The sequence below is a fragment of the Pseudoclavibacter helvolus genome (assembly GCF_049707175.1).
Classification (GTDB): domain Bacteria; phylum Actinomycetota; class Actinomycetes; order Actinomycetales; family Microbacteriaceae; genus Pseudoclavibacter; species Pseudoclavibacter helvolus_A.
Genome location: NZ_JBNAFM010000008.1, coordinates 113,931 through 170,089, shown reverse-complemented (window position 1 = coordinate 170,089; position 56,159 = coordinate 113,931). Strand labels below are relative to the sequence as shown.

Annotated in this window: 48 protein-coding genes (2 of these 48 cut by a window edge); 28 read left to right on the top strand and 20 right to left on the bottom strand. The window is 69.9% G+C overall.

All coding sequences use genetic code 11. The features are described from left to right. Positions 1-64, top strand: the 3' end of a protein-coding gene (locus ACPYN9_RS08715) for a hypothetical protein (protein ID WP_424465733.1). Its footprint begins 686 nt before the window's first position; the window shows 64 of its 750 coding nt (coding positions 687-750); its start codon lies off the left edge, out of view; it ends in the stop codon at positions 62-64. 71 nt (positions 65-135) lie between these two features. On the opposite strand, the gene ACPYN9_RS08710 is transcribed toward ACPYN9_RS08715, so the two are convergent. Together ACPYN9_RS08710 and ACPYN9_RS08705 are read right to left on the bottom strand one after the other, a co-directional pair. Then, positions 136-576 carry a VOC family protein gene (locus tag ACPYN9_RS08710; protein WP_424465732.1) on the bottom strand — a complete coding sequence of 147 codons (441 nt, stop codon included), beginning with the start codon at positions 574-576 and terminating at the stop codon, positions 136-138. Continuing rightward, positions 573-1,052 (bottom strand): SRPBCC domain-containing protein, encoded by a 480-nt coding sequence (locus tag ACPYN9_RS08705; protein WP_424465730.1) that lies wholly within the window; start codon positions 1,050-1,052, stop codon positions 573-575. The genes ACPYN9_RS08710 and ACPYN9_RS08705 overlap by 4 nt, the downstream gene beginning before the upstream one ends. Before the next feature lie 172 nt (positions 1,053-1,224). Between ACPYN9_RS08705 and ACPYN9_RS08700 the strand changes: the two genes are divergently transcribed. Both ACPYN9_RS08700 and ACPYN9_RS08695 read left to right on the top strand, forming a co-directional pair. Next, positions 1,225-1,653 carry a YciI family protein gene (locus tag ACPYN9_RS08700; protein WP_424465728.1) on the top strand — a complete coding sequence of 143 codons (429 nt, stop codon included), beginning with the start codon at positions 1,225-1,227 and terminating at the stop codon, positions 1,651-1,653. A gap of 45 nt (positions 1,654-1,698) precedes the next feature. Beyond that, complete coding sequence (locus tag ACPYN9_RS08695; protein WP_424465726.1) at positions 1,699-3,024, top strand: RNA polymerase sigma factor; 1,326 nt, start codon at positions 1,699-1,701, stop codon at positions 3,022-3,024. A gap of 124 nt (positions 3,025-3,148) precedes the next feature. Here the strand turns inward: ACPYN9_RS08695 and ACPYN9_RS08690 are convergent, their stop codons facing one another. After that, a complete protein-coding gene (locus ACPYN9_RS08690; RefSeq protein ID WP_424465724.1) occupies positions 3,149-3,850 on the bottom strand; it encodes a YceI family protein in 702 nt (233 codons plus the stop codon). 67 nt (positions 3,851-3,917) lie between these two features. On the opposite strand from ACPYN9_RS08690, the gene ACPYN9_RS08685 reads away from it, so the two are divergent. After that, positions 3,918-5,750 carry a long-chain-fatty-acid--CoA ligase gene (locus ACPYN9_RS08685; protein ID WP_424465722.1) on the top strand — a complete coding sequence of 611 codons (1,833 nt, stop codon included), beginning with the start codon at positions 3,918-3,920 and terminating at the stop codon, positions 5,748-5,750. A gap of 30 nt (positions 5,751-5,780) precedes the next feature. Here ACPYN9_RS08685 and ACPYN9_RS08680 read toward each other — a convergent pair whose 3' ends face one another. Then, on the bottom strand, positions 5,781-7,037 hold the full coding sequence (locus ACPYN9_RS08680) for an alpha/beta hydrolase family protein (protein WP_424465720.1): 1,257 nt from the start codon (positions 7,035-7,037) through the stop codon (positions 5,781-5,783). 121 nt (positions 7,038-7,158) lie between these two features. Here ACPYN9_RS08680 and ACPYN9_RS08675 point away from each other — a divergent pair, with 121 nt between their 5' ends. After that, positions 7,159-7,461, top strand: a complete 303-nt coding sequence (locus tag ACPYN9_RS08675; RefSeq protein WP_424465718.1) for a DUF4287 domain-containing protein — start codon at positions 7,159-7,161, stop codon at positions 7,459-7,461. After that, positions 7,458-7,850, top strand: coding sequence for a YchJ family protein (locus ACPYN9_RS08670; protein WP_424465716.1), 393 nt, complete (start codon positions 7,458-7,460; stop codon positions 7,848-7,850). Before ACPYN9_RS08675 ends, ACPYN9_RS08670 begins: the two co-directional genes overlap by 4 nt. Positions 7,851-7,983: 133 nt before the next feature. Here ACPYN9_RS08670 and ACPYN9_RS08665 read toward each other — a convergent pair whose 3' ends face one another. The 3 genes from ACPYN9_RS08665 to ACPYN9_RS08655 all read right to left on the bottom strand — a co-directional run bounded on the left by ACPYN9_RS08665 (position 7,984) and on the right by ACPYN9_RS08655 (position 12,393). Then, a complete protein-coding gene (locus ACPYN9_RS08665) occupies positions 7,984-10,686 on the bottom strand; it encodes a phosphoenolpyruvate carboxylase (RefSeq protein WP_424465715.1) in 2,703 nt (900 codons plus the stop codon). 87 nt (positions 10,687-10,773) lie between these two features. After that, on the bottom strand, positions 10,774-11,274 hold the full coding sequence (locus tag ACPYN9_RS08660; protein ID WP_424465714.1) for an SRPBCC domain-containing protein: 501 nt from the start codon (positions 11,272-11,274) through the stop codon (positions 10,774-10,776). A 9-nt stretch (positions 11,275-11,283) separates the two neighbouring features. After that, positions 11,284-12,393, bottom strand: coding sequence for a DNA alkylation repair protein (locus ACPYN9_RS08655; protein WP_424465712.1), 1,110 nt, complete (start codon positions 12,391-12,393; stop codon positions 11,284-11,286). 216 nt (positions 12,394-12,609) lie between these two features. Here ACPYN9_RS08655 and ACPYN9_RS08650 point away from each other — a divergent pair, with 216 nt between their 5' ends. Genes ACPYN9_RS08650 through ACPYN9_RS08640 form a run of 3 tightly spaced genes read left to right on the top strand, consistent with a single transcriptional unit; the run spans position 12,610 to position 15,976 of the window. After that, positions 12,610-13,788 carry an aminotransferase class I/II-fold pyridoxal phosphate-dependent enzyme gene (locus ACPYN9_RS08650; protein WP_424465710.1) on the top strand — a complete coding sequence of 393 codons (1,179 nt, stop codon included), beginning with the start codon at positions 12,610-12,612 and terminating at the stop codon, positions 13,786-13,788. Positions 13,789-13,845: 57 nt separating this feature from the next. After that, the gene (locus ACPYN9_RS08645; RefSeq protein WP_424465708.1) at positions 13,846-14,526 is read left to right on the top strand and encodes an ABC transporter ATP-binding protein; all 681 of its coding nucleotides are present in this window, start codon (positions 13,846-13,848) and stop codon (positions 14,524-14,526) included. After that, positions 14,513-15,976 (top strand): hypothetical protein, encoded by a 1,464-nt coding sequence (locus ACPYN9_RS08640; protein WP_424465706.1) that lies wholly within the window; start codon positions 14,513-14,515, stop codon positions 15,974-15,976. The genes ACPYN9_RS08645 and ACPYN9_RS08640 overlap by 14 nt, the downstream gene beginning before the upstream one ends. Here ACPYN9_RS08640 and ACPYN9_RS08635 read toward each other — a convergent pair. After that, positions 15,949-16,512, bottom strand: coding sequence for a dihydrofolate reductase family protein (locus ACPYN9_RS08635; protein ID WP_424465705.1), 564 nt, complete (start codon positions 16,510-16,512; stop codon positions 15,949-15,951). The genes ACPYN9_RS08640 and ACPYN9_RS08635 overlap by 28 nt on opposite strands. 95 nt (positions 16,513-16,607) lie before the next feature. Here ACPYN9_RS08635 and ACPYN9_RS08630 point away from each other — a divergent pair, with 95 nt between their 5' ends. After that, positions 16,608-17,651, top strand: a complete 1,044-nt coding sequence (locus ACPYN9_RS08630; RefSeq protein ID WP_424465703.1) for an LLM class flavin-dependent oxidoreductase — start codon at positions 16,608-16,610, stop codon at positions 17,649-17,651. Between the two features lie 12 nt (positions 17,652-17,663). On the opposite strand, the gene ACPYN9_RS08625 is transcribed toward ACPYN9_RS08630, so the two are convergent. After that, positions 17,664-18,227 carry a dihydrofolate reductase family protein gene (locus tag ACPYN9_RS08625; RefSeq protein ID WP_424465701.1) on the bottom strand — a complete coding sequence of 188 codons (564 nt, stop codon included), beginning with the start codon at positions 18,225-18,227 and terminating at the stop codon, positions 17,664-17,666. Positions 18,228-18,304: 77 nt separating this feature from the next. Then, on the bottom strand, positions 18,305-19,114 hold the full coding sequence (locus ACPYN9_RS08620) for a substrate-binding domain-containing protein (protein ID WP_424465699.1): 810 nt from the start codon (positions 19,112-19,114) through the stop codon (positions 18,305-18,307). A gap of 114 nt (positions 19,115-19,228) precedes the next feature. Here ACPYN9_RS08620 and ACPYN9_RS08615 point away from each other — a divergent pair, with 114 nt between their 5' ends. Both ACPYN9_RS08615 and ACPYN9_RS08610 read left to right on the top strand, forming a co-directional pair. Next, complete coding sequence (locus ACPYN9_RS08615) at positions 19,229-19,585, top strand: DUF5997 family protein (protein ID WP_424465750.1); 357 nt, start codon at positions 19,229-19,231, stop codon at positions 19,583-19,585. 7 nt (positions 19,586-19,592) lie between these two features. Next, the gene (locus ACPYN9_RS08610; RefSeq protein WP_424465697.1) at positions 19,593-20,195 is read left to right on the top strand and encodes an MOSC domain-containing protein; all 603 of its coding nucleotides are present in this window, start codon (positions 19,593-19,595) and stop codon (positions 20,193-20,195) included. Positions 20,196-20,221: 26 nt separating this feature from the next. On the opposite strand, the gene ACPYN9_RS08605 is transcribed toward ACPYN9_RS08610, so the two are convergent. From ACPYN9_RS08605 to ACPYN9_RS08595, 3 genes are read right to left on the bottom strand one after another with little or no spacing between them, the layout of a single operon-like run. Continuing rightward, positions 20,222-21,655 (bottom strand): dihydrolipoyl dehydrogenase family protein, encoded by a 1,434-nt coding sequence (locus ACPYN9_RS08605; RefSeq protein WP_424465748.1) that lies wholly within the window; start codon positions 21,653-21,655, stop codon positions 20,222-20,224. Between the two features lie 4 nt (positions 21,656-21,659). Beyond that, positions 21,660-22,301 (bottom strand): MBL fold metallo-hydrolase, encoded by a 642-nt coding sequence (locus tag ACPYN9_RS08600; protein ID WP_424465696.1) that lies wholly within the window; start codon positions 22,299-22,301, stop codon positions 21,660-21,662. Next, positions 22,298-23,383, bottom strand: a complete 1,086-nt coding sequence (locus tag ACPYN9_RS08595; RefSeq protein ID WP_424465694.1) for an S-(hydroxymethyl)mycothiol dehydrogenase — start codon at positions 23,381-23,383, stop codon at positions 22,298-22,300. Before ACPYN9_RS08595 ends, ACPYN9_RS08600 begins: the two co-directional genes overlap by 4 nt. 28 nt (positions 23,384-23,411) lie before the next feature. Between ACPYN9_RS08595 and ACPYN9_RS08590 the strand changes: the two genes are divergently transcribed. Next, the gene (locus tag ACPYN9_RS08590; RefSeq protein WP_424465692.1) at positions 23,412-24,404 is read left to right on the top strand and encodes a DUF4031 domain-containing protein; all 993 of its coding nucleotides are present in this window, start codon (positions 23,412-23,414) and stop codon (positions 24,402-24,404) included. Positions 24,405-24,413: 9 nt separating this feature from the next. Here ACPYN9_RS08590 and ACPYN9_RS08585 read toward each other — a convergent pair whose 3' ends face one another. Next, complete coding sequence (locus ACPYN9_RS08585; RefSeq protein ID WP_424465691.1) at positions 24,414-26,663, bottom strand: ATP-binding cassette domain-containing protein; 2,250 nt, start codon at positions 26,661-26,663, stop codon at positions 24,414-24,416. A 68-nt stretch (positions 26,664-26,731) separates the two neighbouring features. Between ACPYN9_RS08585 and mgtE the strand changes: the two genes are divergently transcribed. Further along, positions 26,732-28,084, top strand: coding sequence for a magnesium transporter (gene mgtE / locus ACPYN9_RS08580; RefSeq protein WP_424465689.1), 1,353 nt, complete (start codon positions 26,732-26,734; stop codon positions 28,082-28,084). Positions 28,085-28,419: 335 nt separating this feature from the next. After that, complete coding sequence (locus ACPYN9_RS08575) at positions 28,420-30,882, top strand: response regulator transcription factor (protein WP_424465687.1); 2,463 nt, start codon at positions 28,420-28,422, stop codon at positions 30,880-30,882. A 37-nt stretch (positions 30,883-30,919) separates the two neighbouring features. Here ACPYN9_RS08575 and ACPYN9_RS08570 read toward each other — a convergent pair whose 3' ends face one another. The 3 genes from ACPYN9_RS08570 to ACPYN9_RS08560 are packed head-to-tail and all read right to left on the bottom strand — an operon-like array spanning position 30,920 to position 35,585. Next, entirely contained in the window at positions 30,920-31,906 is a 987-nt protein-coding gene (locus ACPYN9_RS08570; RefSeq protein WP_424465686.1) for an NAD-dependent epimerase/dehydratase family protein, read from the bottom strand. Further along, positions 31,903-34,566 carry an alpha/beta fold hydrolase gene (locus ACPYN9_RS08565; protein ID WP_424465684.1) on the bottom strand — a complete coding sequence of 888 codons (2,664 nt, stop codon included), beginning with the start codon at positions 34,564-34,566 and terminating at the stop codon, positions 31,903-31,905. Before ACPYN9_RS08565 ends, ACPYN9_RS08570 begins: the two co-directional genes overlap by 4 nt. Then, positions 34,563-35,585 (bottom strand): 3-oxoacyl-ACP synthase III, encoded by a 1,023-nt coding sequence (locus ACPYN9_RS08560; RefSeq protein ID WP_424465682.1) that lies wholly within the window; start codon positions 35,583-35,585, stop codon positions 34,563-34,565. Before ACPYN9_RS08560 ends, ACPYN9_RS08565 begins: the two co-directional genes overlap by 4 nt. A gap of 110 nt (positions 35,586-35,695) precedes the next feature. Between ACPYN9_RS08560 and ACPYN9_RS08555 the strand changes: the two genes are divergently transcribed. Beyond that, entirely contained in the window at positions 35,696-36,826 is a 1,131-nt protein-coding gene (locus ACPYN9_RS08555; RefSeq protein ID WP_424465680.1) for a hypothetical protein, read from the top strand. 89 nt (positions 36,827-36,915) lie between these two features. Here ACPYN9_RS08555 and ACPYN9_RS08550 read toward each other — a convergent pair whose 3' ends face one another. After that, a complete protein-coding gene (locus ACPYN9_RS08550) occupies positions 36,916-38,622 on the bottom strand; it encodes a cation:proton antiporter (RefSeq protein WP_424465679.1) in 1,707 nt (568 codons plus the stop codon). 193 nt (positions 38,623-38,815) lie between these two features. Between ACPYN9_RS08550 and ACPYN9_RS08545 the strand changes: the two genes are divergently transcribed. Both ACPYN9_RS08545 and ACPYN9_RS08540 read left to right on the top strand, forming a co-directional pair. Continuing rightward, positions 38,816-40,027 (top strand): LLM class flavin-dependent oxidoreductase, encoded by a 1,212-nt coding sequence (locus ACPYN9_RS08545; RefSeq protein ID WP_424465677.1) that lies wholly within the window; start codon positions 38,816-38,818, stop codon positions 40,025-40,027. Next, a complete protein-coding gene (locus ACPYN9_RS08540; RefSeq protein ID WP_424465675.1) occupies positions 40,024-41,421 on the top strand; it encodes an NtaA/DmoA family FMN-dependent monooxygenase in 1,398 nt (465 codons plus the stop codon). Before ACPYN9_RS08545 ends, ACPYN9_RS08540 begins: the two co-directional genes overlap by 4 nt. On the opposite strand, the gene ACPYN9_RS08535 is transcribed toward ACPYN9_RS08540, so the two are convergent. Then, complete coding sequence (locus tag ACPYN9_RS08535) at positions 41,385-42,836, bottom strand: helix-turn-helix domain-containing protein (protein ID WP_424465673.1); 1,452 nt, start codon at positions 42,834-42,836, stop codon at positions 41,385-41,387. The genes ACPYN9_RS08540 and ACPYN9_RS08535 overlap by 37 nt on opposite strands. 134 nt (positions 42,837-42,970) lie before the next feature. Between ACPYN9_RS08535 and aceA the strand changes: the two genes are divergently transcribed. Together aceA and aceB are read left to right on the top strand one after the other, a co-directional pair. Continuing rightward, a complete protein-coding gene (aceA, locus tag ACPYN9_RS08530) occupies positions 42,971-44,278 on the top strand; it encodes an isocitrate lyase (protein ID WP_424465672.1) in 1,308 nt (435 codons plus the stop codon). Positions 44,279-44,307: 29 nt separating this feature from the next. Then, on the top strand, positions 44,308-45,969 hold the full coding sequence (gene aceB / locus ACPYN9_RS08525) for a malate synthase A (RefSeq protein WP_424465670.1): 1,662 nt from the start codon (positions 44,308-44,310) through the stop codon (positions 45,967-45,969). Positions 45,970-46,005: 36 nt separating this feature from the next. Here the strand turns inward: aceB and ACPYN9_RS08520 are convergent, their stop codons facing one another. Continuing rightward, a complete protein-coding gene (locus ACPYN9_RS08520; protein ID WP_424465668.1) occupies positions 46,006-46,704 on the bottom strand; it encodes a MarR family transcriptional regulator in 699 nt (232 codons plus the stop codon). 60 nt (positions 46,705-46,764) lie between these two features. Here ACPYN9_RS08520 and ACPYN9_RS08515 point away from each other — a divergent pair, with 60 nt between their 5' ends. The 8 genes from ACPYN9_RS08515 to ACPYN9_RS08480 all read left to right on the top strand — a co-directional run. After that, a complete protein-coding gene (locus ACPYN9_RS08515) occupies positions 46,765-47,649 on the top strand; it encodes a VOC family protein (protein WP_424465667.1) in 885 nt (294 codons plus the stop codon). After that, a complete protein-coding gene (locus ACPYN9_RS08510; RefSeq protein ID WP_424465665.1) occupies positions 47,646-48,314 on the top strand; it encodes an alpha/beta hydrolase in 669 nt (222 codons plus the stop codon). Before ACPYN9_RS08515 ends, ACPYN9_RS08510 begins: the two co-directional genes overlap by 4 nt. A gap of 133 nt (positions 48,315-48,447) precedes the next feature. Beyond that, positions 48,448-50,049 carry an ABC transporter substrate-binding protein gene (locus ACPYN9_RS08505; protein ID WP_424465663.1) on the top strand — a complete coding sequence of 534 codons (1,602 nt, stop codon included), beginning with the start codon at positions 48,448-48,450 and terminating at the stop codon, positions 50,047-50,049. A 4-nt stretch (positions 50,050-50,053) separates the two neighbouring features. Further along, positions 50,054-51,088: an ABC transporter permease gene (locus tag ACPYN9_RS08500; RefSeq protein ID WP_424465662.1), complete on the top strand. Its 1,035-nt coding sequence runs from the start codon at positions 50,054-50,056 to the stop codon at positions 51,086-51,088. Further along, complete coding sequence (locus tag ACPYN9_RS08495; RefSeq protein WP_424465660.1) at positions 51,085-52,056, top strand: ABC transporter permease; 972 nt, start codon at positions 51,085-51,087, stop codon at positions 52,054-52,056. Before ACPYN9_RS08500 ends, ACPYN9_RS08495 begins: the two co-directional genes overlap by 4 nt. Further along, complete coding sequence (locus tag ACPYN9_RS08490) at positions 52,053-53,711, top strand: dipeptide ABC transporter ATP-binding protein (RefSeq protein ID WP_424465658.1); 1,659 nt, start codon at positions 52,053-52,055, stop codon at positions 53,709-53,711. Before ACPYN9_RS08495 ends, ACPYN9_RS08490 begins: the two co-directional genes overlap by 4 nt. Further along, positions 53,708-55,750 carry an FAD/NAD(P)-binding protein gene (locus ACPYN9_RS08485; protein ID WP_424465656.1) on the top strand — a complete coding sequence of 681 codons (2,043 nt, stop codon included), beginning with the start codon at positions 53,708-53,710 and terminating at the stop codon, positions 55,748-55,750. Before ACPYN9_RS08490 ends, ACPYN9_RS08485 begins: the two co-directional genes overlap by 4 nt. Next, positions 55,677-56,159: the 5' portion of a DUF1684 domain-containing protein gene (locus ACPYN9_RS08480; protein WP_424465655.1), read on the top strand. Its footprint extends 306 nt past the window's final position; only the first 483 of its 789 coding nucleotides appear in the window; it begins with the start codon at positions 55,677-55,679; its stop codon lies beyond the right edge, outside the window. Before ACPYN9_RS08485 ends, ACPYN9_RS08480 begins: the two co-directional genes overlap by 74 nt.

The following is a 56,159-nucleotide window of genomic DNA, read 5'->3' as shown; positions in this document are numbered from 1 at the left end:
CAACGCAGACACCCTCATCACCGTCGGCGACTGCATCGAACACCCGCAACAGCCACGCTGCTGACCACACCCGGCACGCGCGAAACCTCGAACCGGGCCACCCGTCGAGACGACTGGCGCCCGCCAGACCGCGAGTCAGTCGGGCTGCCCGAACGTGACCGTGCCGTCCGGAAGCACACCCCAGCCCGGGTTGTGCGCCACCTCCCAGACGACGCCGTTCGGATCCTCGACCAGCCCGTGGAACACCCCACCGAAGTCACCGTCCTGGGGCACCTTCAGCATCACCCCGCCTCCTGCCGCCATCGCCGACGTGACCGCAACGACCTCCTCCCGGCTCCCCACGTTGTGGGCCAGCGTCACCCCGGAAATCTCCGAGCGGTCCTCACCCGTACCGAGGTCGCGATTGAACTTGACCGCGTCAAAGAAGCCGAGCACCTGCCCCGCGCCCAACTGGAAGAAGACGATCTCACCCTCCACGTCGAGCAGCGGCTCCCAGCCAAGCGCGTCCACGTAGAACCGCCGCGCCGCCCCCAAGTCCCGAGTCGCGAACGTCACGAAATGCACCTGCTGCTTCATGAGCGACCCACAAACGCAGACAAGTTCTCGAGCGACGACGAGATCCCCTCGACATGGTCCGCCTGGCTGATCCCCGAAGGAACGTCATACGCCGACACCGTCACCAACGTGCCCCCAGGGAACTCCGCAAGCTCCCACACCATCGTCATGGTGCCGGCGAACCTCGGATCCTCCGAGTCGAACACCACCTGCTGAGCGACCCGCTGCCCCTCCACGAGCTCGACCAGCAGCGACTCCGACACATCGGCCGCCTGGCTCGACTTCCCACCCCCGGCAGGAGGCGTCGAATACGTGAGCTCAAGCACGCTGCGCCCGCCAACCCACGGCTCGAAACGCGAATACGCGCCCCGCATCCCCTCCGGCGGAAGCCACTCCTCAAGCGCCTCCCGATCGAGCAGCGCCCCGTAGACGGTGGACGCGCTCGCCGGAAGCACCCGCGAAACACGGTCGACGCGTGGTTCGAAATCGCTCGTCATGCCCGGAAGCTAGCAAGCCCACTTGAGGAAGCCCCGACCGGAACGAGAAGAACGTTCAAGAAAAAACTGCGTCCGTGTCGATTTCGCCCGCCGTTGTTCGACGCCATAGTAGAAGGGTGCCGACCGGCATCCTGTCCACGGCCCGATCGGGCCGCGACTAAGGAGAATCATCATGAAGTTCATGCTCATCATGCGCGCCACCGAAGAAGCCAAGACCGCCTACGAGAACGCCGACTTCGAGGCGATCATCAACGCCATGGGCAAGTACAACGAGTCGATGATGGAAGCAGGCGTCCTGCTTGCAGGCGAAGGCCTCGCCGACGACCTCAGCACCGCCTTCGTTGTCGACTTCTCCGGCGAGCAGCCCGTCGTGACCGACGGCCCCTACGGAGAGACCCACGAGCTCTTCAACGGCTTCTGGATCATCGAAACCGCGACCCGCGACGAAGCCATCCAATGGGCCTCGCGCGCCCCACTCCAAGGTCCCGGCTCGAAGCTCGAAGTGCGCCGCGTCACCGACATGAGCGACTTCGAGGGCCACGAAGACAACGAGTTCCTCCGCAAGGAAGAAGGCTGGCGCGAGCAGCAGGCCGGCGCCTGACCTCGCCTCACGTGGAGATCGGGCGACGAGCATGACCGCGGGGATATGAGCGCCGAGGACACGGCGCCCGCGGCGGGCACGGCGTCCGGGGCGGGCACGGCGTCCGCGGCGGACAGCGCCGCCGCGGCGCCCACCGCCGCGGCCGTCGACGCCGTGTGGCGCATCGAGAGCGCCCGCATCGTGGCAAACCTCACGAGAATGGTCGGCGACGTCGGCCTGGCCGAGGACCTCGCACAGGAGGCGGTCGCCGACGCGCTCGCGCAGTGGCCGGGAACGGGCATCCCGTCCAACCCCGGCGCCTGGCTCACCGCCGTCGCCAAGCGAAAAGCGATCGACGGGTGGCGGCGGCGCGAGCGCCTCGACGAACGCTACAGCGCCATCGCACGCGACCTCAGCGAAGCGGATGCGGCGGCGAGCGACGCGTGGGAGCCGATCGGCGACGACGTGCTGCGCCTGATCTTCGTCGCCTGCCACCCCGCCTTGTCGCGCGAAGCGCAGGTGGCCCTGACGCTGCGCATCGTGGGCGGCCTCACCACCGAGGAGATCGCCCGACTCTTCCTGTTGCCGGTGGCAACCGTGCAGCAGCGCATCGTGCGTGCCAAAAAGGGCCTCGCCGCGGCCCGCGTGCCGTTCGAGACGCCCGATCCCAGCGAGTGGGCGTCGAGGCTCGGCGGCGTGCTCTCCGTCATCTACCTCATCTTCACCGAGGGGTACGCCGCCAGCTCCGGCGACCGGTGGCTGAGGTCCGAGCTCGCCGCCGAGGCGCTGCGGCTCGGCCGAGCCCTCAGCAGCATGCTGCCGCGCGAGCCGGAGGTGCTCGGGCTGCTCGCCCTCATGGAGCTTCAGAGTTCCCGATTCGCGGCGCGCGAGGCGGCCGACGGAACTCCGATCCTGCTCGCCGACCAGGACCGCCGTCGCTGGGACCGGTCAGCGATCCTCCGAGGCAGAGCACTGCTGGCGAGGGCTGATGCACTCGGCAAGGGACGAGGCACCTACTGTCTGCAGGCCGCGATCGCCGAACGTCACGCCGTGGCCCCGTCCGTGCGAGACACCGACTGGTCGCAGATCGTGCTGCTCTACGAGGTGCTTGGACGTCTCGCCCCAAGCCCCATCGTCGAGCTCAACCGTGCCGTCGCCGTGTCGATGGCGACGGGACCCGCAAACGCCCTCGCGATCGTCGACAAACTGGGCGCATCCGGGTCCCTCGGCAGAGGGCCGCTGCTCGCGAGCATCCGCGGAGAGCTGCTGACCCAACTGGGCCGAACCGAGGAAGCGCGCTCCGAGCTGAACGTCGCCGTCGAGCTCACCGCCAACGAGCAGCAGCGTCGCGTGCTGCAGGGAAAGCTCGACGCCCTCGAACGCGAGACCTGAAGACCACCACGCGTGACAAAACCGACCGCCTCGGACCCTGTGGGGCCGGGGCGATCGGTTTCGTCACGCAATGAGGTCAGCGGGCGGTCAGTGGGAAATCAGCGGGACGTCAGCGCAAGTTGCCTCAGCTGCGCTCGAGGACGAGCAGGAACTCGATGTCGCCCGTCGGCTCGACCGAGACGAACCCGAGGTTCGGGGCCGTGACCCCGTAGTCGGCGAAGGTCACCGGGATACTTCCCGCGACCTGGACGTTGTCGCCGTCAAGGCCAGCCGTGATGTCGACGGTCACCTGCTGGCTCACACCGTTGAGCGTCAGGGTGCCGGTGGCGGGAATCGTCTCCTGTGCGCCATCGGCGAGCCCCTCGAGCGCCGCGACCGGCTCGTCGAGCGTGAACGTGGCCTCCGGGTTCGTCGCCGTGTCGATCGCCTCGCTGCGGAAGTACTCGTCCCGGCGTTCCTCGTCGGTGGCGATCGACGCCACGTCGACCGTGATGTCGGCCGCGGTGAGCTCGGTCTCCGTCGTGGTCAGGCTGCCAGACACGGTCTCGGTGCGGCCCGTGACCGTGACATCGGTGCCGTTGAGGACTTCGTCGACGCGGTAGCCCGCGTAGGAGCCCGCGCCGACCGTCCACTCGCCAGCGAGCGTGCCCGCATCCGCCGTGCTCGGGGTCGTCGACTCGATCTCGAGTGCCGGCGCCTCTGCGGCAGGCTCGGCGATCACGTCGCGGTAGATCATGGGGCCGAACACCGCTGCCGCGATGCCGATCACCACGACGACGGCCGCGATGACGATGCCGATAGTGGCTTTCTTCGATGGCTTCTTCATGGTTGTAGCTTGAAGCACTTTTCTATGGGACAACTATGGGTTTCACTCAGATCTCGTTTGCCCGCGGATGCGCACCCGCCTCGCGCCCCACGCACGGCTCGAGCACAAGTCGCGCGGCCTAAGCTTCGAGCGCACCGCTGTGCGCGCAGCCGTGATCGTCGAAGGGACCCCGGTGAACGACGCCAACGACACCAGCAACGCATCCGCTCTCGCAGCCCGCCCATGGCAGGCCGCCTACGCCGAGCACGTGCCCCACGACATCCCCGAAGTGCGAGAGTCGCTCGTCGACCTACTCGACAACGCCGTGAAGCGCTTCGGCTCGCGCCCCGCCCTCGAGTTCTTCGGCGCCGAGACCAGCTACGGCGAGCTCGGCGAGCAGGTGGCCCGGGCCGCCGAAGGCCTCCGCAAGCTCGGCGTCGGCCTCGGCGACCGCGTCGCGCTCGTGCTTCCCAACTGCCCCCAGCACGTCATCGCCTTCTACGCGGCCCTGCGCCTCGGAGCGATCGTGATCGAGCACAACCCGCTCTACACTGCCCGCGAGCTGCGGCACCAGTTCGAGGACCACGGGGCCAAGATCGCGATCGTGTGGAACAAGGTCGCCGACCTCATCTCCGAGCTGCCGAGCGACGTCGTGCCCGAGACGATCGTCGCCGTCGACATGACCACGGCGCTCCCGTTCACGAAGCGCATCGCGCTCACGCTCCCCGTCGCCAAAGCGCGGGAATCGCGCGACGCCATGACGGCGAAGCCGTCAGACCGCCGCGTCCTCAATTGGAACCGCGTCGCCAGCGCCAAGCGCATCTCGAAGCGCGTGCCGCGCCCCGCGATCGACGACGTCGCCCTGCTCCAGTACACGAGCGGCACCACGGGCAACCCGAAGGGCGCGATCCTGACCCACCGCAACCTGCGGGCCAACGCAGCCCAGGGGCGCGCCTGGGTGCCCGGCCTCACCGAGGGCCGCGAGGTCTTCTACGGTGTCCTCCCGCTCTTCCACGCTTACGGCATGACGCTCTGCCTGACTTTCGCGATGAGTATCGGCGCGAGGCTCGTGCTCTTCCCGAAGTTCGACGTCGACCTTGTGGTCGCCGCTGCGAAAACCTCGCCGCCCACCTTCCTCCCCGCCGTCCCACCCATCTACGACGCCCTCTCGAGGGCCGCCTCCCGCAAGGGCGTCAGCTTCACGAGCATCCGCTTCGCCATCTCCGGCGCCATGAGCCTGCCCGTCAAGACCGTCGAACGCTGGGAGGAGGTCACCGGCGGGCTCCTCGTCGAGGGCTACGGCATGACCGAGACCTCGCCGGTGGCGCTCGGGAACCCCGTCGGTCCGACCCGACGCCCTGGCACCGTCGGAGTGCCGTTCCCGAGCACGCAGATTCGCGTCGTCGACCCGGACGACCCGGGCGTCGACAGGTCGTTCGGTGAATCCGGCGAGCTCCTCATCCGAGGACCCCAGGTCTTCCAGGGCTACTGGAAGCGCCCCGACGAGACCCGTGAGGTGCTGCTTCCCGGCGGGTGGCTGCGGACCGGCGACATCGTCACCGTGTCTGAGGACGGGTTCGTGACCGTCGTCGATCGCATGAAAGAGCTCATCATCACGGGCGGCTTCAACGTGTCACCGTCCGAGGTCGAAGAGGCCCTGACCGCCCACCCCGACGTCGAGGGTGCCGCCGTCGTTGGGCTCCCTCGCTCATCGGGCGGGGAGGATGTGACTGCCGCCGTGGTGCTGCGCGACGGGGCGACCTTCGACGCGGATGCGTTGCGCGACTTCTGCCGCTCGCGGCTGGCGTCCTACAAAGTGCCGAAGCGGGTCGTGCAGGTCGACGAGCTGCCGAAGTCGCTCATCGGCAAGGTGCTCCGGCGCCAGGTCAGGGACGGGCTCGTCGCCAAGCGCAACGGGTAGCTGCCGGACGCGCTCAGGCTCCGGACGCGCTCAGGCGAGCGCCGCGCCGGCCATGGTCGGCGCCGCGCGGTGCTCGAGGCGCGCGTCGAGCCAGTCGAGCAGCACCTCGTTCACGGCGGTCCTGGCCAGCGGCTCGCAGTGCGAGTCGGCCCCGTTGACCGCACGGAATGGCACGAGCTCCGAGTCGGGCACGAGCTCCGCGAGGCGCTCCGACTGGCCAGGCCAGAACTGTTCGTGCTCGGGCGAGGTGATCAGCAGCGGGGTCGCGATGGCCGCGGCGAGCTCCGGCGTCAGGCGGTACCGCTCGACCTCGCGGTAGACGGCGAAGTATCCGGTGCCGGCATATGGCTTGGCGCGGAAGCTCCAGATCGCACGGTCCGCCGCGCTGTGGCCGAGCCCGAGCTTCATGTACTGGTCGAAGTGCTTGGAGTCGCCCTTCTCGAGCTCGTGGCGCATGGGAGCGGGCAAGTGCGAGACCCAGGAGGTCGACACATCGGTCACGCCTGGGTCGACGATCGCCGCGGCCACGCGGTGCTCGAAGGCGAGCGCCCGGGGCACCCAGTAGCCGGCCTGGCTCACGCCGTAGACGGCGACCCGCGACCGGTCGACGCCGCTGAGCCCCATCGCGTGGTCGATGACCGGCGTCAGCACCGCCTCGAAGTCGGGCCTGAACCGCGACCCGGCGACGAGCTGACTCTGCTGGCCCGGGCCGTCGAAGTACAGCACCGCGTAGCCCCGGGCTGCGGCGGCGGCCCCGATCGTCGCGAAGAGGTCGGTGAGCGTGCCGTCGCTGCCGTTCACGAGCACGAGCAGGGGCGCACCACCCGCCGCCGCTGGCGCATCCGGTCGCTGCAGGTAGCCGGGCAGGGAACCCTTGCCGTACCTGATCGACAGGCGTTCGAGGGGCCGAGCACGCAGCGTTGCGAAGCGATCCCAGGCAGAACGGTGCAGGGCGAAGGCGTTGGCGTAGCCGTCGGCGTCGCCGATCGCGGCGATCGCGTTGAGGGCATGGCCGTAGTAGGCGGATGCGCGCAGCCACTGGGCGGCCGCCGTCGCGTTCCGCCCGTTGCTGGTCGAGACCTCCGCGAGCTGCTGCGTCGCCTGGGCTCGAGCGAACCAGGCTCTGACCCACGACTCCCGCTTGCCATCCTCGATGGCCGCGAGCGTGGCGAAGATCTCGCCCAGATCGCCGGCGCCCGCGCCGACCGACCCGAGAACGACCTTGGCTTCAAAATTCTGATCTGCGTCGTGGAACAGCGGCCGCGACAGGGCTGAGAGGTGCGACATAGCCACATCATCCTCCCGTCGCCGCCGAACGGATCGAATCCGCAGGGATCTTGAAGGAAGCGCCATCGCTAGAATTCGAGCACGGCCGTCGACCAGCGGCGAGCCCAGGGAGGAAGCAGCCATGTCGTTCCAGTCGTACCTTGACAACATCGAGAGCAAGACGGGCCTCACGCCGCGTCAGTTCATCGCCATCGCCCACGAGAAGGGCTTCGACGCGCCAGACACGAAGGCCGGCATCATCCTGGCGTGGCTGAAGGAGGACTACGACCTCGGCCGCGGTCACGGCATGGCGCTCGTGCACGTCATCAAGAACGGGCCGAAGATCAGCAACAAGCACGTCGGCAAGCCCGGAGCCCACGGCGACGAATCCGATACCCTCTGGCTCGACGGGGTGGCGACCAAGCCCGCCGCGGCGGGGGAGTGAGCACCGAGGCAGCCGGGCCGTGCCCGTGTGGCAGCAAGCTCGACTACGCGGCGTGCTGTGAGCCCTTCCACGCCGGTCAGCCGGCGCCGACCGCCGAGGCCCTCATGCGGTCCCGGTTCTCGGCCTTCGCGCTCCGCCTGCCCGAGTACCTCGCGGCGACCTGGGCGGAGGAGACCCGGCCGGACGACCTCGACCTCGATGACGGCACGGTCTGGCGGCGCCTGCAGATCGTCGACACCGTCGACGGCGATGCGGAATCAACGACGGGCATCGTCGAGTTCCGCGCCTCCTACCGGGACGGCGACGGCGCGGGGCTTCTCCACGAGCGCAGCCGCTTCGCGCGCAGCGGCGGGCGCTGGCGGTATGTCGACGGCGACATCCTCGACTAGCCCGCATCCGCGCACTCGACCATGGAGTGCAAACGGTCGACATACCGGAAATGGTCGCCATCCGGCTTCGGATGACGACCATTTCCGACCGTTCGCGTGTTGGGAGAACCAGCGCGCGCTCCGCGTATCGGCGTCAGCCGGTGTTCTGCAGCCCCGCCGCGACGCCATTGACGGAGAGCAGCAGGAGCCGCTGCAACTCGGCCGCCTCGTCGCCATCCGGCTTCCTGACATCGTCGCGCAGGCGGCGGAGTGCACGGAGCTGCAGCAGCGACAGCGCGTCCACGTAGGGGCTGCGCATCTTGACCGCGCGCTGCAGCACGGGCTTCCGCTCGAGCAGCTCAGCGCCGCCCGTGATGCGGGTGACCCAGCTGGCCGTGAGTTCCAGCTCGCTCGTGACGAGCTCCGCCAGCTCGGGGCGATCGCCCAGCTCGAGGTAGCGACGCGCGATGCGCGCATCCGTCTTCGCGAGGCTCATCGCGACGTTGTCGATCATGGAGCGGAACAGCGGCCACTCCGCGTACGCCTCCTGGAGCCGGTCGAGCTCGCCGACCGCCTCGAGGGCCGTTCCGAGGCCGAACCACCCGGTGAGGTTGATGCGCGCCTGGGTCCACGCGAACACCCAGGGGATGGCGCGCAGGTCCTCGAGCGACTCGACCGACAGTCCGCGGCGGGCCGGCCGCGACCCGAGCGCGAGCATCCCGACCTCCTCCATTGGCGTCACCCTGGCGAACCAGGGCGCGAAGCCCGGCGCCTTGACGAGCGCGAAGAAGCGCTCCCGCGAGGCCGCATCCATCGTCGCCGCGACGCCCGCGTACTTCGCTGCCGCGTCGGCGTTGCGCGCCTCCGTCGAGGGGGCCGAGGCGAGCAGCGTCGCCGAGATCACTTGGTCGATGTGGCGAGCCGCGATGTCGGGGTCGCCGTACCTGGCGAAGATGACCTCGCCCTGCTCGGTGAGCTTGAAGCGGCCGTCGACCGAGTGCGGGGGCTGCGCGAGGATGGCCACGTTCGCCGGCCCGCCGCCTCGACCGAGGGCGCCGCCTCGGCCGTGGAAGAGGGTCAGCTCGATGCCGTTCTCCTGCGCCCAGGCGGCGATCTGGCTCTGCGCCTCGTAGAGAGCGAGGGTGGCGGCGACCGGGCCCACGTCCTTCGAGGAATCCGAATACCCGAGCATGACCTCGAGCCTGCGGCCGTTGGCGGCGAGCAGCTCGGCAACCTCCGGCTGCTCGAGCATCTCGGCCAGGATGCGGGGCGCCGCCTGGAGGTCAGCGAACGTCTCGAAGAGGGGGATGACGTTGAGCGATGGCGGGGTCGCGCCGGGACCGGTCGCCGCGACCGCGAGCCGGTAGACGTTCGCTATGTCCTCGGACGACTGCGTGAAGGACACGATGTATCGGCCGGCGGCGCGCGGCCCGTGACGCTCCTGGATGAACGCGACCGAGCGGAACACGTCGAGCACCTCGCTCGCGAGCTCGCTGGGCTCGTCGCCCGGGGCGAGCTCGGCGAGCTCGGCGAGGACTTTGCGGTGCACCTGCGAGTGCTGACGGACCTCGAGCTCCGTGAGGTGGAACCCGAACGTCTCGACCTGCCAGATGAGGTGCTGGAGCTCGCCGTAGGCGTGGCGTCCAGCGCCGGCCGAGGCGAGTGAGGCCTGCAGGATGCGCAGCTCGCGCAGCAGCTCGTCCGGCACCGTGTACGCGAGGTCGGCGTTTCGGCGCCGCGTCGCCTCGATGCGGCGGGCGATGAGGAGCAGCACTCGTCGGTGCGGCTCGCCGGGCGAGCGTTGCGCGATCTCGGCCGCGGCGGCCTCGTCGGCGCTGCCGAGGCGCGCGAGGAGGGTTGTCGCCGCCGCGTCGAGCGGCGTCGTGTCTGCCCCGAGCGTCAGCGTGCGCCCGATGCGAGCGGATGCGCGTTCGAGGCCGAGCAGCACATGCTCCGAGGCGATGACCGCCGCCTGACGGCTGACCTTCGCGGTCACGAACGGGTTGCCGTCGCGGTCGCCGCCGATCCACGAGCCGACGCGCACGAACGGCTGCGCGACGGGCGCCGCCGTTCCAGAGCTCGTGCCCTGCAGGGCCTCGTCGACGCGCCGGTACACGCGCGGCACCGTCGTGAACAGCGTCTCGTCGAAGACGGACATCACGGTGCGGACCTCGTCGACGGGCGTCGGCTTGTCGCTGCGCAGCGGCGACGTGCGCCAGAGGAGGTCGATCTCCTCGAGTAGGCGCCGGCTGAGCTCCTGCGCGGCAGGGCTGGCGTCGGAGGCACCTCCGAGCAGACGCAGTTCGTCGCGCTCCTCGAGGAGCGCGCTGATGCGGCGGATCGCCGACGACACCGCGCGGCGGCGGGCCTCCGTCGGGTGCGCCGTGAAGACCGGATGGAAGCGCAGCGAACGAACGCGCTCCGCGGCCCGCTCCTCGCCGATCTCGTCGCTCAGGCGGGTGAACGCCTGCGCGATCGTGTCTTCCTGCTGCTGGGCGGGCGAGGCGCCGCGCGCGCGGAGCACCCGAACCCGGTGGTGCTCCTCGGCAAGGTTCACGAGGTGGAAGTAGCAGGTGAAGGCTCTCGCCACCTCGTCGGCGCGGGCCGGCGAGAGCGAATCGACGAGCGCCTCTGCCGACTCGAACGAGCCGTCCGCGGAGCCGCTGTCGTGCTCGTACGCCGAGATCGTGAGGCGGCGCAGCTGCTCGACGTCGTCGAGGAGTTCCGCGCCTCCCGCCTCGGTGAGGATCTGGCCGAGCAGCGTGCCGAGGAGGTTCACGTCAGAGCGCAGCTCATCCGGCAGTTCAGCGCCAGCCTCAGTGCGGCTGGCGGGGGAGGTGGTGGGGGCTTCGAGCATGCCCCAAGGCTACCGACGCCGTGTATCGACAATGTGACACGCCATCGTTCATGACCGGGAATGACATTTCCGCGACGTGGCGAGGCCTCAGGCGGGCGGGCCGTTCAGGTAGTCCTCGAACGCGGGCTTGTCGAGCCCGCCCATCGCCGCCAGCAACGTGTCGAGGTAGAAGTTCCACCCCGCTGTGATGTCCTTCGCCTGTTCCGTCGGCACGTCGAAGTGCTCGAAGACCAGCACGGTCGAGCCCGTGTCTCCATCGGAGCTGTCGCGTGCAGGGTCGGCGGTGAGCGTGACCCGTAGGTGCCACGTTCCTGCCGCGTCCTCGGTCCTGAGCTCGAGGAGTGACGGCGGGGCGCACCGCAACACCGTGGCACCGCTGGCCGGCGCCCCCTCCTCGGCAACGAGTTGGAGGCCGATCTGGCCCTTCGCCTCGTCGAGGAACTCCCACGGCCCGATCCACTGGGCCGTCTTCTCGCTCACCGAGAGCCACGACCAGAGCTCCTCTGCGGCGCACGCGACACGTCGCTCGATGCGAATGGACTCGGTGCCGCCAGCGTCGGCGGGCTCTGCGGGGCGTGGGTCAGACATGCCGGTATCTCAGCACACGGAACCCGGAAGGAGGTCGAACTCCGCGAACCCGTGCCGCACGCCGTTGACCTGCAGCTCGACAGCGTGCACCCCCGGGTGGTAGCGACGCGTCGTGATCGGCTTGATCGCGTGGCGCTTCCGAATGGTCATCGACTCGCCCGGCTCGAGCGTCGTCGTCGAGATCTTGAAGGTCTTCTGCGTTCTGCCGCCGTCGGCCTTCACGTGGTGCACGATGTAGTCGACGACGAGCTTCGCCGCTTCGTCTCCGGTGTTGCGGACGGAGGCCGTGATGAGCAGTTCATCGCCCAGCACGATGCTGGAGCGGTCGAGCGTCGGCCCGTCGACGGCGACCTCGGCCGCCCCGTAGCCGAGGAGCGCCAGGGCGTCGGTGTCGCCGCGCTTGACCAGGGTCCGCAGCGAGTGGCGCACGAGCTTCGGCGTGTGCTCGTCGCCGTCGGCGAGCCACGCCGACGCCAGCTCGAGGACGAGCTCGGTGTCGTGTCGGCTGATGTCGTTGAGGTGGTTCGCGACCGAGCGGCGCACGTATTCGCTCTCGTCTCGGTAGAGGGCGGTGAGGATCGGCGCCGTCAGCCTGGCGTTCTCGGTGATGCCGGCGACGCGCGTTCCCCAGGGCAGGTAGGGACGCGAGCCCTCGGACGCGAGACGCCGAACATGCTCGTCGTCAGACGAGGCCCAGTCGAGCATCGTTTCGAGCGAACGGTCGAGACGTGCCCGCAGCATGGGGCGGACGGCCCACTCGCAGGTGAGCCGCGGTGTCAGCTCACTGAGCAGTTGCATGCCGTCGTCGAAGGCGGCCTCTCCACCGTCGGCGATCGCGGCGGCCGACACGGCGTTCGAGAGCGGCCACACCATCCAACCGCTCAGCGACTCGTCGCGCAGCGCCAACCGCACGATCGTCGCGAAGTCCGCGAACGGCATCGGCAGGTCGGCCAAGATCGCGGCTGCGAGTCGCGAGCTGCGCGCGCCGAGCGCCAGGTCGTCGAGCTGTGTGGATGCGCTGCGCGTCTCGGTGAGGCGGCGTCCGTCGGCCGCCACCTCGAGAAGGTTCACCAGTTCAGTGGCCTGCGACCGGCCAAGCAGCTCGTCTGCGAACGGCATCGATGTTCTCCTCCCGGCACGAAGCCGACTCCCGCCAGGCGTGCACCACGGCGCCGCCCGGCTACCCCGAGGACCTATCTTCGCTGAACCGCGGGCATCCGTCACCGCCGACCCGGTGCCGCCACGCAACCGGGTGCCGCCTTTCGAGCCTCCGGCACCTCGATGTACCGCGGCGACGGTGCAGTGGGTGCCGCGTCGCCTGGCATTCTTGGAGGCATGAAGCTCTCGCAGCGCGCCCAGCACGTCGAGCCGTTCCACGCGATGGCCTTCGGCCAGCGAGCGGCGGTGCTCGAAGCGGCGGGGCATCGGGTCGTCAAGCTCTCCCTCGGCGAGCCCGATTTTGGCGCGCCGCCCGCCGTACGAGCAGCGATGAGTGAGGTGATGGACGGACGCCCGCTGCCGTACACGGCGGCCCTCGGGCTTCCCGCCCTGCGGGAGGCCATCAGCGCCTTCTACCGGGACAGGCACGGGGTCGAGGTCGATCCGGCCCGCATCATCGTGACCTCGGGCGCCTCCGCCGCGCTGCTGCTGGTCGTCGCGGCCACGACCGAGCACGGCGACGACGTGCTCATGGCCGATCCTTCCTACCCGTGCAACCGCCAGCTCGTGGAGGGGTTCGGCGGGCGAGTCGTGACGTCGCCCGGGACCGTCGGGTCTCGCTATCAGCTCGACCTTGCGGGCGTGGACGCGGCGTGGACCGAGCAAACCTCGGCGGTCATGGTGGCGACACCCTCCAACCCCACCGGAACCTCTATCGCCATCGACGAGCTCGCCGAAATCTGCGCCTTCGCGCGAGACCGCGGTGCCTGGCGCATCGTCGACGAGATCTACCTCGACCTCTCCGACCACGACCTGAACGGCCTCCCGGGGCCGAGCGTCCTCAGCGTCGACCCGGAGGCGATCGTCGTCAACAGCTTCTCGAAGTACTTCGCCATGACCGGGTGGCGCCTCGGTTGGGCGGTCCTTCCCGAACGACTCGTGCCCGCGGTCGAGAAGCTCGCCACGAACTACTTCCTCTGCGCGTCCGCGCCGGCACAGCTCGCCGCCCTCGCGGCGTTCACGCCGGCATCGCTCGAAATCTGCGAAGCACGCCGTCTCGAGCTCCTCGCCCGGCGGGCGCTGGTGCTCGAGGAGCTCGCCCGTCTCGGTCTGCCGGTGCCGGTCCCACCGGACGGGGCCTTCTACGTGTACTTCGACGTCTCGGGTACGGGCCTCACGGCGTGGGAGTTCTGCGAGCGCGCCCTCGAAGAGGCCTTCGTCGCGCTCACGCCGGGGCGCGACTTCGGCACGGCGACGGGTGAGACCCACGTCCGCCTCTCGTACGCCGCCGCCCGGCCAGAGCTCGTCGAGGGGCTCGCGCGTCTCGGCGGCTTCCTCGAGACGCTCGATCGCTGAGGCTCGCGGTGGTGCCTCCGGTTTGATCGGCGGTGCCCAGAGGCGCAGGATGGACGCATGCCAGTCGTTCGCGTCGAGAGCCTGTCCGTCCGGCGAGGGAATTCGACCGTGCTCCACGACGTCGCGTTCGACGTCGAGGCTGGCGCGGTGCTCTGCCTCACCGGCGCGAACGGCGCAGGGAAGACCACCCTGCTTCGGTCCCTCGCGGGGCTCACGCCGCCGAGCTCGGGGCGTGTCCTCATCGCGGGGGAGCCAGCGGATGAACGCAGCCCCGGCTTCCGCCGCAGGCTCGCGGCGCTCCTCGGCTCCGTGCCGTTCTCGATGACCATGACCGCGCGGGAGCACCTCACCGCCGTCGCCCTGTCGTGGGGCGCCCACCTCGCCGCCGCGCAGGCGAGCGCCGACGAGGCCCTGCGTCGCCTCGACGCCGAGGATCTCGCCGAGCGCTTTCCCCACGAGGTGTCCTCCGGGCAGTTGCAGCTGCTGTCGCTCGCCACCGTGCTCGCCAGACCGTTCGAGGTGCTGGTGCTCGACGAGCCTGAGCAGCGCCTCGACGAGCACCGCAGAGCGCTCCTCGCCAGCGTCCTTGAGGAGGAGCGGGCGCGGGGCGCGGCGATCGTGCTCGCAACCCACAGCAGGCCCCTCATCGCGGCGTTGGAAGCCCGCGAGCTTTCCCTCCCTGGGCGCCCCGGAGCGCACGGCGAGGAGCGCGAAGGCGGTGGACATGCCGCGGCGTGAGGGCGCCTACCGCGTCTACCTCGGCGCAGCCGTCGTGCTCGTGGCGGTCGCCCCGGTGGCGCGGATGCTGCTGCTCGTGCTCTTGGAGCCCGCGTCGATCGCGTGGCTCGTCTCTCCGGACTTCGCCGTGCGGCTGCGGCTGATCGCGGCAGCGGTCCTCCCGCTCGCGCTCCTCCTGGGCACCGTTCGAGGCCCGGTGCGGCTGACGCCGTTCCAAGTCGTGACGATGGCCTCCAACCACCTCCCGAGACGCGTCTCCCTGTGGCGACCGTTCCTCAAGAGCCTCCTGCTGGCCGGTGGCGCCACCGCGGTACTCGCCGCGCTGCCGGCGGTCGCGCTGGTCGCGGCCGGCGGCGCGTCTGCCCTCGCAGCGACCTCGTGCGTCGCCGCCTGCGTCGCGCTGTCCTGTACCGGCGTCGTCGCGCGCCTCGCCGGACAGGTCGTTGGCACCGGACGGGCCTGGCAGCTCGCAGCCCTCGCCCTCCTCGTCGGGCTCTCGCCGTTCGGCATCGGTGCCTCGATCGCTGCCGCCTGGCAAGGACTCGCGGGCGGCGCCATCGCGGACGGCGCGCTCCTCGCCATGCTCTCCATGGTCGTCGTCGCATCCGTTTCCGTCGCGCTGGCACCGAGGCTGCTCGACCGGGTCCGGGGTGACGTGCTCCTGCTCCATGCGCGCCGACGCGAGAGCGCCGCGATGTCTTTCGCTTCCGGCGAGATCTCGGGGGCGCTCTCCGCGTACCGGGAAGCCCCGTCGACGGGGCGAAGCCTGCGCGCCGTCGTCGGCGGACCGCGGGTGCTCGCGATGCTGCTACGCGACGCGGTCGGTGCGCTGCGCACGCCGCAGCGAACTGCGCTCGGCGTGCTCGGGCTCTCGCTCGCCGCGCTCTGCGTCTCGACCGCGGCCGGGGCGGCCGTGGCCCTCGGTTCCGCCCCGGCTGTTGGTGTGGTGGCCGCCGTCGGCGCAGTCGCCCTGTTCGCGTCGCTCGGCAGCTTCGCCGACGGGTTCCGGCACGCAGCAGATGCCGCCGCTGGGGCCGACATCTTCGGCACCCCGGTGGCAGAGCAGTTCCTCCTGCACGCGGCATTCCCTGTCGCCATCGTGCTGGTGGTCGTGGGCGCAGCCAGCCTGCTCTCCGGCGGAGGCCTCGCACCCGTGCTCGTCGGCCTCGCGGCCGTCGCCGCGCGGGCGTACGAATCGGCTCGCGGGCACCTCCCGCCACTGCTGCTGACGCCGATGCCGAGCGAGCTCGGCGACCTGTCCGTGGTCGCACGGTTGGCGTGGCAGTTCGACTCGCTGATCATCGCGTCAGGACTCGGCGTCGCCATCACGCTGCTCTGCGCCTTCGGCTTGCCCTCGCTCGCCCTCCTCCTGCTCGCGGCGGCGGCCCTCGTGCTGGCGTTCGCGACGAAGCGCCGCCTGCATTATTCGCGCGGCGAACGAACCTCGTAGCGCGCTTCCACGAACTGGCCCTCCACCGTCGCGGAGACCAGGCGCAGCGCATCCGATTCGATGCGACGGGGGAGCAGCGGCGCGCCCGACTCGAGGGCGACGGGCGCGATCGACAGCCGCACCTCGTTGAGACGACCCGCATCGTAGAACTGCCCGGCCAGATCGCCGCCGCCCACCACCCACACAGCACGGTCGCCTGCTGCGGATTCGATCTGCGCGAAGTGGTCTTCGACCGCGCCACGGACGAGGTGGATGTTGAGTCCCTCCGGCACCGGGAGCTCGCGCGTCGTGAAGACGAAGGTGGCACGGTCGCCGTAGGAGGCCCGCCACTTCTCAGGGTCGTCGGCGAGCCCCTCGTAGTCGTAGACCCACTGGTAGGTCGTCGACCCCATGACGAGGGCGCCTACCCCCTCGAGGAACGGGCCGAAGCTGTTGTCTTCCGGCTGCTCGACCACGAACAGCCAGTCGAGCGAATGCCGGTCGTCGGCGATGAATCCGGACAGGGTCGTGGCGGTGTAGTAGATCACGTTCGTCATGCCGTCACGGTACCGGCGACCGCCGACATCCAGTGCGCGGCAATCGGTCAGGTGCTGGCGGGAATGCGTGGCGCCCCCGAGACGCTGTGTCGGACATGCGTAAGAAGATCGGCTTCCTCTCATTCGGCCACTGGCACCCATCCCCGCAGTCGGGCACCCGAACCGGAGGCGACGCGCTCGTGCAGTCGATGGAGCTCGCGGTCGCCGCGGAAGAGCTGGGCGTGGACGGCGCGTACTTCCGAGTCCACCACTTCGCGCGGCAGCTCGCGGCCCCGTTCCCGCTGCTCGCGGCCGTCGGAGCCCGCACACGTCGCATCGAGATCGGCACCGGCGTCATCGACATGCGCTACGAGAACCCGCTGTACATGGCGGAGGAAGCGGCTGCCGCTGACCTGATCAGCGCGCACTCCGGCGGCGAGGGGCGCTTGCAGCTCGGGCTCAGCCGCGGTTCGCCCGAACCCGCTCAGAACGGCGCGCACGCGTTCGGGTTCACGCCCCCGGAAGGCAAGACTGACGACGACCTGGCGCGGGCCAAGACCGAGCTCTTCCGTGCGGCCATCACCGGGGCCGGACTGGTCGAGGGCAACCCGCAGATGACGGGGTCGACGGCGCCCCTGCCGATCCAGCCGAGATCGCCGGGTCTCGAGGACCGGATCTGGTGGGGCTCGGGCAGCCGAGCGAGCGCAGTCTGGGTGGCTGAACAGGGCATGAACCTGATGAGCTCCACGCTGCTCACCGAAGACACCGGGGTGCCCTTCGACGAGCTCCAGGCCGAACAGATCCGGGGGTACCGGGATGCGTGGGCGGCGGCCGGCCATGCGCGGGAGCCGCGAGTCTCGGTGAGCCGCAGCGTGATCCCCATCACGACCGACGAGGACGTCGCCTTCTTCGGCGGGCGCGGCGGCAGCGAAGGCGACCAGGTCGGGATGCTCGATGGCATGCGCTCCCGGTTCGGTCGCACGTACCAGGGCGCCCCGGACCGGATCGCTCAGGAACTGGCGGCAGATGCGGCCGTGCAGTCGGCCGACACCCTCCTCCTCACCGTCCCGAACCAGCTGGGCGTTGACTTCAACGCGCGGATGCTCGCCACGATCGTCGAGCACATCGCGCCGGCCATCGGGTGGTCGCGAGCGGCGTAGCCGCGGGTTTCCTCAGCGCCGCACGCGGTAGCGGAGGTGCACAACACCTGAGTCGAACGTGCGGGAGTCGAGCAGCACCAGGTGTGTGCGGCGGTTGTTGCGCGAGAAGAACGGGGTGCCACCGCCGACCAGGACGGGGCAGATGCGCAGCCGGTACTCGTCGATCAGGTTGAGGTCGGCGACCTGGTGGGCGAGTTCTGCACCGCCGATGGCGATCGTCCCGTCGCCCGGCTCTGCCGTCAGGCGCCGGATCTCTTCCTCGAGGCTCGCCTCGGCCAGACGCGTGTTGCCGACGACCTCCGAGACGGTCTCCGAGAACACGACCTTCGGGAGCGCGCGCCAGAGCTCGGCGAACTCCTGCTCGAGCGCACCCCAACCCTGCTCCTCGGCACCGGGCTCCCAGTAGACCATCGTCTCGTAGAGGCGTCGCCCCATAAGGTGGACATCGACGCCACGCACCTCGTCGGTCGCGAGACGGAAGACCTCCTCGCTCGGGTCGCCCCAGTCGAATCTGCCGTCCTCGTCCATGACGAAGCCGTCGAGGGTCAGGGCAAGCGAATAGGTGACCTTACGCATGAGCGAACCTCCTTGTTCGGGGTCCGAACGTACCACCGGCGCTGCACACTGGGCTTCGAGGCCGGCGCAGCGAGGGCTCAGCGGCGCTTGCGCTTGCCGCCGGCGCCACCGGCCTTGGCGCGCTTCGCGGCGAGCTGAGCGCCGCGGCTCGTCCCCGACGACGTGCCCACCCGCTTTGCAGTTGCCTTCTTCTTCTGCTGCTCCTTCACCCGCCGCGCTGCCTCCGCGAGGGCCTGCTGCTCCTCCCGCTGCAGGGCCGCTGATTTCGCCCCGCTCCGGCCCCGCGAGCTCCCCGCCGTGCGTCCTCGCACGATCCCGACGAACTCCTCGGTGTCGAGTCGCTCGTCGTCAGCTGCCCAGATGATCGAGACCGGCACCCGCGGCAGGTCGCTGATCACCCGGTAGGTGACGTCCTTCCGAGCATGCTGTCGCGCGACCGACTGCGGGACAATCGCCACGCCCGCGCCGCCGGCGACAAGCTCCATGGCGTCCGCCGGGTCGGTGGTCATGGCCGACGCGCCCGTGTCGAGCCCGAGCCGTTCGGCAGCCTCGGCCCAGTCTGGGGTCCACGCCGCGAGCACCAGCTGCCAGTCGTCGAGCTCCTCCAACCGCAGCGGCTCGTCGACATCGAGCTCCGACTCCACGGCGACCACCGCCACCACATCCTCGGCGAACAGGTCGATGGCGTTCACGCCCTCGCGCTCGAACGGGTGACGGACGAACGCGATCTGCGCGCCGTCATCGAGCACAAGCTGCCGCGCCTCAGCCGCATGGAGGGTCGTGAACTCCAGTGGCGTCTCCGCTCGCCGCTCCTCCCACACTCGGGACCACTTCCGTGGATTGATGCCGGGGGCGAGAGCGACCGTGAGGTGCGTCGGAGTCTCCATGCCCGCAAGGCTACTGGGTACGATGCACAGATGACCGAATCAGAGGGCACCCCCGTCGACAGCCAGGCCGCGGACGACCAGCAGGCCGCCGCGAAGCGCGGGCCGGAACAGACGATGAAGCCGGCCACCGCCGCGAAGAAGCTCGGCATCTACCTGCCAGCAACGCCCGAGGCGTTCCAGGAGACGCCGCTCACGCGCACCGCCTTCCTCGAGCTGCAGGAATCGCCGCCCGAGTGGCTCCAGGAGCTGCGACGCACCGGCCCGCACCCCCGCGATGTGGTGGCCCGCAAGCTCGGCATCACCAACTCCGGCCTCGCCCGCGGCGGCGTGACCGAGGCGCTCACCACGGCCGAGATCCAGAGTCTCCTGGAGGAGGCGCCAGCATGGCTCTCGCATGAGCGAGGCGTCCAGGCGAAGGTCCGCGCCGAGAACGCGCGGGTCGCCAAGCTGCACGCCAAGCGCGCCGACTGAGCCGCCCGTGGCCAGCCTCCTCGCCGTCTGCGCCGTCGCGCAGCTTCGCCGTGACCCTGGCGCCATCGGTGTGACCGCGATCGACAAGCGCCCAGTCGATGGCGCGGTCAAGGTCGGTCGCTACGGCGTCTACGGCGACGTGCAAGCCGACCGCAAGCACCATGGCGGACTCGACCAGGCGGTCTACGCCTACTCGCAGTGCGACGCCGACTACTGGGCTGCGGAGCTCGGCCGTGAGCTTCCCCCTGGGTTCTTCGGCGAGAACCTCCGCATCGACGGACTCGACGTCAACGAGCTGCGCATCGGCGACACGCTTCGCATCGGCGACCCGACCTCCGCGAGCTCGTCGCGCACCGTCGAGCTCACCGTGACCGCGCCCCGCGTGCCGTGCCAGACCTTCGCCCGCTGGGTCGGGGGAGCGGATGAACGGGGCTGGGTCAAACGCTTCGGCGCCGCCGGCCGCACGGGCGCGTACCTCCGCGTCGCGCAGACCGGCCGGATCGCGGCGGGTGACGTCGTCGAGGTGCTCGACACCGCTGACACCCTCGCCGCCGACGCCCTTGCTGCGGCGCCCACCGTCCGCGAGGTGTTCACGGGCGCACGCGGCTGAGGCACGTGCCCCAGCCGCCGCTCACCTCAGTTCGTGGAGTCCGGCCGACCGTACCCCTCGAGCAGACGCAGCCAGAGCTCGCTCATCGTCGGGAACGCCGGAACCGCGTGCCAGAGCCTGCTGACGGGGACCTCGCCGACCACGGCGATCGTTGCCGCGTGGAGCAGCTCGCCGACGTCGGGTCCCGCCATCGTGAAGCCGACCACGACTCCGCGGTCCTCGTCGACGACCATCCGCGCCGTCCCCTCGTATCCCTCGGCATGCAGGGACGCGCCCGAGACGTTCCCAATCGGCACATCGACCGTCCGCACCCGAAGCCCCCGCCGCTCGGCCTCGACGCTCGTGACGCCGACCGCCGCGACCTCCGGATCCGAGTAGACCAGCTGCGGCACCGCCGACAGGTCGGCCGTTGCCACATGCGTGCCCCACGGGCCGTCGTCGAGGGTCCGCCCCGCCGCACGGGCGGCGATCGCGTCGCCAGCCGCTCGCGCCTGGTACTTCCCCTGGTGGGTCAGCAGAGCTCGGTGGTTGACGTCGCCCGCCGCGTACAGCCAGTCGCTGCCGCGCACGAGCATTGTGTCGTCGACATCAATCCACGCGCCCGCCTCGAGCCCGACCGTCTCAAGACCGATGTCGTCGGTGCGAGGCACTCGACCCGTCGCGACGAGGAGTTCCGCGCTCTCGAGCACGCGACCGTCGTCGAGGGTCACCGAGACTCGACCCGCATCATCCCGGACGACGTTCGATGGCGAGGCGCCCGTGATCACGGTCGCGCCCCTCGACCGCAGCGCCTCCGTCACCGCCTCGCCCGCGAACTCCTCGAACCCGCCGAGCACGCGGCTCCGCGCGACGAGCGTCACCTGCGCGCCCAGATCGGTGTACGCGGTCGCGATCTCCACGGCGACCACGCCACCGCCGATGATCGTGAGCGATTCGGGCACCCGCTTGACCGCGGTCGCCTCACGACTCGTCCACGGGGCGGCGTCGCCGAGCCCTGGGATGTCCGGCAGCAGGGCCGCCGACCCCGTCGCCACCACGACCGCGACGCGTGCCGTGTACCGCGTGTCGCCGACCGTGACCTCACGCTCGCCGGTGATGCGACCGTGCCCGCGCACCAGATCGATGCCGGCGCCCGAGAGCCACTCCACCTGCCCCTCGTCGCTCCAGTCGGACACGTACGAGTCGCGTCGGCGCAGCACCGCAGCCACGTCGAGCTCACCCTCGGCCGCCTCGCGCGCGCCGGGAACCGCCCGGACCGCACGGAGCGCTGCGCCGCTGCGCAGCAGCGCCTTCGACGGGATGCACGCCCAGTACGAGCACTCGCCGCCGACGAGTTCCTTCTCGACGATGAGCGTGCGCAGGCCACCCCGCACGGTGCGGTCGGCGACGTTCTCCCCGACCGGACCGGCGCCGATCACGATCACGTCGTAGCCGTGCCCCGCAGTCTCCGACTCGGTCATCTGCTCAGTGGCCACGTGCGATCCATTCGTCAAGGTGCGGCGCTTCCGCGCCGATAGTCGTCGAGTCGCCGTGGCCCGTCAGCACCGTGGTCTCCGGCGGAAGGGTCAGGAGCCGCTCCGAGATCGACGCAATGATCGTGCCGAAATCGCTGTAACTGCGGCCCGTCGCACCCGGCCCGCCGTTGAAGAGCGTGTCGCCGCTGAAGAGCGTCCCGAGGGCGGGGGCGTAGAAGCACACCGACCCAGGGGAGTGCCCAGGCGTGTGGAGCACCTGCAGGTCCACCTCGTCGATGAGGATGCGGTCATCGTCCGCGAGCGAGATCTCCGGTGCCGCGTCCGGGTGGACGGCGTCCCAGAGCATCCGGTCGCCGTCGTGCAGCGCGATGGGCGCGTCTACGAGCGACGCGAACTCCCGCGCGGCTGCGATGTGATCGTCGTGGCCGTGCGTCAGCAGCACCCTGCGTACCCGACGCTCGCCCACCGCATTCCGAACAGCCTGCGCATCGTGCGCCGGATCGATGACCACGACGTCGTCGTCATCGCCCACCACGTAGACGTTGTTGTCGACATCCCACGTGCCGCCGTCGAGCGAGAACGTGCCGCTCGTCACGATGCGCTCGACGCGCACCGTGCCGTGCCGGCTCACAGCTCCACCACCGAACGCAGAACCGTGCCGTCCTTCATTCGCTCGAACGACGCTTCGATGTCGTCGATGCCGATTCGCTCGGAGACGAACGCGTCCAGGTCAAGCCTGCCGAGGCGGTACTGCTCGACGAGCATGGGGAAGTCGCGGCTCGGCAGGCAGTCGCCGTACCAGGAAGACTTCAGTGCGCCGCCGCGCCCGAAGACGTCGAGCAGGGGCAGCTCGAGCGTCATCTCCGGCGTCGGCACGCCGACCAGCACCACGCGACCAGCGAGGTCTCTCGCGTAGAAGGCCTGCGTGTAGGTCTCGGGTCGCCCGACTGCTTCGATCACCACGTCGGCGCCGAAGCCGCCCGTGAGGGCCCTGACACCCTCGACGACGTCCTGCTCGCGCGAGTTGATCGTGTGCGTCGCACCGAAGTGTGCAGCGCGATCGAGCTTCGCCTGGTCGATGTCGACGGCGATGATCGTGGTCGCGCCGGCGAGAGCCGCGCCGGCGATCGCGGCCATGCCGACGCCGCCGCATCCGATCACCGCGACCGACTCGCCCCGCTGCACCGCACCCGTGTTGATCGCCGCCCCGATGCCAGCCATGACGCCGCAGCCGAGCAGGCCGACCGCAGCCGCATCCGACTCCTCGTCGACCTTCGTGCACTGGCCGGCCGCCACCAGCGTCTTCTCGATGAACGCGCCGATACCAAGCGCGGGGGAGAGCTCAGTGCCGTCCTCCAGCGTCATCTTCTGCGTCGCGTTGTGGGTGTTGAAGCAATACTGCGGCTGCCCCTTCGCGCAGGCGCGGCACTCGCCGCACACCGCGCGCCAGTTCAGGATGACGCGGTCGCCGACCGCGACCTCTGTCACGCCCTCGCCGATCGCGGAGACGCGGCCCGTCGCCTCGTGCCCCAGCAGGAACGGGAAGTCGTCGCTGATCCCACCCTGCTGGTAGTGGAGGTCGGTGTGGCACACACCGCTCGTGATGATGTCGACCACCGCCTCGCCCGGCCCCGGATCGGGAACCAGCACCGTCTCAATCGACACCGGTTCGTTCTTGCCACGGACAACTGCACCTTTGACACGGGAGACCATGGGGCAAGGGTAGTCGTAGTCTTCCTGGATGGTCATCCTGATCGATCCACCCGCCTGGCCCGCGCACGGCACCACGTTCTCGCACCTCGTCTCCGACGCGGCCGTCGAGGAGTTGCACGCCTTCGCCGCCAGGGCCGGCATCCGAAGCCGCGCCTTCGATCTCGACCATTACGACGTCCCTGCCGAGCTGTACGACGAGCTCGTTGCGCTCGGCGCCGTACCCGTGACCGGGTCCGAGCTGGTGCGTCGACTCGTGGCAGGCGGCGTGCGCGTGCCGGCGCGCGAGCGTCCCAAGCGCGCCCGCCTCACGCTCGTGCGCCGCTGGTCCGAGCTCGAGCTCGCCGGCGTCGCCAACGACTCGACCGGTGCCGGGGCCCGGGCGACGGATGCGCTCCGGGACGAGCTGCTGGACGCCTGGTCGGCCCCCTCCCGCCACTACCACAACGCCACCCACTTGCTCGCGGTCCTCGACGCGATCGACACCCTGCGGCGGCGCGCGGCCGACCGCGGGGCGGCCCTCAGCCCACGCGCGCTCCTCGCGGCCAGGCTCGGAGCCTGGTTCCACGACGCCGTCTACGACGGGGTCGCCGGGCAAGATGAGCGAGCGAGCGCCGCCCTGGCAGTCGAGCGGCTCGGCTCGCTCGGCGTCGACGCCGACCTGCTGGCCGACGTGGAGCGGCTCGTCCTCGCGACGATCGCGCACGACGTCGACGCGGGAGACGTCGCGGGCGAGGTACTCATGGACGCCGACCTGGCTGTCCTTGCCAGGCCGGAGCACGGGTACTGGCGCTACGTGGCGCTCGTGCGGCGCGACTTCGCGCACGTGTCGGAGGACCAGTGGCGCATCGGCCGCTCAGCAGTGCTCCGGTCGCTCCTCGAGACGCCGCGCCTCTTCGTCTCGCACGCGGCCCCCGACGACTGGGAGCCGCGTGCGAGACAAAACCTCGAGCGAGAGCTGGCCGCGCTGGCCCAGGCCGCGCCGACCCAGGCCGCGCCGACCGAGGGCGCGCTTGCCGACTAAGGCGGCCAACTAGCGGCCGACGTAGTCCGCCAGGTGCTGGCCGGTGAGCGTCGACGCGTCGGCGACGAGCTCGGCCGGTGTGCCCTGGAAGACCACCGCGCCGCCGTCGTGCCCCGCGCCGGGACCGATGTCGATGATCCAGTCGGCGTGCGCCATGACAGCCTGGTGGTGCTCGATGACGATCACCGACTTACCTGAGTCGACGAGCCGATCGAGGAGCGCGAGCAGCTGCCGGACATCGGCGAGATGCAGCCCGGTGGTCGGCTCGTCCAGCACGTAGACGCCGCCCTTCTCGGCCATGTGGATGGCCAGCTTGAGCCGCTGCCGCTCGCCGCCCGAGAGCGTCGTGAGGGGCTGGCCGAGGCCCAGGTAGCCGAGGCCGACGTCGACGAGGCGTGCGAGCACCTTGTTCGCGGGCCCCGTCGCGAAGAACTCGTGGGCCTCCGCGATCGACATCGACAGCACCTCGCTGATGTTCTTCCCGTCGAGCGTGTAGGCGAGCACCTCGGCCTGGAACCGCTTCCCCTCGCACTCCTCGCACACCGTCGAGACCCCCGCCATCATCGCGAGGTCCGTGAAGATGACGCCAAGGCCATTGCACTTCGGGCACGCCCCGGACGAGTTTGCGCTGAACAGCCCGGGCTTCACCCCGTTTGCCTTCGCGAACGCGGTGCGGATCGCATCCAGCACCCCCGTGTACGTGGCAGGCGTGCTCCGGCGCGACCCGCGGATCGCCGTCTGGTCGACGACGATCACGTTCGCCGACTTCGGAATGGAGCCGTGGATGAGCGAGCTCTTGCCCGAACCCGCGACACCGGTCACCACGGTGAGCACGCCGAGGGGGATGTCCACGTCGACATCCTTGAGATTGTGGCGCGTCGCACCGCGGACCTCGAGACTCGCGGTCGATCTGCGGGTCTGATCCTTCAGTGAGACCCGGTCATCCAGGTGCTTGCCGGTGAGCGTGCCGGACGCCCGCAGCCCCTCGACGGTGCCCTCGAACTGGAGCTCGCCGCCGCCGCTGCCTGCACGCGGACCCAAGTCGACGACGTGATCGGCGATCGCGATCGTCTCCGGCTTGTGCTCGACAACAAGCACCGTGTTTCCCTTGTCGCGGAGCCTGAGCAGCAGCTCGTTCATGCGCTGGATGTCGTGCGGATGCAGCCCGACGGTTGGCTCGTCGAAGACGTACGTGATGTCGGTCAGGCTCGAGCCCAGGTGCCGCACCATCTTCACGCGCTGCGCCTCGCCACCCGAGAGGCTGCCCGACTCCCGGTCGAGGCTCAGGTAGCCGAGGCCGATGTTCACGAGCGAGTCGAGCGTCTCCTGGAGCGTCGCGATGGCCGGCGCCACCTGCGGGTCCTGCACACCCGCCATGAAGACCGCCAGGTCGCTGATCTGCATCGACGAGCAGTCGGCGATGTTCTTGCCGCCGATGCGACAGGCGAGGGCGGCCTGGTTCAGTCGCGCTCCGCCGCACTCCGGGCACGACGTGAAGGTCACCGCCCGATCCATGAAGGCGCGGATCGCGGGCTGGACCGAGTCGGGGTCCTTCGACAGGATCGACTTCTGGATGCGCGGGATCAACCCCTCGTAGGTCATGTTCATGTTCAGGGCCGGCATGTGGACCTTGGTCGGCTCCTTGTACAGGAAGTCCTGGCGCTCCTGCTCCGAGTAGTCGCCGATGCGCTTGTCGCCGTCGAGGAATGGGGCTTCCGAGTAGCCGCGGACCATCCAACCGTCGACCTTATAGCCGGGAATCGTGATGGCGCCCTCGTTGAGCGATTTGCTCGCGTCGAAGACCTCGTCGAGATCGAGATCGGTGACGCGGCCGATGCCCTCGCAGCGCGGGCACATCCCCTCGGCGAGGTTGAAGCTGAAGTGGCCTGCGGGGCCGGCCGACGGGGTGCCGAGCCGCGAGAAGATGATGCGCAGCATCGTGTGCGCGTCGGTGGCCGTGCCGACGGTCGAACGCGCGTTTGCCCCCATCCGCTCCTGGTCGACGACGATGGAGGCGCTCAGCCCCTCGAGTACTTCGACGTCGGGCCTGGCCAGACTCGGCATGAACGACTGGACAAACGCCGTGTAGGTCTCGTTGATCAGGCGCTGCGACTCTGCGGCGATCGTGCCGAAGACGAGCGAGCTCTTGCCGGAGCCGGACACACCGGTAAAGACCGTCAGCTTGCGCTTCGGGATGTCGACGTCGACGCCCTTCAGGTTGTTCTCACGAGCACCGCGGACGCGGATGGTTTCATACATGCCCAGATCGTAGCGACAGTTGCGGCGCGGGCCACGAAGCGGACGCTTGGATGTGCTTGCATTCCTCCATGCCCCCGATCCACTCCCTTGACGACCTCGTCGAATTCGTGACCAGCGCCCTCGCCAGGGGCGACCTCAGCGCGGCCGCGACCGCACTGGCCGCCGCGCCGGTGCCGGACGTCGCCGTGCTCCTGGAGCGAGTCCCGGCGCGCGACGCGGGCGTTGCGTTCCGCCTGCTCCCGAAGGACGAGGCGATGAGCGTGTTCGAGCGAATGGATGCTCCCGCCCAGCGCGAGGTCGTCGCCCAGCTCTCTGACGCCGACGTGGCCCGCGTGTTCGCGGAGCTCGACCCCGACGACCGAGTCGCCCTCATGGACGAGCTGCCGGCGAAGATCGCGAAGCGGCTCGTGCAGGAGCTTCCGGCCGGTGAGCGTGGGGAGACCGCGATCATCCTGGGCTACCCCGTGGGCTCTGTCGGCCGGCGCATGACCCCGGACTACGTGCACGTCTACCCGCAGGAGCGCGTCGACGTCGCGCTCGAGCGCATCCAGCAGCGCGGCGGCGACGCGGAGACGATCTACACGATCCCGGTGATCGACGACGGTCGTCAGCTCCGCGGGGTCGTCAGCCTCAGGGAGCTGTTCTTCGCCGCGCCAGAGGAGCGCGTCGAGGCGTTCATGGCGACGGCGCTCTACGCACACGCCGACGACGACGCGGAGGTGACCGCCCGCACGCTCGTCGATCGCGGCGTGCTCGCCATGCCCATCGTCGATAGCGAAAACCGGCTCGTTGGACTGCTCACCGGCGACGACGCCCACCGTATGGTCAAAGCCGCGCGCGACGAGGATGAGGCGCACGCGGGAGCGTCCGAACCGCTGCGGCGCCCGTACCTGACGACGCCCGTGTTCACGGTCGTGCGCTCGCGCATCGTGTGGCTCTTTGTCCTCGCCGTGTCGGCCATCCTCACCGTGAGCGTTCTCGAGCTGTTCGAAGCAACCCTGGAGCAGCAGGTTGCGCTCGCGCTCTTCATCCCCTTGCTGACGGGCATCGGCGGCAACACCGGGTCGCAGGCGGCGACCACCGTCACGAGGGCACTCGCGATGGGGGAGGTGCGGCCGCGGAACGCCTGGCCCGTCGCGCTCAAGGAGTTGCGGACCGGCGTGGTGCTCGGCCTCACCTTGGGCGTCGTGGCGTTCGCGGTCGCGACGATCATCTACGGCATCGGGATCGGCACCGTGATCGGTCTCACCTTGCTCTCGGTCTGCACCATCTCGGCGACCGTCGGCGGGGTCATGCCCCTCGTCGCGAAGTCCATCCGCGTCGACCCAGCCGTGTTCTCGACCCCGTTCATCTCCACGTTCTGCGACGCCACTGGGCTCATCGTCTACTTCTCGATCGCCAAGGCCGTGCTGGGCATCTGATGCCAGCAGTGAACCGCGGGATGCGCCGCGCGCGCCGAGACACGCCCGAGCGCAGTTTAGGCGTCGTCGGCCCAATTCCCCAGAATCTCCGGGGAATTGATGGTCGTTCTCGTGATTCGCGAGTCGAAATAGGAGAAAACGGGCACGAAAACACCCACCTTGTCTCGAGATCAGGTGAATCGCCCTTCTGGCCGTATGGGCATATACAACGAACCTGTCCCCAAAACCGTATCGTTGGACCGAGGCGTCATGCCGCAGGGCGACTTGAGGCAGTGCGCCAGACTCTGGGGGGAGTCTGCAGCGCCTGGCGCTGAAGATCAGCAGGAGAGAAAACGATGTCCAGCAACACGCTCAATGGCGACCAACGCGTGGGAGATCCGTGGCAGGTCACCGACCGCGATCGGCTCTCGAGCCTTTCGCTGCACGGGCACGCCTTCACGTTCATCGTCGGCATGCCTGGTAGCGGACGCACCACGCTGCTGAGGCAGATGCAGAACCGACTCGAAGCAACTCGAGCGCGCGTGATGTGGTGCGCCTCCCGAGCCGAGCTGCAGCGGGTGCTTGACGGCCTCCCCGAGGGCCCAGGCTCTGAAGAGGTCGCCGTGCTCCTCGACGACGTCATCGTGGCCCAGGATGATCCGATCTGGGAGCAGATCAGGTTGGCCGCGCGCCCGAACGGCAGTGCGCGTTTCCTCATCGCCTCGCTCTCAATGCCGAACTGGGCCTACACCCTCGGGTCCGAGGGCCTCATCCTGCAGCCGCGCGATCTCGCCTTCGATGCGAGCGAGATGGGCGAGCTGCTCGCACGCAACGAGCCGGGAGCGCCGGCCGAGCTCGGAGCCCAGCTGCTCGACGCGCTGGCCGGACATCCGCTCACCACCCGCATCGCCCTGCAGAGATTCCGCTCCGAGGCGAACGCCGAGGGGTGGTCCGTCGCGAGCGGCAGCTCCAGCGCGGCCATGACGCTGCAGGAGCTGCGTCGATTCGACGCGGCTGAGCTGGATCGAGTCGACGCGGTCCGGATGATGCGTGCGATGAGCGTGCTGCGCCGGTTCACCCGGGAGGACCTGCACCTGCTCACGCCCGACATCATGGGCGATCACTGGTTCGACCAGCTCGCGTCTTCGCCCTACGGGACCACCGAGATCAATCCGATCTCGCTCGACATCGAGTTCGTCTGGCACGCGGACACCTTCGGTCGCCTCAGCGCAGAGCGATCGCCGCAGGAAGCCCGAGCGCTCGCAGCGCGGGCGGTCGCCTCGTTCCCCGGCGAGGGCAATGTCATGCAACGGCTCTTCCTGGCGCTGCGCGCGCGGACCTGGGGCGAGGTCGAGTCCATCGCGCAACGACACTTCCGCACCATCTACGAGTACGCCCCGCGTGAGACCATCGAGGAGATGCTCCAGGCGCCGGCGAGCGTGCTCCCGCGCCTTGTCAGCACCCATCTGCTCGTCGCCCTGTTCCGGTGGCGGCGCTTCGGGGCCACGCGCGGCGTGCTGCACAGCCTGCGCGAGTCCAGCATCGCCACGACCCGCATCGCCTCGAGCGACCCCGTCGGCCTCTTCTCGCAGATCACGAGGCACTCGCTGGCGACGTCGTTCGGCGGCGACCGAGTCGCGGCCGAACGGTGCCTGCGCGACGCCAAAGCCCTCATCCGAGACGTCGACGGCAAGCTCCTCGACGCCCTGTACAGCTCGCCCATCGCGAGGGGACGCTTCGCGGCCGACTGCCTCGTGCTCATCTGGGCGGCCACCCTCGCAGACGACCTCCCGTTTGCGCTCGAGCTGGCGGAGCTCGCCGCTGAGCACGGCGAAAGCTACAACCGCACCGACCGCGACTCGCTGCGGCACCTCGAGATCCTCGGCGTGATCTGCGGGGTCCGACAGACGGACGTCGACAAGCTCACCGGACGCAGCCTGCCGGGCTACGCCGACTGCTTCGACCTGCTCGACAACGGCGACGAGGCCGGGGCGCGCGACCTGGCGAGGCAGTTGCGCGACCTGCCAAGGACCGTCCTGCCACACGACATGGGCGCCAGCGTGCGCATCCTGATCGAGGCCCTCGTCGGCGACGAGGACCCGATCGCCGAGGTCGACGAGCTGCTCGAGCAGAGCGGTTCCTCCTGGCGCGATGGGCTCCCCTCGACGATCCTCACCTTCTCGGCGACCGCCTTCTACTTGAGCCGGGGCCAGAGCGTCCGCGCGCAGAAGGCCGCCGAGTACGCGGGCGCCGAGGGAGATTGCTACGTGAGCCTCTCGAAGGCCCTCGTGGAGCTCGCAAACGGGCGCCCCGGCGAGGCCCTCGTGCACGCCGAGGCTGCGCTCGCCGACACTCGGATCGCGCCGCGCTTCGCCTCGATCGGTCGCACCCTCACGGCGCTGTGCATGCTGCGACTCGGCAACCTCGACGCGGCGGCGAACCGCATCGCCACCATGGCCACCCAGTGCCTCGACGACCGCAACGCGCGCTTCGCGCTCCGCTTCGCCACGAGCAGCGATGCCGCGCTCATGGCCTCCATCAACGACCGGCTGCCGAAGCGCATCGCCGACCTGCTGGTCGTTGCTGCCGACGACACCCGGCCGCTCTCGGACTCCACTGTCGGCGAGGAACTGTCGAGTGCGGAGATCGAGGTGCTGCGCCTCGTGGGCAGGAACTGGTCGAACGCGCAGATCGCGACGGAGCGCTTCGTCTCGGTGCACACGGTCAGGGCACAGTTGCGCAGCGTGTTCCGCAAGCTCGGTGCCAGCGACCGACGCTCCGCGGTCGCAGCCGCCGAGCGGCGCGGGCTGCTGGACTGACCCCGGACCTGCCGGTTCAGGACGGCGCCTGGCCGGGTCAGCGGCTGGCGCGTGCTGCGGTGGCCGTGTGGTCGGCGAGGCGGTGGAGCCCCTCCTCGAGGGAGACCGCTGGCGTCCAATGGAGGTCGGCGCGCGTCTGACGCTGGTCGAACCAGTGGGCCGTCGAGAGCTGCTCGGCGAGGAACCGCGTCATCGGCGGTTCGTCCTGGCCGGGGCGGATGCGCCACACGAGCTCGATCAGCGAACCGGCCGCACGCGCGAGCCCGGCCGGGACGCGCAGGCGGGGCGGCGGGGCGCCGCCAGCGAGGCAGATGCCCTCCATCAGCTCGGCGACGGTCCGCGGCTCCCCGTTGGTGACGACGTAGCTCCTGCCGTGTGCCGTGGGCGCGTGTCGGAGCGCTGCGGCAATCGCTGAGGCCGCGTTGTCGACGTAGCAGGAGTCGATGAGTGCGGCGCCACGACCCAGCAACGGCAAGGTTCCGCGCTGTGCCCGGTCCAGGATGCGCGCGATGAGTTGTGTGTCGCCCGGTCCCCAGACGAGGTGCGGGCGGACCGCAACGACCGCAAACTCCGGGCTGTCCTCCGCCAGCGCGATCAGCTCCGCTTCCGCCTTGGTCCGCGCGTACTGCCCGTGGGCGAGGCGCGGGTTCGCCTTGTCCGCGCTTGCACCGTGGATGGCCGCGCCGAAATGGGCGACCGACGGGGAGGACACCATGACGAAGCGGGTCGCGCCCGCCGCCCGTGCGTGTCTCAGCAGCCGCCGGGTGCCGGCCACGTTGACCGCTTCGAACTCGGCCTCCGTGCCGCTCAGCGACACCTTCGCCGCGAGGTGGACAACGGCGTCGTTCCCTTCGACCGCGCGGGCGACCGCAGCGTCGTCCGTGATCGAACCGAGGGCATCCGTCACTCCGGAAAGACCGCTCGGCCCGCGTTGCATGGTCGTGACGTCGTGGCCTTCGTCGCGGAGCTGCACCGCGACCGCACGCCCGAGCATGCCGCTTGCACCGGTGACGAGAACCCTCACGGCGCCGAGACCCGCTCGCCGGACAATGCTCGCTCGGCCCAGCCGGCAAGCGCGGTCCGGTCGATCTTCGAGTTGTGCCGGATGTCGGTGGGGAGCTCCGGCACGATGAGGGCGGCGGCGATCGGCTGCGTCGTGGAGGCGCGCAGGGCGTCGGCCAGCTCCGACGCTGCGACCCGGACTCGTCGGGACGGCTCGCGCGTCTCGAGGACCGCGACGGCCTGCGCCGTGCCAGCCGGGCCGACGCCGACGACCGCGGCGCGGCGGACCCACGGCAGCGTCTCGAGGTCCTGCTCGGTGCCGACGGGCGCAAGCGGACCATCCGCCGTCACAAACACGTGCGGGAGACGCCCCTCAACCCACAGCCGTCCGTCGGCGTCGAGATGCCCGACGTCGCCCGTGCGGTGCCAGCGGTCGTTCGACGGCAGGTCTCGCGCCGCCGCGCGGTCGGTCATGGCGAGCCGGTCGTAGCGCTCCTTGAGGTGCGGGGCGCTGATGAGGATCTCGCCGAGCACCCCGGGATCCTCGGAGGGGGCACCCGTGGCCGCGCCGGCGGCGTCGAGCGCGCTGATGCGTACGAGGTTGCTGCCGATCGGCGTGCCGACGCACACCCCATCGTCGGGGGCGAGCGCCGCGGCGGAGATCGACGCCCGGTCGATGTCGGTGACGAGAAGGCACTCGGTCATGCCGTACGGCGTGTGGGCCTCGGCGTTCGGCATGAGGGCGCACGCATCGTCGAGCAGGCGAGCACCGATCGGCGCCCCGGTCGAGAGGAACGTCTCCACGCGGGCGAGCGCCTCGCGCTGCGCCGACGTGAGCTCGTCGCCGGTCGCGACGACGTTCAGGATCGCCGCGGGCGAGAGGAACACGATGCGTGCATCCGCTGCCATCACGGCATCCGCGACCGCCGTCGCGGTGAGCGTCCTGGGCGACGTGACGTCCATGTCGGGCGTCACGGAGCGCGTGCCGAGCGCCGGGCCGAGGAGCGCGAACGGCGCGAAGCCGGTGACCAGACCGGACTCGGCGGTCACGCCATAGGTGTCGCGAAGCGTGTCCCGCACCGCCTGCAGTTGGCGATGCGTGTACACGACGCCCTTCGCGGGGCCGGTGGAACCCGAGGTGAAGAGGATGGCGGCGAGGTCATCGGGGCCGGGGGCCTCAGGCAGCGTCGAACCACGCCCGAGCTCAGCCACCTCGGCGAGCGAGTGGGCCACGCCGAGTGCGGCCCGGCTTGCGGCAGGGATGCTCGTGGCGCTGATGCGCAGGCCCGGCCATCCGAGCGCCTTCGCCGCGGTCAGCCCGGGCACCTGGCCGATGATGACGTCGGGCCACGCACCGCGGACGGCGCGCGAGAGGCCCGTGACGCCGAGCCCCGCATCCGCCACCACGACAACCGCGCCGATCCGCAGGCAGGCGTAGACGATGGCCGTGAGGGTGACGCCCGGCTGCACGAGGAGCGAGACGCGGTCGCCTCGCCGAACGCCGACCGCGCTGAGTCCGGCCGCGAGCTCGTCGACGCGCTCGGCGAGCTGGCGCCAGGAGACCTTCAGCGCCTCGCCGCCCGGCGCGCGGCCCATCTCGAGGGCCGCGACCGTCGGGTCGTCCCGGTGCTGCTCGAGGGCCGCCCACATCGGCGCGGACCCGGGTGCGGATTCGGTCGCGCCCTCGGTCGCGGTCGACGGCGCGGGCTTCGCTCGGCGCCGGGCCACCCCGGCGGCGACGTCGTCAAGCCAGCTCAGCAGGTGCGTTGCGTACGGCACATCCTCGGCGATGAGGTGGCCTGCGCCCTCGAATCGATGCACCTCAGCGTGGGGGAGGCGCCGCATGAGGTCACCGAGGTACAGGTCGGTGAAGATCGGGTCTTTGGGGCCCCACAGGAGCAGGGCGGGCACGTCGAGCTCGGCGACGCCCGCGGAGACGGCCTGCAGCGCGTTGTGGCTGGTCGTGCTCTCGTCGACGGGGATGTCGGCGACGAACTGCTCGATGCCGAGGCGTGACGCGCGGTCTGGGTACGGTGCGGCGTAGGCGGCCTTCACCTCGGCCGTGAGCGGCGGGTTCGCGAGCGCCAGCGTCGTCTGCAGGAACGCGGGGCTCGTCGATGTGGAGGCCCGCAGCACCGGGCCGAACCGTGCCAAGCGCAGCGCTGCGGGAATCGGCAGGTCGCTCGGCTGGTCGACAGCGGTGTTCAGCGAGGCGACGGCCGTCAGTAGCTCCGGGTGGCGCACGGCCCAGCCGAAGGCGACGACCCCGCCCCAGTCGTGGCCGAGCGACACGACGTCGCCGGTGAGCCCAAGCTCGTCGGTCAGCGCGCCGAGGTCGAGGATGCGCTGCTCGAGCGTGCGCCGAAGTCCGGTGCGCGCCGAGAAGCCCATGTCGAGCTGGTCGACGGCGATGACGCGCCACGCGGTGCCACCGGCCTCGGCGGCTTGGACCGACTCGCGCACGAGCGAGCGCCACAGGTACGACCAGGTCGGGTTGCCGTGGACGGCCAGGATGGTCCCGGCCGGCTCGATGCCGAGCTCGGCGAGGGCGGGCCCGGTGTCGAGCAGGTGCCAGCCGCGGCGGGCCCCGGCGTCTTCGCCGACCCCCTCGGTTTCGACGATGCGGCTGAACCGCTCCTCCAGGCCGGGGAGTCCGGCCGGTGGACGTGTGGCCGACCTCACCACTTGAGCTCCATCATGGCCGTGTTGAGCCCGGAGCCCACGCCCATGAGCAGCACACGGTCGTCGCGCTTCAGCGTCGGCGACTGCAGGTCGAGCGTGATCGGAATGGATGCGGGACCGACGTTGCCGAGCGTGGGGTACGTCGTGGGCACGCGCTTCGCGTCGAGACCGACCGCCTTCACGATCGCGTTGGTGTGGACGCGCGAGACCTGGTGCGTGATGTAGTGGTCCATCGACGACCAGTTCCACTCGGACTGCGCTTCTTTCCACGCAGAGACCACGAGGTCGAGGCCGCCGCGCAGCAGTGCCTTCGCGTCCGTGAACATGCCCTGGACGCTGCCGACGCACAGCTCGTGGAACTGCGTGGCCGCCCTCGTCACACCGCCGAGAATCTGATGCCCTTCCGGATGCTCGTCGGTGCGCCCGAGCACGGCCGCGGCGGCACCGGAGCCGAGCGTGAGGCTCGCGAACTCGCTCATGAAGTCTTCGCGGCCGATGTCGTCGCGCTGCAGGCGATTGACGGTGTTGACCTGGATCTCATCGGCGTCTTCGCCGTTGACGATGATGGCGTACCTGATCTGGCCCGCCTCGATCATCTGGGCCGCGAGTGACATGCCGTTCACGAAGCCGAGGCACGCGTTCGCGATGTCGAAGTTGACGGCCGAGCTCGGCATTCCGAGGCCGTGATGCATGCGGACGGCGACCGAAGGCTCAAGGTGGGTGCGCGTCACCGAGGTGTTGATGAGGAGGCCGACGTCGCTGGGGTCGACGCCCGCGCGGCGGAGGGCCTCCTGGCCTGCGGCGACGGTGGCGTCAGTGAACGACTCGCCCTCCGCCCAGTTGCGTCGCTCGGTCACGCCCGCGACGCGCTCGAGGAGGTTACCGGGGAGGCGCAGCCGTTTCAGGCCTGCGGCGAGCTTCCCTTCGATGTCGGCGGATGCCGTGGCCTTCGATGGAAGGCGGCTCGCGACCGACAGCAGCGAGACGTTGTGGAAGCGAGTAGTCGCGTTACCTGTCATAGATGTGATTTGCGTCCTGAGCCGTACAAGGGGTGTGGAGGGGCGTAACCACGTCAGTCTAGGCGCTCGACGGTGACCGAACTCTCAGGCCGGATCAATAGCGTGCAGGGATGTTGCCAAGTGATATTCCCACCCATGAAGATCTGCTGGAACTCACCGAGTACCGAGGCGAGGGCAGCGTCAGCATCGCGATCCCGTCGTCCAGCTCGCCGAGCGAGTCTGAGGCCCTTCGGCTGGAGCTGCGGGCGGCCGTCGGCCAGGCGGCGAAGGAGCTCGAGCTGCTCGGCCTCGACAAGGCACGCGTCGCCAAGATCCTCGACCCGGCAAAGCAGCTGGAGTCGGATCCGGAGTTCTGGCGGGCGCAGTCTCGCTCGCTGGTCATCCTCGCGTCGCCCGACCGCTTTCGCACCTTCCGCCTCGCGAATCGACTCAGCCAGCACGTCGCAGTCGGCGACCGCTTCGACGTCGGCGCCCTGCTCCGGGCGACCACGTTCCCGAACTGCGGGTTCGTGCTCGGGCTCTCGCGCGGCGAGGTGACGCTCTTCGAGGTGCTGGCCGACGCGAAGCCGCGACAGCTGCCGATCGAAGGGCTGCCAGACGACCTCCCTACCGTCCTCGAGCACGCGACCACCGGCGGCCGCTTCGACCGGCAGCGCGCGCAGGGCACGACCGGCGACCGCATCGGGCATGAGCGCTTTGCCCGGATCGTCCAGGAGCAGGTCATCCCGATCCTCCGCGCGTCCGGCGCGCCCCTCATCCTCGCGGCGACGGGCGATTTCGACACGGCCTACCGGGCCGTGAACGAGTACCCGGGGCTCCTCGAGCAGCGCATCGGCGCGCATCCCGGGTCGCTGGCCCCTGGTGAGCTCGACGCGAAGGCCCGCGGGATCCTCGACGACCACTATCGCGGCGAGATCCACACCTGGCGGGAGGAGTTCGGCACGAAGCGCAGCAACGGCCACGCGACGACCTCCATCAACGAGGTCGCGAAGGCCGCCTCGCAGGGCGCCGTCGCCGAGCTCTACTTCGACATGGACTCCACCACGGAGGGCCAGCTCGACGAGCACGGAACCCTGACCCGAGCCGAGACGCCCGGCCCGCACACCTACGCCATCGTCGACGAGATCGCGGCCCGGGCGCTGAAGCACGGCGCGAAGGTCAGGGCCGTCAGGCGCGGCGACCTCGTGGACGGCGCGGAAGTTGCGGCGACGCTGCGCTACCCGCTGGAGACCACCGTCTAGCACGGAGCCGTGCGAGGCCCGCTGGGCCGTACGGGAGGGGCGCGGACTCAGGCTGAGTCCGCGCCCCTCGTCGCGTGGGGCACGAATGCTCAGGAGCCCCCGAAGCGAAGCGCCTCGGCGTCAAGGCGCAACTGCGCCTGCTCGATGGTTCGCGACGAGTAGCTGCCGGCAGACCGTGCGTCGAGCAGGGCGAGCTGCGCGTTCTCGAGCAGGATGCGCGTGAGCTCCCGACGTTGCACGTGCGCGTCCTCCGCACCCTCGCCGAGCTCCGTCGGCTTGGCGAGCACCCGCCCCATGCGAGCGGCAACCGCCTGCACGTGCTCGAGCACCTCGGGGTCGTACTCGCCGCCGTCCGCACGTCGCAGATCTGGGTTCGCGAGCGACTCCTGGGCGACCTCAAACACCTCGTCGGCGAGGCTCGCGAGCTCACGGGCGTCGGCCTCGGCGTCGGTGCCCGTCACGCCGAGGCGCTTGATGAGGAACGGTAGCGTGCCGCCCTGCACGACGAGCGTCACGATGGCGACGGTGAAGGCGATCAGCACCAGCTGGGGTCGGTACGGGAAATCCGCAGGCAGGGACTGCGCGGCCGCGAGGGTGACGACGCCGCGCATCCCGGACCAGGCGAGCACCGCGCCGCCCCGCCAGCCCAACCCCTCATCGCGGTAGAACGCCAAGTCCGCGCTTGCCCGACGCGCACGATCAACGAGCCGGGGCTTCGCCGTCTGCTGGCCAGGGGCCGTGACCCGCTCGAGGAACTGCTCGACCCTCGGCGCGACGAGCTCCGCACGCCGTTGCTCGCTGCGGAGCGACAGCACGAGCGGGATGACAAACAGCACACGGATGATGACGAGCGCGAGTGTCGCCAGCAGCCCGATGGCGACCGCGTGCAGGAGCCCGATGCCGTCGGCATCGCCGTCGACGGATTCGATGAGCGACGACAGCTCGAACCCCATGAGGAGGAACACGCCGTTCTCGAGGAGGAGCTGCGCCGTCCGCCAGTTCGTGCGCTCGCTGATGCGGTCCTGCGGGCTGAACCTGCTCGCGCTCGCGTGGCCCGTGACCAGTCCGGCGACGACGACCGCGAGCACCCCCGAGCCGCCGACCTCCTCCGTGGGCACGTAGGCCAGAAACGGGACGGTGAACGAAATCGCGGTGGTGAGCACTGCGCTGTCGAGCTTCGACCTGAGATAGACGGTGACCGCCCCGACGACCGCGCCGATCACGACCGCCAGGGTCACCGCGAGCACGAAGTCGCCAACGGCGCCCCAGAACGACAGTGCTCCGGCCGTGGCCGCGATCGCGCTCCGCAACATCACGAGCGCGGTCGCGTCGTTGACAAGGCCCTCGCCCTCGAGCACGGTGACGAGGCGAGGGGGCAGACCGAGGCGCTTGCCGACCGCCGTCGCGGCCACCGCATCCGGGGGACTGATGACCGCGCCGAGGGCGATCGCCGCCGCGAGATTGAGATCGGGGAGCAGGGCGAAGAGCAGGAGCCCGCTGCCGAAGGCCGAGATGATCACAAGCAGCACCGAGAGCCCCGTGATGGAGCGCAGGTTGCGCCGGAAGTCGGTGAGCGGCACGTTCACGGCCGCCGAATAGAGGATCGGCGGCAGGACGATCGTCAAGATCAGCTCGGGCGGGAACTCGAACTCGGGCGCACCGGGGAGATAGCCGACCCCGATGCCGACGAGCACCAGCAGGATGGGCGCCGCGACGCCGAGCCTCGGGGCGATGGCGGCAACCGCGACGATGATGAGGACCGCTGCGACGCCGAAGACTGCGAGTTCGAGCTCCATGGAACAGCAGACTAATCGGCCCGCCGCTTGAAGCCGGCGCACCGTGCGCGTCGTAATGTTGCACTCCATTTCGGTGGGTGACGCGGCCGAACCGTGCGGGTCCGCGGCGAGTCCTACGATCGGGCAACCCCGAACGCCGCCGTTGACTGCGCGCTGCCGCGTTCCGGATCCCCGATCCCGTGAGAGAGGCACCATGTCGAGACGCCAAGGCCCCGGACGATTCACGATCGGAATCGCGCTGCAGGGCGCGGGCTGGCACCCGGCCGCCTGGACGGTCCTGCCCCGCGGCGACGGCACGCGGCTCGCGGAGCTCGGCTACTGGCGGGACCTCGTGCAGCACGCCGAGCGGGCGGGCATCGACTACGTCACGTTCGAGGACGCCTTCCAGATCGAGGGCGTCGCCCCAGACTGGGAGGCCTCCCGCGAGCTCGCCGAGGTCTCGCTCGACGCGACCCTCCTCGCCGCCTCCCTGGCCCCGCTGACCAAGCGCATCGGGCTCGTACCGACGATCGGGCTCAGCCACGCGGAGCCGTTCCACGCGGCCACGAGCATCCAGACCCTCGACTTCGTCTCGCTCGGCCGAGCCGGGCTGCGGGCGAAGCTCAGCGCGAGCGCCGCCGAGGCTGCGAGCTTCGGGCGCAAGAGCTCGCTGGAGCTCGACGCGATCTTCTCCGAGGGAACCGACTCCCTCGAGGCGATCCGGCGGCTCTGGGACAGCTGGGAGGACGACGCCGTTATCCGCGACGAGGGCACCGGCCGCTTCATCGACGCCGACCGGCTGCACTACGCCGACTTCGAGGGCGAGCACTTCAGCGTCAAGGGCCCCTCCATTGTTCCCCGCTCGCCGCAAGGGCAGCCCCCCGTCTTCGCCCTTGCCCACACGGACGAGGCCTTCGAACTCGCGGCACGGCAAGCGGACGTGGTGTTCGTGGCGCCGGGACGCGCCACGGTCGCCGAGCTCGTGACCGCCATCCGAGACGCGGAGCGTCGCGTCGGGCGGACCGGGGAGCCGCTGCGCATCGTCGCCGACCTCGAGATCTTCCTCGGCGATGAGGACGGCTCGACGGAGGAGCACTTCCGGGCACTCGATGAGCGGGTGCGCGCCGACTCCGGCTACCGCAGCGACACGAGGGTCGTCGTGCGCTCCAACGTCACCACGGCCGAGCTCATCGCGAAGTATGCGGATGCGGGGCTCGACGGAGTCCGCGTCCGCCCGCTGACCCACGGCGACGTCGCCGAGTTCGTCGACCGGGTTCGGCCGATGCTGGAAGCGCGCGGGATCGTCGCGCCCCCGAACCCGCGCGAGAAGTCGCCGAGTCTTCGCAAGACGCTCGGCCTCGTGCCGCGTCCGGCGAACCGCTTCGCAGCAGGAACAGCCAACGCACGAAAGGCGCAGCGCGCATGAGCGGCACCCCACTGAAGCAGGTCCACCTCGCCGCCCACTTCCCGGGCGTGAACAACACGACCATCTGGTCGCACCCCGACGCGGGAAGCCAGATCGACCTCGCGTCGTTCGCGGCCTTCGCCGAGACCGCCGAGCGGGGCAGGTTCGACTACCTGTTCCTCGCCGAGGGGCTCCGACTCCGAGAGCACAAGGGGCGCATCCATGAGCTCGACGTCGTCGGGCGCCCGAACACGCTCGTCATCCTCGCCGCGCTCGCGAGCCTGACCTCGCACATCGGTCTCATCGGCACGCTCTCCTCGACCTTCAACGAACCTGCCGACCTGGCCAGGCAGCTCGCGACCCTCGACCACCTGTCCGGCGGTCGAGCGGGCTGGAACGTCGTCACCTCGAGCGACGCCTTCCATGGGCAGAACTTCCGACGGGGCGGGTTCCTCGACTACGCGGAGCGCTACGAGCGAGCCGAGGAGTTCGTGCGCCTGTCGAAGCGCCTCTGGGATGCGTGGGAGTCGGACGCCGTCGCGGCCAACCCCGGTCGCGGCGAGTTCCTGCGTGCCGACGGCGTGCACCGCGTCAATCACGTGGGCAAGCACTTCGACATCGAGACCATCCCGAACGTGCCACGAAGCCCGCAGCGCTACCCGGTGATTGTGCAGGCCGGCGACTCACCAGCAGGGCGCGACTTTGCCTCGGCGAACGCAGAGATCATCTTCTCGCTGCACGCCGCCTTCGATGACGGCAAGCGCTTCTACGACGACGTGAAGGGCCGCCTGCCCGCGGTCGGTCGCACGAGAGATTCGCTCCTCATCATGCCGGCCGCGACCTTTGTCGTCGGGGACTCCGAGGCGGATGCACGCGAGCTGTCGCGCGAGGAGGCGCTCGCGCAGATCAGCCCCCAGACGGCGATCGCCATGCTCGAGCAGGTGTGGGGGAGGGACCTGTCCGGCGTCGACCCCGACGGGCCGCTCCCGGACCTCGAGCCAGGTGACGAGGTCATCCGCGCTGGGCAGGCCAACGACCTCTCCAAGCAGCGCGCGCAGATCTCCAAGTTCCGTGAGATCGCCGAGCGCGAGTCGCTCAGCGTGCGCGAGCTGATGCTGAAGCTCAACACCCGCCACACGTTTGTGGGCACGGGGTCGCAGATCGCCGACGAAATCTCTCGCTATGTGCAGGGTGGAGCCTCGGACGGCTTCGTGATCATCCCGTCGCTCATCCCAAACGGGCTCGACCGCTTCGTTGACGAGGTTATTCCCGAGCTGCAGGAGCGCGGCGTGTACCGCCAGGACTACACGCCGGGTGCGACGCTGCGCGAAACCCTCGGCCTGCCAGACGAGCCGCCGTCGGTGGAGGCGCCGAGCGGTCAGCTGCTCGGCGCCGGTGGTGCGGCCGGGGCGTGACGCTCAAGGAACTCGTAGACCTCGACCTCGTCGACGCCTGGGAACGCCCCGGTGGGCATCGCCGCGTGCAGCGAGGTGTGCAGGCGCGCGTTTGGAAACGACGCGCCAGCCCACCTGGCCGAGAGTGCCTCGGTCGGTCGCCGGCAGCAGTCGCCGCTCGGGCAGGTCGAGGTGTGCCGCCGGGGAGTCTCGCGCCCGGAGAACCACTTGGCGTGCTCGAACGCCGTTCCGACACTCACCGAGAAGGTGCCTCTCGGCGTGGTCTGAATGCGTGACGTGCACCAGTAGGTGCCGACGGGTTTGTCCGTGTACTGGTGGTACGGGCTGAAGCGATCCTCGACGTCGAAGACACGCCTGGCGCTCCACTGCCTGCAGACGAACTGCCCCTCTACGGCGCCGAGGGCGTCGGTGGGGAAGGTGACGTTGTCGTTCTCGTAGGCCTTCGAGATGACTCCGGACTCGCTGACCTTCAGGAAGTGCACGGGGATGCCGAGGTGGTGGGTGCTGAGGTTCGTGAACCGGTGCGCCGCGGTCTCGTAGCTCACACCGTAGGCGTCGCGCAGATCCTCGACGGAGAGCGCTCGTCGGGTCTTGGCGGCCGCCATGAGCCGCGCAGCGCCGGGCTCCGGAATGAGCAGCGCGCCCGTGAAGTAGTTCGTCTCGACCCGCTGGAGCAGGAACTCCGCGTAGTCGCGCGGTGCCTCGTGGCCGAGCACGTAGCTCGAGATCGTCTGCAGTATGAGCGAGCGAGGGTCGGCGTCTGGTGAGTGCACGACCGGCACGTAGATGCGACGGTGCCGTCGGTCGACGACGGAGCGGGTGGACACCGGGAGGTCTCGCACGTAGTGGAGCGTGAGGCCGAGGTGCGCGGCGATGTCTGCTGCGGTGCGCTGCGAGAGAGGTCCGTCGGAATGCCCGACGCTCGCGAGCAGCTCGGCGGCCCGTTCCTCGAGTTCGGAGTAGTAGTTGTCGCGCTCGCGCATGGCGCGCCGCAGCTCGGTGTTCGCTCGACGCGCCTCCTCCGGAGTCGCCGCCCGTTCCGAGTCGATGCGTGCGAGCTCCCGGTAGAGGGCGAGGATCGTCTCGATGGCCTCGTCGCTCAGCGCGCGGCGGATGGGGATCGGCTCGAGCCCGAGCGCCTGCGCAATGCGCCCAGCCTGTACACGTTCGAGCTCCACCTCGAGCGCCGCGCGCTTCGAGAGCGGCGCGTCGGTGAGCAGCTCGTCGACCGTGACGCCGAAACGTCGCGCGAAGGCCTGGAGCTCTGAGAGGCGCACCTCGCGCTTGCCGGTCTCGATCGCGGAGACCTGCGACGGCGCGCGTCCGATAGCGGTCCCCAGGTCCTCGAGCGTGAGGCCCTGCTCCTGACGGATCGAGCGGATGCGCCTGCCGAGGGTGAGCACGTCGATGTCCATGCGTGCAACCGTGCCACACGCATCCTTCTGTCCGCTAGAAGAATCGACGAATTTCTAGAGCACACGGCCGGGTTCTGCGTCGAGAACGGCGCAGTATCGGCACATCAACAGTTTTTCGAGCAAAGGAGCTCAATATGAACGAGACGAGCCACCAGGTACCGGAATCGGCGCAGCAGCGGGCAGCAACCATCGAGACGGCGTGGAAGACCGAGGCCCGCTGGAACGGGATCACACGCGACTTCTCGGCGGAGGATGTCGTCGCGCTCCGGGGGAGCGTCGTCGAGGAGCAGACGCTCGCCAGGCGGGGAGCGGAGCGGCTCTGGAACCTCATCACGCAGGACGACGGCAGCTGGGTCGCCGCACTCGGCGCACTCACCGGTAACCAGGCCGTCCAGCAGGTGCGGGCAGGGCTGAACGCGATCTACCTCTCGGGCTGGCAGGTCGCGGCCGATGCGAACCTCTCCGGCCAGACGTACCCCGATCAGAGCCTCTACCCGGCAAACTCCGTGCCAGCCGTCGTGCGCCGCATCAACAACGCGCTGCTGCGCGCCGATCAGATCGAGACGGCGGAAGACGGTGCCCCCAGTCGCGACTGGCTCGCCCCGATCGTCGCCGACGCGGAGGCCGGCTTCGGCGGTCCGCTCAACGCCTACGAGCTCATGGCCTCCATGATCCAGGCCGGAGCCGCCGGGGTGCACTGGGAAGACCAGTTGGCGAGCGAGAAGAAGTGCGGGCACATGGGCGGCAAGGTCCTCGTGCCCACGCAGCAGCACATCCGCACGCTCAACGCGGCTCGTCTCGCCGCCGACGTCGCGGGGGTGCCCAGCGTCATCATCGCCAGGACCGACTCCCTGGCCGCCAACCTCATCACGAGCGACGTCGACGAACGTGACCGGCCGTTCCTGACCGGTGCACGCACCGCCGAGGGATTCTACGAAACGACGCCCGGCGTCGAGACGGTGCTGGCGCGGGGCCACGCCTACGCGCCGTACGCCGACCTGCTCTGGGTCGAGAGCAGCGAACCCGACCTCGAGCTCGCGCGAACCTTCGCCGAGAGCATCCACGCCGAGTTCCCCGACAAGAAGCTCGCCTACAACTGCTCGCCGTCGTTCAACTGGAAGCGCCACCTCGACGACGCGCAGATCGCCGGGTTCCAGCGAGAGCTGGCCGCGATGGGCTACACCTTCCAGTTCATCACGCTCGCCGGGTTCCACGCCCTCAACCACTCCATGTACACGCTCGCCCGTGACTACGGCAGCAGGCACATGAGCGCCTACGTGGACCTGCAGGAGGCCGAGTTCGCCAGTGAGGCAGACGGCTACACCGCGACTCGACACCAGCGAGAGGTCGGCACCGGCTACTTCGACCGGCTCTCCTCCAGCCTCAACCCCACCAGCTCCACGCTCGCCCTCGTCGGCTCGACCGAGTCCGAGCAGTTCTGACCGTGACCCATCAGAGAGGAACACAGACCATGCATTCCACCCCACAGCCTCGCCTCACCGTGACCGGCCCAGCCGGCGACCGCTTCGACGAGATCCTGACCCCCGAGGCCCTCCAGTTTGTCCTTCGCCTGCACGACCAGTTCGCGGGGAGGCGCCACGAGCGCCTGCTCGCCAGGATGCAGGGACGCAAGGCGGTCGAGAACGGACGCGACTTCCGCTTCCTCAGCGAGACTGCCGCGATCAGAGCAGATCGGAGCTGGCGGGTCGCAGGCGCCGGCCCCGGACTCGAGGACCGCCGCGTCGAGATCACCGGCCCCACCGACCGCAAGATGACGATCAACGCACTCAACTCGGGTGCCAACGCCTGGCTCGCCGACCTCGAGGATGCGACCAGCCCGACCTGGCGGAACATCGTGGGCGGACAAGTCTCGCTGCTCGACGCCGTCAGGGAGCGCATGGAGTACACAAGCCCGGACGGTCGCGAGTACCGGGTGAGTGCCGCAACCACGCCGACGATCATCGTTCGTCCGCGCGGTTGGCACCTCGTCGAGAAACACCTGAGCTACACCGACCGCTCGGGACAGCCGAGACCGGCCTCCGGCTCGCTCGTCGACTTCGGTCTCTTCTTCTTCCACAACGCCAAGGAGCTGATCGCCCGCGGTCGAGGGCCCTACTTCTACCTGCCGAAGCTCGAGGGCCATCTCGAGGCGCGCCTCTGGGACGACGTCTTCACGTTCTCCGAACGGGCACTCGGCATCGATCACGGCACGATCCGAGCGACCGTCCTCATCGAGACCCTCCCGGCAGCGTTCGAGATGGACGAGATCCTCTTCGAACTGCGCGACCACTGCGCCGGCCTCAACGCGGGGAGATGGGACTACATCTTCAGTTTCATCAAGCACTACCGTTCGCGCGGTCCCCAGTACGTCTTCCCGAACCGAGACCGCATCACCATGACCGTGCCGTTCATGCGCGCCTACACCGAGCTGCTCGTGCAGACCTGCCACGCCCGCGGGGCGCACGCCATCGGCGGCATGAGCGCCTTCATCCCAAACTCCAGGAAACCGGAGGTCACCGCGCGGGCGCTCGAGCGGGTCAGGGCAGACAAGGCGCGTGAGGCCGCCGACGGGTTCGACGGGTCCTGGGTCGCGCATCCGGGGCTCATCGAGGTGGCGCGCGCAGCATTCGATGCCGTGCTCGCCGGCTCCCCCAACCAGCTGCACCGAGATCGCTCGGACGTTGAGGTGACCGCCGCCGAGCTCCTCGACGTGCGCTCGCTCGGGAAGCACGTCACCGATGAAGGAGTCAGCTCGAACGTGTCCGTCGCCCTCCGCTACATCGAGAGCTGGCTCAGGGGAATCGGGGCGGTCGCGATCGACGATCTCATGGAGGATGCGGCGACGGCGGAGATCTCGCGATCGCAGCTGTGGCAGTGGATCGAGCAGGAGACCGTCACGGACTCCGGCACGCAGGTCACGAGGCAGCTCGTGAGCACGCTCCTCGACGACGCGCTCCGCGAGGTCCCCAGGTTCGAGGGCGACCGCTTCGACGCAGCTGCGGACATCCTGCGGCGGGTGTCGCTGGAAGACGAGTTCCCGACCTTCCTCACCATCCCCGCCTACGCCCACCACCTCTGCAAGCGCCCCGTGGCGCCGCGGGTAGAACGGGAGGCGCACCTCGCCGCCGCGTGAGGGGCGACGCTGACGGCCGGGCGGTCCGCCTGGCCGTCAGCGCTCGAGCGGCGCGAGTCCGCGGGCGTCGAGGGCTCCCTCGAGGATGCCCACGGCACGCGGGCCGACGCCGTGCAGCGAGAGCAGATGCTCGCGACTGCTGCCGGCGACGTCGGCGAGCACCGTCTGGCCGGCCTCGGCGAGCGCCCGGGTCGCGGGGGCGCCGATGCCCAGGCGCGCGAGCGGCTCCGCGTCGGTCGGTGACGACTCGGCGGGCCTGCGGTGCACGCCGAAGCGGTCTTCCGGGTCGATCCGCCCGAGCAGCTTCTGCGAGATCCTGCCGAGCGTGCTGAACTCTTCCGGCGTGAGGGCGTCGACGATGAGCTCACGCACCTTGGCGACGTGCCCTGGGGCCGTCTGCTCGAGGAAGTCCATTCCTTGGTCGCTGAGCTTGGCGATCTTGGCGCGGCGATCGCCAGGGTGGCTCGTGCGCTCGACGTAACCGCGCTGCTCGAGGCCGAGCACGACCCTCGACAGGCGAGGGAGTGTTGCATTGGTGCGGGTCGCGAGATCGGTCATGCGAAGGCTGCGGCCGGGCGACTCGGAGAGCACGGCCATCACGAGATACTCGTAGTGCGTGATGCCGGCGTCGGTGCCGAGTTGGGTGTCGAGGGCGCCGGGGAGAAGCTCAACGACGCCGATGAAGTGCAACCAGGAGTGCTGCTCGTCGGCGGACAGCCATCTGGGTTCGGTCATGGCGCCATTCTCCCGGCTTTTACTTGTAGATGCAAGTTTTCGAGTGCTACGGTTCCAGCCATGACGACAACAGATGGCGACAAGCTGGACGCAGGCACAGGCATGGGCCTCGTCTCCCTCCACGTCGGCGACCTCGCCGCGCAATCCGAGTACTACCGGACGGCGCTCGCACTCGAGCCCCTCCACGAGGGCGACGCGGAGATCACTCTCGGCCGCGGGGCCGTCCCGCTCGTCCGCCTGCGCCACACGCCCGGCCTGCCCGTGCCATCCCGCCGCGCAGCAGGACTCTTCCACACCGCCCTCCTCTTCGAGACGCCGAGTGACCTGGCTGCAACGGTGTACCGCGCGACGCAGCACGCTCGCTCGCAGTTCGTGGGCTCCTCCGACCACCACGTCAGCGAAGCCTTCTACTTCACTGACCCCGAAGGCAACGGCATCGAGCTCTACACCGACCGACCGCGCGACACCTGGCTCGACGCCGCGGGGCGCATCGCCATGTCGACCGACTTCCTCGACCCGAACGCGTACCTGCGGACCCACCTCGTCGAAGCGACGGCGGATGCGCCCCAGCGCGCAGCGGCCGACATCGGCCACGTGCACCTGCAGGTCGGTGACGTCGCAACCGCGGAGCGGTTCTGCGTCGATACGCTCGGCTTCGAGACCACGACCACCTACCCTGGCGCGCTGTTCGTGAGCGCCGGCGGCTACCACCACCACGTCGCGCTCAACGTCTGGAACAGCGCAGGTGCCGGGCCCCGTGCCGCGACGCTGGGTCTCGGACAGCTGACCATCGAGGTGCCAGAGCGCGGTGAGCTCGACGCGGTCGCTGAGCGGTTGCGCGGCAGGGGCCTCCAGTTCGCCGACGACGGCGCATCCATCACCGTCCTCGACCCCTGGAACTCCGAAGTCGTGCTGCGCACCCGCGACCACGCGGTGGCCGCATGAGCGAGATCGCCATCACGACAGCCCTCTCGTCGCTCGGCGACATCGCTGAGGGGCAGGCAGGCCGACGACCCATCCTGCTGCTCATGCACGGCTACGGCTCGCACGAGGACGACCTCACCAGCCTGCTGCCTGCCCTCGGCGACGGCTTCGACTGGGCGTCCCTCCGAGCCCCGCTCGTGCTCAGGGCGCAGAGCCCCGCGGAGGTCGGATCATACGCCTGGGTGCCGATCGACCGGCCAGGGCTGCCTGACCCGGCTCGGGCCTCGGCGGCGACGGATGCGGTGCTCGCGTGGCTCGATGCGCACACGCCCGCGTCCGCGAACGTCATCCCCATCGGCTTCTCCCAGGGCGGCCTCATGGTGACGCAGCTGCTCCGCCGAGCCCCCGAGCGCTTCCGGCGCGGCGCGGTGCTCTCCGGGTTCTCGCTCCAAGGCGAGCAGTCGGGCGACACGTCGCTCGCGCGCATCCGGCCACCCGTCTTCTTCGGGCGCGGCGACAGCGACCAGATCATCGCCGACGCGACCTTCGCCCGAACCGACGCCTGGCTCGACGGACACGCCACGACGACCCGCCGGGTCTACCAGGGGCTCGCCCACGGCATCTCACCCGCGGAGCTGCAGGACCTTGCCACCTTCCTCTCCGACGAGCGGCCCCGGGCAATGTGACCCCACGTGTCCTCGCGGTACTCGAGATTTCGGCCGCCCGCCACCGCGGGCGGCCGTCTTTCTAGTCTCTGGACAACCCGCATCCCTCGGCCCCTGCACACCCCGCGCAGGAGCCAGTCACGAAGGAGTCCAGATGACCCGCTCGACCAGAACCCTCTCCGCTGCAGCTCTCGCCGCAGTCGCGATGATGGCTCTCGCGTCGTGCGCCAGCCAGACAGGTGCGACACCCGCGGCCAACGCGGAACCCGTGCAGGGCGGCAACCTCCGGGTCGGGATCCTCAGCGACATCGGCTGCGTCGACCCCGCCCAGGTCGGCAACAACAACAACGTCAACATCGCCCGCCAGACCGTGGCCTCGCTCACGACGCAGGACCTCGAGACCGGAGAGGTGCTGCCCTGGCTCGCCGAATCGTGGGAGATCTCCGACGACGCGACGGAGTTCACGTTCACCCTCGCCGAAGGCCCGACCTTCGCGGACGGCACCCCCATCGACGCGGAAGCGGTCAAGGCGAACGCCGAGGGCATCCAGGCGCTCGGAGCGAAGTCGTCGCTCGGGAACCTCTACCTCGCGGGCCTCGAGTCCGTCACGGTCGTCGACCCGCGCACCGTCACCTACACCTTCGCCGAGCCGTCCGCACAATTCCTGCAGGCCACCTCGACCTTCACGCTCGGACTCGTCTCCACCGAAAGCACGAAGCTCAGCCAGGAAGCGCGCTGCGCAGGCGACTTCGTCGGATCCGGCCCGTTCACCATCGAGAGCTACACCCCGAACACCGAGACCTTGCTCGCGGCCAGGGACGACTACGCGTGGGGCGCATCCACGACCGGCAACACCTCCCGCCCGTACCTCGACACCATCACCTACTCGGTCATCCCCGAGGCCTCGACACTCACCGGGTCGCTCCAGTCCGGCCAGCTCGACGTGTCGACCGAGGTGTCCGTCGTTGACCTTCCCGCCCTCGAAGGCGCGGGGGCGACGGTCGAGAATCGCGCCAACCCCGGTGTCGTCTACAACCTGATCCCCAACGCCTCGCACCCGATCCTCTCCGATCAGAAGGTGCGGCTCGCCGTCCAGAAGAGCATCAACCGCGAGGAGCTGCTCGCACTGCTCTCGCCGCAGGACAGCGCCGCCACCAGCGTGCTCGCCACCTCGACGCCCTACTACAGCGACCAGAGCGACATCCTCGAGTTCGACACCGCCGAAGCCGCCAAGCTGCTGGACGAGGCGGGCTGGACCGAAGGGGCCGACGGGATCCGCGAAAAGGACGGACAGAAGCTGAGCTTCCAGCTCACGTACTGGCAGCCCACCACCAACGTGCTCGAGCAGGTGCAGGTGCAGCTGGCCGCAGTCGGCATCGACCTGCAGCTCCGCGAGGCGCCCATCGCAGACGTCTCCGCCATCAACGATGGCACGCAGCCCTTCACGTGGGCCAACATTACCCGCGCCGACCCCGACGCGCTCCGCGTGTTCTTCTCCGCCGAAGGTGGAAATAAGTACAACTACCGCGAAGTCGGACCAATCGACGAGGTCCTCGGCTCGCAGGCGGCCATCATCGACGCCGACGCACGCCAGACTGAGGTCGACGCTGCGGTCACCCAGCTCCTCGAGGAGGGCTACGCGGTGCCCGTCATCCAGCTCTCGACCAACCTCGTGCAAGCCCCCGGGGTCCAGGGCACCCAGTTCGAAGCCTCAAGCCGCCTCGACTTCTCCGCGGCCTGGAAGGCAACGGAGTAGCGCGATGGCTCGCTTCTTCGCAGCTCGGCTCGCCCTGGGGGCCCTGGTCCTCTGGGCGGCCTTCACGCTCTCCTTCCTGCTGCTGTATCTCCTCCCGGGAGACGCCGCCGCCGTCGCTGCGGCCGGCGGCGGCGAGGGTGCCGCGGACCCGGCGGCGGTCGAAGCGCTCCGGGCAGAACTCGGGCTCGACGCGCCCCTGCACGAGCAATACCTGACAGCCCTCGGCGGCGCGCTCGTGCTCGACTTCGGCAGCTCCGTGCAGAACGGCATCCCAGCCCTCGACGTGCTCACGAGGGCGCTCCCATCAACCGCGACCCTCGCGGGGGCCGCGCTCGTGCTCTCCGTCGTCGGCGGGATCGGCCTCGCCGTCCTCAGCAACCTCGTCCGCTCGTCGTGGCTGCGCGGCGTCCTGCAGTCCCTGCCGTCGCTCGCGATCGCCGTCCCCACCTTCTGGCTGGGACTCCTGCTCCTGCAGGTCTTCTCCTTCCGCCTCGGCTGGGTGCCGGCTTTCGGAAGCACCGGCTTCGTCGGGCTCATCCTCCCCGCGCTGACCCTGGCGATCCCCACCGGCGCGTACCTCGCGCAGGTGCTGACGCGCAGCCTGCACGAGACGCTGGCCCGGCCCTTCGTCGAGCAGGCGAGAGCCAAGGGAGCTGGCGAGACGCGCATCCTCGTGCGCCACGCGCTCCGCAATGCCGCGCTGCCAACACTCACCATCGGCGGAGTCCTGGTCGGCCAGCTGCTCGCCGGCACCGTCGTGACCGAGACCGTGTTCTCGCGAGACGGCGTCGGACGCATGATCGTGACCGCCGTCGCCAACCGAGACATCCCGCTCGTCATGATCGCCGTGGTGTTCGCCGCGGTGGTGTTCGTAGTGACGAACCTCCTCGTCGACGCCCTCTACCCGCTGATCGACCCGCGTCTCGCGCATTCGGCCGGGCAAGGACGCGCCGGCGCGAGCCGCCGAGATACAGCCCCCGCCCTGGTCGCCGACCCGAACGACCCCGCCAAGGCCAGCAGGAACGAGGTCCCAGCATGAGCCAGCCACTGCTCGAGACCGTTCCCGGGCTGACCCCACTCAGCCGCACCGAGCGCTACATCGCGCCCATCGTCACCGACGGGCAGGCCGACGGCCGCGCCGGCGAACGCACGCCGCAACCCGTCCCCGAAGCCGTACCAGCCTCGTCGTTCGCGCGATTCAGCAGCCTCCTCCGCCTGCCATCCCTGATCCTCGCCATCGTCGTGCTCGCGACGGTCATCGCCTGGGCGGCGCTGCCGTCCATCTTCACGCCGTACGACGCCATCAACGGCACCCTGAGTGAGCGCCTCCAGCCGCCCAGCGCCGCGCATCCGTTCGGCACCGACAACTTGGGCCGGGACACGCTCGCACGCTTCATCTACGGGTCGCGGACGACCCTCCTGGCCTCGGGCCTCGCCGTGGTGATCGCCCTCGGAACCGGGGCACTGCTCGGTCTGCTCGCAGGCTACCTGCGCGGCGTCGTCGACGAGGTGATCATGCGGTTCGTCGACGTCATCCTCGCCATCCCCGCCCTGCTGCTCTCGTTGACCATCATCACCGGACTCGGCTTCGGCACGCTCAACATCGCCATCGCGGTCGGCCTCGCCTCGACGGCTGCCTTCGCGCGCATCATGCGCTCGCAGGTGCTCTCCGTCGCCACAGCCGGCTACATCGAAGCCGCGAAGCTCTCCGGCGCCCGCTGGCCGAGCATCATCTTCCGACAGGTGCTGCCCGCCGCCGTCACCCCCGTGCTGGCGCTCGCCGCAATCGAGTTCGGCGCGGCCGTGCTTGCCATCTCCGCACTCAGCTTCCTCGGCTTCGGTGCGCCGCCGCCCCAGCCCGAATGGGGTGCGCTCATCTCCGAGGGCCGCGACTACCTGCAGGCCGCCTGGTGGCTCACCACGCTGCCCGGCCTGGTGATCGTCGCGGTCGTGCTCTCCACGGCACGCCTCTCCCGTTGGCTTCAAGATCGAGGAGACCGTTCATGACCGCACCCCAGTTCCCCGAGCGCGTGCAGGCCCAGCCGCTGCTCTCCGTTCGCGGCTTGCAGCTGGCCTACCGCGGTGCCACGACCCTCGCCGTCGCTGGCGTCTCCTTCGATGTCCACCCCGGCGAACAGGTCGCGATCGTCGGCGAATCCGGCTCAGGCAAAACCAGCGTCGCAAAGGCCATCGTCGACCTCCTCCCACCTCGCGCTGAGGTCACCGCGGATGCGCTCCGCTACGACGGCCTCGACCTCACGGCACTGACACCCCTCGAGTGGCGGGCAGTCCGCGGCGCGCGCATCGGGCTCATTCCGCAGGACCCGTCAGCGTCGCTCAACCCGCTGCAGACCGTCGGAGCCCAGGTCGCCGAAGTCCTCCTCATCCACGGGCTCGCGACCAAACGGGAGGCCAAAGCGAAGGCCATCGCGCTGCTCGAGGACGCGGGCATCCCCGACGCCGCCAACCGCGCGGCCCAGTACCCGCACCAGTTCTCGGGCGGGATGCGGCAGCGCGTGCTCATCGCGGCGGCCCTGGCCGCATCACCCGGCCTGATCATCGCCGACGAGCCAACCAGCGCGCTCGACGTGACCGTCCAGCGGCAGATCCTGGACCTCATCGCCGAACGAGCCGCCGTCGCAGCCACCGCGGTGCTGTTCATCACCCACGACCTCGGCGTGGCCGCCGACCGAGCCGACCGCATCCTCGTCATGCAGCACGGCGTGATCGTCGAGGCGGGACCCGCGGCCCAGGTGCTCGAAGACCCGCAGCACCCCTACACGCGACGCCTGGTGGCTGCAGCGCCGACGCGCACCTCCAGCCGGCTCGTGCCCGCGGTTGGCACCCTCGCCACCGACCGCGCCCGGCCGGTGCTCGAGGTCTCCGGCCTCAGCAAAAGCTTCCGTCTTCCCGGCGGTGCACGCGTGGAGGCGACGAAGGACGTGACGTTCTCGATCGCGCGGGGCGAGAGCTACGCGCTCGTCGGCGAGTCGGGATCGGGAAAGAGCACCACCGCGAGGCTCGCCCTGCTGCTCGAGCGGCCCGACCGCGGCAGCATCCAACTCGACGGTGCCGAAGTGGCCGGCGCGCGAGGGCGCGAACTGCGGGCGTTCCGTCGCAGAACCGGCCTCGTGCATCAAGACCCATACTCCTCGCTCGACCCGCGATTCACCGTCGCCGAATCCATCGAGCAGCCGCTGCGCGCCTTCGGCCTCGGCGATCGAGCGTCGAGGCACGCCCGAGTGCTCGAGCTGCTCGACGACGTCGCGCTGCCGACCAGCTTCGCCGAACGACGCTCCACGCAGCTCTCGGGCGGGCAGCGGCAGCGCGTCGCCATCGCGCGGGCCCTCGCGCTCAAGCCCGAGCTCATCGTGCTCGACGAAGCGGTCTCCGCGCTCGACGTCTCCGTCCAAGCCCAGATCCTGCAGCTGCTCGTCGACCTCCAAGCGGAGCACTCGCTGAGCTACCTCTTCATCACCCACGACCTGGGCGTCGTTCGACAGATCGCCGACCGAGTCGGCGTGCTCCGAGGTGGTGAGCTCCTCGAGGAGGGCACCGTCGACGAGGTCTTCGCACACAGCGCCAACGAGTACACGAGGGCGCTCGTCGATGCGATTCCGGGCGGCAACGCTAGGCCGCGCGTGCTCGAGGCGATCGCATGACCGCCGCAGCGAGGCTCGTCGACGCCGACAGCGGCAAGGGGGCACGGTGCATCGCCCTCCTCGGCGCAGGTCCCAGGGGAGCCGGCCTCCTCGAGCGCATCGTCGCGAACTACGCCGCGGAAGCGACGGGTCCGCTTGTGGTGCACCTCGTCGACCCGCATCCTCCAGGCGCCGGCCGCATCTGGCGCAACGCCCAGTCCGGGCTCCTCAAGCTCAATTCTCTGGCCGCAGACGTCACCATGTTCACCGACGAGACGAGCACCATCGAAGGGCCAGTCCGCCAGGGACCGTCGCTCGTCGACTGGGCACGGTTGGCGACCTCGGGGGAGCTGCAGGGCTACGACCTCGACGCCGAGGACCCGCGGATCGCCGCGGAGATCAGAGCGCTCGGCCCGGCGAGCTTCCCGACACGACGCCTCCAGAGCCGCTACCTCGCCTGGTTCTTCGAGCAGGCAGCCGCGGCGGCCCCAGCTGGGCTCACCGTGCGGGTCCACGAAGCAGAGGTCACCGGCGTCACGACGCTTGAGAGCGGCGCACAGCGTGTTGAGCTCGACACCGGAGACGACCTCACTGTCGACGTTGTCGTCTACGCGCTCGGGCACTCCGGAACGACCGTCCACGAGGGCACGCGCACCGCCGAGCTGAGCGACTTCGCCGCCCGCCACGAGCTCGCCTACGTGCCGCCGTCGTTCACCGCAGACGCCGACTTCAGCGCCGTCGAAGCCGGAGAGCCCGTCATCGTCCGCGGCCTCGGGCTCGCGGCCGTCGACCTCCTTGTGCTCCTGACTGAGGGGCGGGGCGGCACGTTCGCGCCAGGGCCGGAACCCGGACGGCTGGCCTACCGACCCTCGGGGCGCGAGCCGCGCATCCTCGTCGGCTCACGGCGCGGAGTGCCGTACCACTCCAAAGTCACCAGCGTGCTGCAGGGCGAGCCGTTCGAGACGCGCTACTTCACCGCGGACATCGCACGTGACGTTGTCGCACGCCACGAAGTGCTGGACTTCCGCACCCACTTCTGGCCACTCCTCGCCAAAGAGATGCTGCACGGCTACTACCGCGAACTGTTCACCGGGCACCCCGAGCGCGTTCGCGTCTCCTGGGTCGAATTCCGCGCCGACCTCGACCGCTACGAGGCCCAATCGACGGAGCTCCACGAGGCCGTCATCGCGGCGCTCGTCGACCCGAACGACGAACTCGACATCGAGACCTTCGATCATCCGCTGCGAGGAGCAACGGCGACCGACGTCGGGTCCGTCTCTGAAGCCCTCCACGACTACATTCGCGAGGACCTGCGACGCAGGAACAGCCAGCAGCACAGCGAGAGCCAGGGGCTCTTCCTGGCGCTCCTCTTCTCGTTCATGACCTTCGTTGAGATCCAGGATGCGCCCAACTGGTCGCCGGCGTCGCTCGCGAGCGACGTGCGCGTCTGGTGGAAGGGCTTCTTCAGCTACGTCGCCTCGGGACCACCAGGACACCGCCTCGACGAGCTGCTCGCCTTGAGCGAGGTGGGTGTCGTGCACTTCCTCGGCGGCGACCTCCGAGTCTGGGAGGACGAAGAAGCCGGGCGGTTCCGGGCCAAGGGGACGACGCTCGAGCGCCAAGTTTCAGCCCGCGCGCTCATCGACGCCTGGCTGCCCGACTCCGACGTCGCACACACCGACAACGTGGCACTGCGGCAGCTCATCGACTCGGGGGAGGGCCGCGAACGCATCGCGGCCACGCCGGAGGGAAGCCTCGCGACCGGAGTCATCGAGGTGCGCCGAGCTGACTCTCGTGTCGTGCGGGCAGACGGGTCCGTGCATCCGCGTCGCTTCGCGGTCGGGCCGTACACGTCGAACCCGTTCGTCGGCGCCTTCTCGCGCCCCAGGACCAACGCCGTGTCGTTCCGCGAGAACGACGCCGTCGCACTGAGTACCTTGAGACGCATCGGCGAGATCAGCAGAGAGCACGAGGAAAGGGAGCAACATGAGCACGCAGCAGAGCATCGTGACCGGAGACCAGTTCGGCGAGCGCTGGGAGGCCTGGCACGCCAGTCGTGAGCGGGCGGTGCGAGCACCCCACGGGCCCGCGTCGCTCGTCGCCACGAACTGGCTCGCTGACGGCATCGACCTCGAGCTCGACGGCGTCGCTGGTGCCTGGACGATCGAGGACGGCGCCGTCGTCGGCACAGGTCTCGGCTCGAGCGGCTACACCGACGCCACAGGCGCGGCAGTCGCCGACCGCGTGACCCTCACCACGGGCGAGGAGCTTCGCGACGGCGAACGCATCCTCCGTGCGTTCGCGCGCGACGACCAGCGTGCCCTCCGCGTCCTCGACCCTGAGGCAGCCGGGCGAGCCGCGCTGCTCGGCATCGAGAGCTACGCACCCGACGAGGACTACGTCGTCGCGGCAACGTTCCGCCCCTCGACGGACGAGGTCGACGTGCTGCAGGCCGACGGGTATGTCTCC

Coding starts and splice junctions, on each gene's coding strand:
- ACPYN9_RS08710 (WP_424465732.1), bottom strand. CDS start 576: ATGAAGCAGCAGGTGCATTTCGTGACGTTCGCGACTCGGGACTTGGGG.
- ACPYN9_RS08705 (WP_424465730.1), bottom strand. CDS start 1,052: ATGACGAGCGATTTCGAACCACGCGTCGACCGTGTTTCGCGGGTGCTT.
- ACPYN9_RS08700 (WP_424465728.1), top strand. CDS start 1,225: ATGAAGTTCATGCTCATCATGCGCGCCACCGAAGAAGCCAAGACCGCC.
- ACPYN9_RS08695 (WP_424465726.1), top strand. CDS start 1,699: ATGAGCGCCGAGGACACGGCGCCCGCGGCGGGCACGGCGTCCGGGGCG.
- ACPYN9_RS08690 (WP_424465724.1), bottom strand. CDS start 3,850: ATGAAGAAGCCATCGAAGAAAGCCACTATCGGCATCGTCATCGCGGCC.
- ACPYN9_RS08685 (WP_424465722.1), top strand. CDS start 3,918: ATGCGCACCCGCCTCGCGCCCCACGCACGGCTCGAGCACAAGTCGCGC.
- ACPYN9_RS08680 (WP_424465720.1), bottom strand. CDS start 7,037: ATGTCGCACCTCTCAGCCCTGTCGCGGCCGCTGTTCCACGACGCAGAT.
- ACPYN9_RS08675 (WP_424465718.1), top strand. CDS start 7,159: ATGTCGTTCCAGTCGTACCTTGACAACATCGAGAGCAAGACGGGCCTC.
- ACPYN9_RS08665 (WP_424465715.1), bottom strand. CDS start 10,686: ATGCTCGAAGCCCCCACCACCTCCCCCGCCAGCCGCACTGAGGCTGGC.
- ACPYN9_RS08660 (WP_424465714.1), bottom strand. CDS start 11,274: ATGTCTGACCCACGCCCCGCAGAGCCCGCCGACGCTGGCGGCACCGAG.
- ACPYN9_RS08655 (WP_424465712.1), bottom strand. CDS start 12,393: ATGCCGTTCGCAGACGAGCTGCTTGGCCGGTCGCAGGCCACTGAACTG.
- ACPYN9_RS08650 (WP_424465710.1), top strand. CDS start 12,610: ATGAAGCTCTCGCAGCGCGCCCAGCACGTCGAGCCGTTCCACGCGATG.
- ACPYN9_RS08645 (WP_424465708.1), top strand. CDS start 13,846: ATGCCAGTCGTTCGCGTCGAGAGCCTGTCCGTCCGGCGAGGGAATTCG.
- ACPYN9_RS08640 (WP_424465706.1), top strand. CDS start 14,513: ATGCCGCGGCGTGAGGGCGCCTACCGCGTCTACCTCGGCGCAGCCGTC.
- ACPYN9_RS08635 (WP_424465705.1), bottom strand. CDS start 16,512: ATGACGAACGTGATCTACTACACCGCCACGACCCTGTCCGGATTCATC.
- ACPYN9_RS08630 (WP_424465703.1), top strand. CDS start 16,608: ATGCGTAAGAAGATCGGCTTCCTCTCATTCGGCCACTGGCACCCATCC.
- ACPYN9_RS08625 (WP_424465701.1), bottom strand. CDS start 18,227: ATGCGTAAGGTCACCTATTCGCTTGCCCTGACCCTCGACGGCTTCGTC.
- ACPYN9_RS08620 (WP_424465699.1), bottom strand. CDS start 19,114: ATGGAGACTCCGACGCACCTCACGGTCGCTCTCGCCCCCGGCATCAAT.
- ACPYN9_RS08615 (WP_424465750.1), top strand. CDS start 19,229: ATGAAGCCGGCCACCGCCGCGAAGAAGCTCGGCATCTACCTGCCAGCA.
- ACPYN9_RS08605 (WP_424465748.1), bottom strand. CDS start 21,655: ATGACCGAGTCGGAGACTGCGGGGCACGGCTACGACGTGATCGTGATC.
- ACPYN9_RS08595 (WP_424465694.1), bottom strand. CDS start 23,383: ATGGTCTCCCGTGTCAAAGGTGCAGTTGTCCGTGGCAAGAACGAACCG.
- ACPYN9_RS08590 (WP_424465692.1), top strand. CDS start 23,412: ATGGTCATCCTGATCGATCCACCCGCCTGGCCCGCGCACGGCACCACG.
- ACPYN9_RS08585 (WP_424465691.1), bottom strand. CDS start 26,663: ATGTATGAAACCATCCGCGTCCGCGGTGCTCGTGAGAACAACCTGAAG.
- mgtE (WP_424465689.1), top strand. CDS start 26,732: ATGCCCCCGATCCACTCCCTTGACGACCTCGTCGAATTCGTGACCAGC.
- ACPYN9_RS08575 (WP_424465687.1), top strand. CDS start 28,420: ATGTCCAGCAACACGCTCAATGGCGACCAACGCGTGGGAGATCCGTGG.
- ACPYN9_RS08560 (WP_424465682.1), bottom strand. CDS start 35,585: ATGACAGGTAACGCGACTACTCGCTTCCACAACGTCTCGCTGCTGTCG.
- ACPYN9_RS08555 (WP_424465680.1), top strand. CDS start 35,696: ATGTTGCCAAGTGATATTCCCACCCATGAAGATCTGCTGGAACTCACC.
- ACPYN9_RS08550 (WP_424465679.1), bottom strand. CDS start 38,622: ATGGAGCTCGAACTCGCAGTCTTCGGCGTCGCAGCGGTCCTCATCATC.
- ACPYN9_RS08545 (WP_424465677.1), top strand. CDS start 38,816: ATGTCGAGACGCCAAGGCCCCGGACGATTCACGATCGGAATCGCGCTG.
- ACPYN9_RS08540 (WP_424465675.1), top strand. CDS start 40,024: ATGAGCGGCACCCCACTGAAGCAGGTCCACCTCGCCGCCCACTTCCCG.
- ACPYN9_RS08535 (WP_424465673.1), bottom strand. CDS start 42,836: ATGGACATCGACGTGCTCACCCTCGGCAGGCGCATCCGCTCGATCCGT.
- aceA (WP_424465672.1), top strand. CDS start 42,971: ATGAACGAGACGAGCCACCAGGTACCGGAATCGGCGCAGCAGCGGGCA.
- aceB (WP_424465670.1), top strand. CDS start 44,308: ATGCATTCCACCCCACAGCCTCGCCTCACCGTGACCGGCCCAGCCGGC.
- ACPYN9_RS08520 (WP_424465668.1), bottom strand. CDS start 46,704: ATGACCGAACCCAGATGGCTGTCCGCCGACGAGCAGCACTCCTGGTTG.
- ACPYN9_RS08515 (WP_424465667.1), top strand. CDS start 46,765: ATGACGACAACAGATGGCGACAAGCTGGACGCAGGCACAGGCATGGGC.
- ACPYN9_RS08510 (WP_424465665.1), top strand. CDS start 47,646: ATGAGCGAGATCGCCATCACGACAGCCCTCTCGTCGCTCGGCGACATC.
- ACPYN9_RS08505 (WP_424465663.1), top strand. CDS start 48,448: ATGACCCGCTCGACCAGAACCCTCTCCGCTGCAGCTCTCGCCGCAGTC.
- ACPYN9_RS08500 (WP_424465662.1), top strand. CDS start 50,054: ATGGCTCGCTTCTTCGCAGCTCGGCTCGCCCTGGGGGCCCTGGTCCTC.
- ACPYN9_RS08495 (WP_424465660.1), top strand. CDS start 51,085: ATGAGCCAGCCACTGCTCGAGACCGTTCCCGGGCTGACCCCACTCAGC.
- ACPYN9_RS08490 (WP_424465658.1), top strand. CDS start 52,053: ATGACCGCACCCCAGTTCCCCGAGCGCGTGCAGGCCCAGCCGCTGCTC.
- ACPYN9_RS08485 (WP_424465656.1), top strand. CDS start 53,708: ATGACCGCCGCAGCGAGGCTCGTCGACGCCGACAGCGGCAAGGGGGCA.